The 57,671-nt window shown below is 63.7% G+C and carries 50 protein-coding genes (1 of these 50 running past the window's edge); 20 read left to right on the plus strand and 30 right to left on the minus strand.

The genetic code is table 11. From position 1 onward, the window contains the following. The coding region (locus MMB74_RS14095) for a hypothetical protein (RefSeq protein WP_277429266.1) at positions 1 to 330 on the minus strand (330 nt) is incomplete at its 3' end. A gap of 206 nt (positions 331 to 536) precedes the next feature. On the opposite strand from MMB74_RS14095, the gene MMB74_RS14100 reads away from it, so the two are divergent. Further along, positions 537 to 761, plus strand: a complete 225-nt coding sequence (locus MMB74_RS14100) for a SymE family type I addiction module toxin (protein ID WP_277429267.1) — start codon at positions 537 to 539, stop codon at positions 759 to 761. 57 nt (positions 762 to 818) lie between these two features. Here the strand turns inward: MMB74_RS14100 and MMB74_RS14105 are convergent, their stop codons facing one another. Genes MMB74_RS14105 through MMB74_RS14115 form a run of 3 tightly spaced genes read right to left on the minus strand, consistent with a single transcriptional unit; the run spans position 819 to position 4,007 of the window. Continuing rightward, positions 819 to 1,151 (minus strand): DUF6572 domain-containing protein, encoded by a 333-nt coding sequence (locus MMB74_RS14105; protein WP_277429268.1) that lies wholly within the window; start codon positions 1,149 to 1,151, stop codon positions 819 to 821. A gap of 6 nt (positions 1,152 to 1,157) precedes the next feature. Beyond that, positions 1,158 to 3,650 carry a DUF637 domain-containing protein gene (locus MMB74_RS14110; protein ID WP_277429269.1) on the minus strand — a complete coding sequence of 831 codons (2,493 nt, stop codon included), beginning with the start codon at positions 3,648 to 3,650 and terminating at the stop codon, positions 1,158 to 1,160. Positions 3,651 to 3,710: 60 nt separating this feature from the next. Beyond that, positions 3,711 to 4,007: a hypothetical protein gene (locus MMB74_RS14115; RefSeq protein WP_277429270.1), complete on the minus strand. Its 297-nt coding sequence runs from the start codon at positions 4,005 to 4,007 to the stop codon at positions 3,711 to 3,713. A 155-nt stretch (positions 4,008 to 4,162) separates the two neighbouring features. Here MMB74_RS14115 and MMB74_RS14120 point away from each other — a divergent pair, with 155 nt between their 5' ends. Then, on the plus strand, positions 4,163 to 4,840 hold the full coding sequence (locus MMB74_RS14120; protein ID WP_277429271.1) for an alpha/beta hydrolase: 678 nt from the start codon (positions 4,163 to 4,165) through the stop codon (positions 4,838 to 4,840). A 40-nt stretch (positions 4,841 to 4,880) separates the two neighbouring features. Here the strand turns inward: MMB74_RS14120 and MMB74_RS14125 are convergent, their stop codons facing one another. The 11 genes from MMB74_RS14125 to MMB74_RS14175 all read right to left on the minus strand — a co-directional run bounded on the left by MMB74_RS14125 (position 4,881) and on the right by MMB74_RS14175 (position 14,231). Then, on the minus strand, positions 4,881 to 6,296 hold the full coding sequence (locus MMB74_RS14125) for a carotenoid oxygenase family protein (protein ID WP_277429272.1): 1,416 nt from the start codon (positions 6,294 to 6,296) through the stop codon (positions 4,881 to 4,883). Between the two features lie 59 nt (positions 6,297 to 6,355). Next, entirely contained in the window at positions 6,356 to 7,819 is a 1,464-nt protein-coding gene (locus MMB74_RS14130; RefSeq protein ID WP_277429273.1) for a hypothetical protein, read from the minus strand. Between the two features lie 34 nt (positions 7,820 to 7,853). Further along, positions 7,854 to 8,225 (minus strand): DUF3291 domain-containing protein, encoded by a 372-nt coding sequence (locus MMB74_RS14135; RefSeq protein ID WP_277429274.1) that lies wholly within the window; start codon positions 8,223 to 8,225, stop codon positions 7,854 to 7,856. Between the two features lie 38 nt (positions 8,226 to 8,263). Next, positions 8,264 to 9,181, minus strand: a complete 918-nt coding sequence (locus MMB74_RS14140; protein WP_277429275.1) for a hypothetical protein — start codon at positions 9,179 to 9,181, stop codon at positions 8,264 to 8,266. Positions 9,182 to 9,224: 43 nt separating this feature from the next. Beyond that, positions 9,225 to 9,941 carry a 3-oxoacyl-ACP reductase FabG gene (gene fabG / locus MMB74_RS14145; protein WP_277429276.1) on the minus strand — a complete coding sequence of 239 codons (717 nt, stop codon included), beginning with the start codon at positions 9,939 to 9,941 and terminating at the stop codon, positions 9,225 to 9,227. Positions 9,942 to 9,959: 18 nt separating this feature from the next. After that, the gene (locus MMB74_RS14150; RefSeq protein ID WP_277429277.1) at positions 9,960 to 10,409 is read right to left on the minus strand and encodes a hydroxymyristoyl-ACP dehydratase; all 450 of its coding nucleotides are present in this window, start codon (positions 10,407 to 10,409) and stop codon (positions 9,960 to 9,962) included. Then, the gene (locus tag MMB74_RS14155) at positions 10,393 to 11,196 is read right to left on the minus strand and encodes a beta-ketoacyl synthase chain length factor (RefSeq protein WP_277429278.1); all 804 of its coding nucleotides are present in this window, start codon (positions 11,194 to 11,196) and stop codon (positions 10,393 to 10,395) included. Before MMB74_RS14155 ends, MMB74_RS14150 begins: the two co-directional genes overlap by 17 nt. Then, positions 11,193 to 12,380 carry a beta-ketoacyl-ACP synthase gene (locus tag MMB74_RS14160; RefSeq protein ID WP_277429504.1) on the minus strand — a complete coding sequence of 396 codons (1,188 nt, stop codon included), beginning with the start codon at positions 12,378 to 12,380 and terminating at the stop codon, positions 11,193 to 11,195. The genes MMB74_RS14155 and MMB74_RS14160 overlap by 4 nt, the downstream gene beginning before the upstream one ends. 45 nt (positions 12,381 to 12,425) lie before the next feature. Continuing rightward, a complete protein-coding gene (locus MMB74_RS14165) occupies positions 12,426 to 12,770 on the minus strand; it encodes a hypothetical protein (RefSeq protein WP_277429279.1) in 345 nt (114 codons plus the stop codon). An 11-nt stretch (positions 12,771 to 12,781) separates the two neighbouring features. Further along, positions 12,782 to 13,048 carry a phosphopantetheine-binding protein gene (locus MMB74_RS14170; protein ID WP_277429280.1) on the minus strand — a complete coding sequence of 89 codons (267 nt, stop codon included), beginning with the start codon at positions 13,046 to 13,048 and terminating at the stop codon, positions 12,782 to 12,784. A 709-nt stretch (positions 13,049 to 13,757) separates the two neighbouring features. After that, a complete protein-coding gene (locus tag MMB74_RS14175; RefSeq protein ID WP_277429281.1) occupies positions 13,758 to 14,231 on the minus strand; it encodes a VOC family protein in 474 nt (157 codons plus the stop codon). Positions 14,232 to 14,606: 375 nt separating this feature from the next. Here MMB74_RS14175 and MMB74_RS14180 point away from each other — a divergent pair, with 375 nt between their 5' ends. Together MMB74_RS14180 and MMB74_RS14185 are read left to right on the plus strand one after the other, a co-directional pair. Then, positions 14,607 to 16,004, plus strand: a complete 1,398-nt coding sequence (locus MMB74_RS14180; RefSeq protein ID WP_277429282.1) for an MFS transporter — start codon at positions 14,607 to 14,609, stop codon at positions 16,002 to 16,004. 104 nt (positions 16,005 to 16,108) lie between these two features. After that, a complete protein-coding gene (locus MMB74_RS14185) occupies positions 16,109 to 16,357 on the plus strand; it encodes a hypothetical protein (RefSeq protein WP_277429283.1) in 249 nt (82 codons plus the stop codon). 28 nt (positions 16,358 to 16,385) lie between these two features. On the opposite strand, the gene pcaD is transcribed toward MMB74_RS14185, so the two are convergent. After that, the gene (gene pcaD, locus MMB74_RS14190) at positions 16,386 to 17,177 is read right to left on the minus strand and encodes a 3-oxoadipate enol-lactonase (RefSeq protein WP_277429284.1); all 792 of its coding nucleotides are present in this window, start codon (positions 17,175 to 17,177) and stop codon (positions 16,386 to 16,388) included. Positions 17,178 to 17,332: 155 nt separating this feature from the next. Here pcaD and folE point away from each other — a divergent pair, with 155 nt between their 5' ends. Then, positions 17,333 to 18,022 (plus strand): GTP cyclohydrolase I FolE, encoded by a 690-nt coding sequence (gene folE, locus MMB74_RS14195; protein ID WP_277429285.1) that lies wholly within the window; start codon positions 17,333 to 17,335, stop codon positions 18,020 to 18,022. 131 nt (positions 18,023 to 18,153) lie between these two features. Here folE and MMB74_RS14200 read toward each other — a convergent pair whose 3' ends face one another. The 5 genes from MMB74_RS14200 to MMB74_RS14220 all read right to left on the minus strand — a co-directional run bounded on the left by MMB74_RS14200 (position 18,154) and on the right by MMB74_RS14220 (position 22,373). Further along, positions 18,154 to 18,888, minus strand: coding sequence for a phosphatase PAP2 family protein (locus tag MMB74_RS14200; RefSeq protein ID WP_277429286.1), 735 nt, complete (start codon positions 18,886 to 18,888; stop codon positions 18,154 to 18,156). A gap of 225 nt (positions 18,889 to 19,113) precedes the next feature. Then, positions 19,114 to 20,115 (minus strand): DMT family transporter, encoded by a 1,002-nt coding sequence (locus MMB74_RS14205; protein ID WP_277429287.1) that lies wholly within the window; start codon positions 20,113 to 20,115, stop codon positions 19,114 to 19,116. A gap of 106 nt (positions 20,116 to 20,221) precedes the next feature. After that, positions 20,222 to 21,070, minus strand: coding sequence for an AraC family transcriptional regulator (locus MMB74_RS14210; RefSeq protein ID WP_277429288.1), 849 nt, complete (start codon positions 21,068 to 21,070; stop codon positions 20,222 to 20,224). After that, positions 21,067 to 22,011, minus strand: a complete 945-nt coding sequence (gene epsC, locus MMB74_RS14215) for a serine O-acetyltransferase EpsC (RefSeq protein ID WP_277429289.1) — start codon at positions 22,009 to 22,011, stop codon at positions 21,067 to 21,069. Before epsC ends, MMB74_RS14210 begins: the two co-directional genes overlap by 4 nt. 125 nt (positions 22,012 to 22,136) lie before the next feature. Continuing rightward, on the minus strand, positions 22,137 to 22,373 hold the full coding sequence (locus MMB74_RS14220; protein ID WP_277429290.1) for a hypothetical protein: 237 nt from the start codon (positions 22,371 to 22,373) through the stop codon (positions 22,137 to 22,139). 396 nt (positions 22,374 to 22,769) lie between these two features. Here MMB74_RS14220 and MMB74_RS14225 point away from each other — a divergent pair, with 396 nt between their 5' ends. Next, the gene (locus MMB74_RS14225; protein ID WP_277429291.1) at positions 22,770 to 23,246 is read left to right on the plus strand and encodes a hypothetical protein; all 477 of its coding nucleotides are present in this window, start codon (positions 22,770 to 22,772) and stop codon (positions 23,244 to 23,246) included. A gap of 117 nt (positions 23,247 to 23,363) precedes the next feature. After that, on the plus strand, positions 23,364 to 23,966 hold the full coding sequence (locus tag MMB74_RS14230) for a short chain dehydrogenase (RefSeq protein WP_277429292.1): 603 nt from the start codon (positions 23,364 to 23,366) through the stop codon (positions 23,964 to 23,966). Between the two features lie 108 nt (positions 23,967 to 24,074). On the opposite strand, the gene MMB74_RS14235 is transcribed toward MMB74_RS14230, so the two are convergent. Then, entirely contained in the window at positions 24,075 to 25,655 is a 1,581-nt protein-coding gene (locus MMB74_RS14235) for an aldehyde dehydrogenase (NADP(+)) (RefSeq protein WP_277429293.1), read from the minus strand. A gap of 459 nt (positions 25,656 to 26,114) precedes the next feature. Next, entirely contained in the window at positions 26,115 to 27,410 is a 1,296-nt protein-coding gene (locus MMB74_RS14240; RefSeq protein WP_277429294.1) for an Nramp family divalent metal transporter, read from the minus strand. 213 nt (positions 27,411 to 27,623) lie between these two features. On the opposite strand from MMB74_RS14240, the gene MMB74_RS14245 reads away from it, so the two are divergent. The 4 genes from MMB74_RS14245 (at position 27,624) to MMB74_RS14260 (ending at position 32,228) form a co-directional block, all read left to right on the plus strand. Next, positions 27,624 to 28,172, plus strand: a complete 549-nt coding sequence (locus tag MMB74_RS14245; protein WP_277429295.1) for a hypothetical protein — start codon at positions 27,624 to 27,626, stop codon at positions 28,170 to 28,172. Continuing rightward, positions 28,166 to 30,010: a cytochrome c oxidase subunit I gene (gene ctaD, locus MMB74_RS14250; protein WP_277429296.1), complete on the plus strand. Its 1,845-nt coding sequence runs from the start codon at positions 28,166 to 28,168 to the stop codon at positions 30,008 to 30,010. Before MMB74_RS14245 ends, ctaD begins: the two co-directional genes overlap by 7 nt. Further along, positions 30,007 to 30,915, plus strand: coding sequence for a cytochrome c oxidase assembly protein (locus MMB74_RS14255; protein WP_277429297.1), 909 nt, complete (start codon positions 30,007 to 30,009; stop codon positions 30,913 to 30,915). The genes ctaD and MMB74_RS14255 overlap by 4 nt, the downstream gene beginning before the upstream one ends. 65 nt (positions 30,916 to 30,980) lie before the next feature. Then, positions 30,981 to 32,228 carry a cytochrome c gene (locus tag MMB74_RS14260; protein ID WP_277429505.1) on the plus strand — a complete coding sequence of 416 codons (1,248 nt, stop codon included), beginning with the start codon at positions 30,981 to 30,983 and terminating at the stop codon, positions 32,226 to 32,228. Between the two features lie 132 nt (positions 32,229 to 32,360). Here MMB74_RS14260 and MMB74_RS14265 read toward each other — a convergent pair whose 3' ends face one another. After that, positions 32,361 to 32,492 (minus strand): hypothetical protein, encoded by a 132-nt coding sequence (locus MMB74_RS14265; RefSeq protein WP_277429298.1) that lies wholly within the window; start codon positions 32,490 to 32,492, stop codon positions 32,361 to 32,363. Between the two features lie 244 nt (positions 32,493 to 32,736). On the opposite strand from MMB74_RS14265, the gene MMB74_RS14270 reads away from it, so the two are divergent. Both MMB74_RS14270 and bluB read left to right on the plus strand, forming a co-directional pair. Beyond that, complete coding sequence (locus MMB74_RS14270) at positions 32,737 to 34,035, plus strand: cobyrinate a,c-diamide synthase (RefSeq protein WP_277429506.1); 1,299 nt, start codon at positions 32,737 to 32,739, stop codon at positions 34,033 to 34,035. Continuing rightward, on the plus strand, positions 34,019 to 34,693 hold the full coding sequence (bluB, locus tag MMB74_RS14275) for a 5,6-dimethylbenzimidazole synthase (RefSeq protein WP_277429299.1): 675 nt from the start codon (positions 34,019 to 34,021) through the stop codon (positions 34,691 to 34,693). The genes MMB74_RS14270 and bluB overlap by 17 nt, the downstream gene beginning before the upstream one ends. 13 nt (positions 34,694 to 34,706) lie before the next feature. Here the strand turns inward: bluB and MMB74_RS14280 are convergent, their stop codons facing one another. From MMB74_RS14280 to MMB74_RS14290, 3 genes are all read right to left on the minus strand, one after another. Next, positions 34,707 to 34,952 (minus strand): H-NS family nucleoid-associated regulatory protein, encoded by a 246-nt coding sequence (locus MMB74_RS14280; RefSeq protein ID WP_277429300.1) that lies wholly within the window; start codon positions 34,950 to 34,952, stop codon positions 34,707 to 34,709. An 892-nt stretch (positions 34,953 to 35,844) separates the two neighbouring features. Then, complete coding sequence (locus MMB74_RS14285) at positions 35,845 to 40,311, minus strand: response regulator (RefSeq protein WP_277429301.1); 4,467 nt, start codon at positions 40,309 to 40,311, stop codon at positions 35,845 to 35,847. 531 nt (positions 40,312 to 40,842) lie between these two features. Beyond that, a complete protein-coding gene (locus MMB74_RS14290) occupies positions 40,843 to 41,415 on the minus strand; it encodes a flavodoxin family protein (protein WP_277429302.1) in 573 nt (190 codons plus the stop codon). Positions 41,416 to 42,108: 693 nt separating this feature from the next. On the opposite strand from MMB74_RS14290, the gene MMB74_RS14295 reads away from it, so the two are divergent. Then, complete coding sequence (locus MMB74_RS14295) at positions 42,109 to 42,582, plus strand: carboxypeptidase regulatory-like domain-containing protein (RefSeq protein ID WP_277429303.1); 474 nt, start codon at positions 42,109 to 42,111, stop codon at positions 42,580 to 42,582. 47 nt (positions 42,583 to 42,629) lie between these two features. Here the strand turns inward: MMB74_RS14295 and ppsA are convergent, their stop codons facing one another. Beyond that, positions 42,630 to 45,068, minus strand: coding sequence for a phosphoenolpyruvate synthase (gene ppsA, locus MMB74_RS14300; protein ID WP_277429304.1), 2,439 nt, complete (start codon positions 45,066 to 45,068; stop codon positions 42,630 to 42,632). Positions 45,069 to 45,329: 261 nt separating this feature from the next. On the opposite strand from ppsA, the gene MMB74_RS14305 reads away from it, so the two are divergent. Both MMB74_RS14305 and MMB74_RS14310 read left to right on the plus strand, forming a co-directional pair. Beyond that, positions 45,330 to 45,986: a SagB/ThcOx family dehydrogenase gene (locus tag MMB74_RS14305; RefSeq protein ID WP_277429305.1), complete on the plus strand. Its 657-nt coding sequence runs from the start codon at positions 45,330 to 45,332 to the stop codon at positions 45,984 to 45,986. Beyond that, positions 45,983 to 48,859 carry an AMP-binding protein gene (locus tag MMB74_RS14310; protein WP_277429306.1) on the plus strand — a complete coding sequence of 959 codons (2,877 nt, stop codon included), beginning with the start codon at positions 45,983 to 45,985 and terminating at the stop codon, positions 48,857 to 48,859. Before MMB74_RS14305 ends, MMB74_RS14310 begins: the two co-directional genes overlap by 4 nt. A 60-nt stretch (positions 48,860 to 48,919) precedes the next feature. On the opposite strand, the gene MMB74_RS14315 is transcribed toward MMB74_RS14310, so the two are convergent. Then, positions 48,920 to 49,414 (minus strand): BCAM0308 family protein, encoded by a 495-nt coding sequence (locus tag MMB74_RS14315; protein ID WP_277429307.1) that lies wholly within the window; start codon positions 49,412 to 49,414, stop codon positions 48,920 to 48,922. Positions 49,415 to 49,686: 272 nt separating this feature from the next. On the opposite strand from MMB74_RS14315, the gene MMB74_RS14320 reads away from it, so the two are divergent. From MMB74_RS14320 to MMB74_RS14335, 4 genes are all read left to right on the plus strand, one after another. Further along, positions 49,687 to 50,550, plus strand: a complete 864-nt coding sequence (locus MMB74_RS14320; RefSeq protein ID WP_277429308.1) for a polysaccharide deacetylase family protein — start codon at positions 49,687 to 49,689, stop codon at positions 50,548 to 50,550. Then, positions 50,547 to 51,812 carry a putative glycoside hydrolase gene (locus MMB74_RS14325; protein ID WP_277429309.1) on the plus strand — a complete coding sequence of 422 codons (1,266 nt, stop codon included), beginning with the start codon at positions 50,547 to 50,549 and terminating at the stop codon, positions 51,810 to 51,812. The genes MMB74_RS14320 and MMB74_RS14325 overlap by 4 nt, the downstream gene beginning before the upstream one ends. Continuing rightward, the gene (locus tag MMB74_RS14330) at positions 51,767 to 54,142 is read left to right on the plus strand and encodes a serine hydrolase (RefSeq protein ID WP_277429310.1); all 2,376 of its coding nucleotides are present in this window, start codon (positions 51,767 to 51,769) and stop codon (positions 54,140 to 54,142) included. Before MMB74_RS14325 ends, MMB74_RS14330 begins: the two co-directional genes overlap by 46 nt. Before the next feature lie 135 nt (positions 54,143 to 54,277). After that, positions 54,278 to 56,098 (plus strand): adenosylcobalamin-dependent ribonucleoside-diphosphate reductase, encoded by a 1,821-nt coding sequence (locus MMB74_RS14335; protein WP_277429311.1) that lies wholly within the window; start codon positions 54,278 to 54,280, stop codon positions 56,096 to 56,098. A gap of 8 nt (positions 56,099 to 56,106) precedes the next feature. Here MMB74_RS14335 and MMB74_RS14340 read toward each other — a convergent pair whose 3' ends face one another. Further along, positions 56,107 to 57,671 carry the 3' portion of an ATP-binding protein gene (locus MMB74_RS14340; protein ID WP_277429312.1) on the minus strand. It continues 886 nt past the right edge of the window, so only the last 1,565 of its 2,451 coding nucleotides appear in the window; its start codon lies off the right edge, out of view; its stop codon occupies positions 56,107 to 56,109.

The following is a 57,671-nucleotide window of genomic DNA, read 5'->3' on the forward strand; positions in this document are numbered from 1 at the left end:
ACATGGATTTGCATCCACTGTTCCTTCTGGAGCATCGCCAGCCTTCGCGCAAAAAAGGCTGACTGTACTGAAAGGTGGCTCAGATTTACTTTGCGCGAAGTGGCTCAGTATTACTTTGCGCGCAACAGCCCGACCAGACCCCGACCGATCATCGCTTGACCCCGACCGCGTGCCGTCGTCTGCAAGGGCAGTCGGGTCGAGCAGCCCGCACAGATGGGCCCGGCCATCGTCCTCGCCGCTGTACAGCAACTCGTACTCGAACACGCCGTTACGGCCGCGATGTGCGATCACATACTCGAGCTCGACCAAACGAGAGAGATGGATTTTCAACTGCGTATCGCCCCAGCCATTACCCAGCGTCCTAGGCCGATCGGCTAATGGTTAGGACTACTGATTTTAAATACAATCAAAGACTTAACGTCACAGCTAGCAGGAGAACGGCTACCCCCTTCCATCGCCGTAAACGCAGCGCGGGCCGCATGGGCGCCAACCCATACGACCCGCTGACCACCATCAACTCGGATCAGGAGTCGATCATGGCTGACGCCAATCTTAACGCACGTCCCGCTCACCCCGAGCGGCATGTCACCATTCAGCAGTCGTGGCGCTACCGCCAATGGAAACCTGGCTACCGCCCCGACCCGCCGCTTTTCCCCTGGTTCAAGGTCTCTGGCCGTTGGCTCGAGCACGCCGGATTCATGCCTCACCAGCGACTCAAGATCGAAGTCCAACATGAGCGGCTCGTGATCACGCCCGCCTAAATGGCCACATAGGCAGCGAACCCAGCCAGCGCTAGGCTCGCTGCTTCCGTACCATGCTCAATTCGGACGCAAGAGGCTAAATCGAAGCTTGAATCCAGCCGTCTCAATCGCAGTTCCTGCTCTTTCGAAGAACGCCTGAGCCGTCTCACTCAACGGGAATTTACCCACAACATTGATTACTATCTGCCGCCCGCTCGCTTCAGGAAACCTCTTCACAAGCTCGCCACTCTCGATGAAGCCAAGGTATGCATTCAATTTCTCCTGTAGAAGAAGGAGGTGCTGTCCCTCTCCTTCGCTCCAAGGCAGATGATCGCTCACCGTAAGCAATAGATCGCCAGAGTCACGATCAACGTTCACGATATCGACCGTACCAGTTTGCTCGATAGTCATAACGCTTTAAGGCCCTCGGATAATTTGGACAGTCGTCGGTGGAATTGTGGTTCCACCTGGAAACCCTGGCTTCCCAGCTCCAACCACCGTACCTCCACTCTGAGCTATCTCCGGAAACGCTAACTTTTGGTTTGTCGTTAGCGGTGCCGTCGAAGATGCTTTGCATTCGACGCAGCTAACGTCGCCCGTAAGCGGATCCAATGTCAGGAAGTCAAGCCGCGTCCGGACGCCACTCTCCGTCTCGATCGTGACCTGCTGTCCGATCGTATAACCACTCTGACTCAGTTGCGCCTCGACAGCCTGCTCGAAGGCAGCCCCAGCCGCCTTATTGGCCGCCAACTGATCAGCGGCAGAAAGCCCGCCTCCACCGCCAGCAGAATCTGCCCCTGACGCCCCGGCTCCAGTACCACTGTCATTGCCGTTGCTCGACAGTATCGCATTGCCCGGAGAAAGTCCCGGCACTACGACGCCCGGGGCGATAGGTACAGGTCCCTCAGGCGTCATCGCATAAGCCGGCGGCGTCACGACAGCACCTCCCGTCGCCGGCGGATTGCCCCCATTGCTCGCGCTTACCAGCGGATTCGGATCCGACGGCGGCGTCTGCCCGCTGTTCGCATTCATCAACCCGATGAACTGGTTACCCATGTTCACCGCGCCACGCCCCGCGCTGGCAAGTTGGTCGGCGGCATCATTCCCCAACGAGCTCAGGAACGCTCCGGCCTTCGACAACCATCCACCGTTTTCCGCGCTGTTTTTCACGTCCGCGGGCGCACCGGAATTGTTCAGCGCCTCGTTCTGCGCAGCCGTCGCCCCTCCCTGCGCATTCGCGCCGGCCAGACCAGCCAGGCCTCCACCCAGCAACGTCGCAAATCCCGCCAATGCGGCCTGCTGCCCCGGATCAAGTACGGTGCCCGTAGGATCGATCGCCTTAATGAAGTCCGGCGAGAACGCAGCGCTAGCCGCCCCGCCAATTGCCCCACCCGCACACCCTGTTCCCAACGCCGCCGAACTCGCGCAGCCCAAGAGAGCATGAAGTCCAATGCTCTCAAACGAGCCCCCCCGCACGTTCGCACCAATCGCACCCGCTCCGATCGCCGCGATATCCATGATCGCATTCGCTTCAAATGCCGAAGCGAAGCTGCCTCCCCCGAGTGCCGTCTGGATCCCCGCGGTCACCGCGCTATGCTCGCCAACTTGAACCGCAGCCGCGCCGATGTTCTGCAGCGTCGCCCCCACGTTCGCGCCAATCAGGTTCGAACCCATGCCACTGAAGTTGGGCGCCGGAACCACTTCCGCCGTCGCGTACGCTACCGCCCCCGCCTCCAACACGTCGCCGAGCCGAATCCCTCGATCGCTACCGGCCTCGCTCACCGCCGTGGTCATCATCATCAACGCCCACAGCGGAACACCCATCATCTGCATCGCGGTCGATACCACCATCATCGCGAGCTGATTCGAAGAGAAGCTTCCCCCTTCCTTCACAAAGTCGGTATGCAGATGGTCGCTAACCGTGGTCTGCGTGAAGTCGCTACCCAAACGCTGTTGCAGCGTCGCCAGGACCAGCTTCGTCCCGGCCTCGTTCACCGTCCCATCCGCACCGAGCTGCTGCAGCGCCCCGCCAATCTGCTGCAACGCCTGCACGTTCAAGCTCATGTTTGCGGCACTCATGAACCCGCCGGGCTGTACCTGGGTGCCGGTCGTCTCCTCGTATCCTGCTTCCTTGATGTAGTGCCAGATCTGCCCCACGTCCACTTGATTCGCTTCGTTGGTCAGCGTGCCGGTGTTCACCGTCAGCGATCCATCCGAAGTGATCGAGCCCGTGTTCAGCACGCTACCGCCGGTGTCCTTACTGCCGAAATTCAGCTTGATGCTGTCGCTCGCGACAATGTTCCCGTCCGCCGACAAAGCAGACGTATTCGCCGGCAAGTACACCTGCGGCATCAATGCCGTCACCGTCGGACACGTCGCCGTACCGGTCGCCGTGCACCCTGGCTCCGGCACCGTCTGCTCCACGTACCACAGCATCGGCTGCGTCAGCTCGCCGATTTGCTGCTGCGTCAGCGCTTGACCCAATTGAATGTCGTTCGCCTTTGCATATTCCGTCGCATTGGCGTATAGCACTAGCTTCTCTTGGTCGGTTACAGAGAGCTGAAGCTGGCTGTCGGTCGACAACCCGCTGACGAACGTCGCCTGCCCCGTCTGCTTTAGCGCCGCAGTCTGCAACGCCGCGTCTTCCGCCTGCGGGTTGTAGTAGAACAGCGACGTGCTCGGTTGAAGGTTCGACGGCAGATTCGAAAGCAGCAATTGCGGCGTCACAGGGTCAAGCGTCGTCCCCGTGCCGTCCAAGACATAGTCGATGCCCGAGCCAGGACTCGCCTGCGCACCTTGGGTCGTCTTCATCTGCGTCAGGGAATAGCCCCCCAACGTCGCCGGGATCGACAGATTCAAACCGCCCGATGCCGGCGCCAAACTGATCACCTGCGGCGGGTTGCCCACCATCGGCGTGTATGTGTTCGACTTCGTGATGCCGTTCGCTAGGATCGTCCCTGTAAGCGATACCTATCGACCGATGACGTTGCCAACGTTGACGATCTGTCCACCGGAGGCGACCGTCAAATTCGGCGCTCGGATGGCCGAGGCAATGTTGCCGACCGGCGTCGGCGGATCGATCTCGCCGCCGACGTTCGCGTAGGCGCTTCCGTAAAGTGCCGTGCACTCGGCCGCACTGCCGCAACCGGCCCAGGCTCTACTGGATTCGGAGAATTTAAACTGCAGCCCGAGCGTGGCTAATACGGCAGAATAAAATGCGAAGGACGTGCTGAAGTCGTTCACGCCGATGCAAACGTGAGAGATCATTGTGCGTGCTCCCAAGAGGGAACATCGCCCAGGACGAGGACGATCGCATCTGGGCTGCGGGCTTGCAATTGCGTGAACGGCAGGTATCCGCGGATGTTCGCGTAGTCAGGAGTTCGACCTGGTCCAACCGTTCTCAGGCGCAACAGGCCATTTTCATGAATACACTGTTTGACCCGTCTCCCGAACTCACGAACTCGCGCATACTGCTGGTGGCGCTACCGGGCGCGAATGACCGTGCCGAATCGTTCTTCTCGCAAGGTCTGGTGCAGGCACTACGAGCGCGCCACCTGCCGATAGACGTGATCGGAATCGATGCCGATTTCACTGCATACGCGGACCGGACATTGATCCCGGCGGTCGAGCGCGAAATCGCTCGCGTCACGCGCGCACGGGACATCGAGCGGCTCTGGTTCGTCGGCACGTCGCTCGGCGGTATGGGTGCGTTGATCTGCTGCGATGCCTATTCGGCAAGTATCGAAGGGACGATACTGATCGCCCCTTATCTTGGCAGCCGGCGCGTGCTTGCACGCGTCCAAAAGGCGGGCGGATTGAGCCAATGGCGGCCCGGCAGCGACGAACCGGACGAGTTGGAATGGCGCTCTCTCGATTGGGTGCGGCGGCACGTTTCCGTGACGCCGCATGCGCCGCGCATCTACCTCGGGTATGGACGCGACGATCCATTCTCCCTAAGCAGCGAATTGCTCGAGCCTTTGCTGCCTGCCGGCCGGACGGTCGTCGTCGATGGGGGCCACGACTGGGCAACGTGGTCGGCACTATGGGAACGCATTCTCGAATGTGCGCCGTTCGACGCCGATATCCGCGGCACGGCCTAATCTGCCTGCAAGGCACGCCCCAACACGCCCGTGCGGAAGATCACGGGCACGATGGTCCATCCGTCGGCGATAGCGCATCGTGCGCCACCCACGCACCGTGCGCGCCGTAAGGTACCCGCTGGGGCAATTCGACCGAAGCGACGGGCGCTTGCGCGAAATGCTGCGCATCCAGTATGACGAGCCGGCTTCGGTCGATGCGCGCGTCATAGACATAACTCAGCACCCAGCCTTCGTCCTCGGCAGACGCATGGCTCGCCGGCACAAACACGGGTTCCGACGAAGCCGCGTGCGCACCAAAGTCGTGGCGCGTCACAGTGCCGGTGCCGAAGTCGTACTTGAACAGCCCACCGAATGCTTGCCAACCGTACTCCATCCGCACTTGCGCCGAGTAACCATATCGATGTGGCCGGCCGATGCGTCTTTCGTCGATACGGGGCAGCTCGCCGGGTACATCGGCAATGCACGCCTCGCTCACCCGTCCCGTCGAGAGACTCAACCGCCATTCGTGCATCGACAAGGAGGGGCTGTCGGGCAGCGGCAGACCCGTCAAGTAGCATGCGTCACCGAGGACCGCGCGCAAGACGACCTCGTCGTGCTCCAGGTCGTCGAACGCGTTCAGTACATGCGGGATATAACAGACGTCGATATCGAACCAACGCACGGGCACGCCGCGTCGCTGCAAGTCGAGCAGGCCAATACGTGAACCGTATTCGGGCGCCCAGCGAAATGGCATGCCTCCGCCCGGGCGTGGCGGGCGCTCGAACAACAAAGGCTGATCGATGAATACGGCAAAGCGTTGCGTGATGGCGAAATCGTGCATCACAGTGGCGCCCGCTACGTCGATCGACTCCCTGCGAGTGATTCGCCCTGCTGAATCGGCCGCGAAATAGGTGACATTGGGCCGGCGCGGCCAATAGTTGAAGAAGTGCAAATCGCCCGTTTCCGGGTCGCGCTTCGGGTGGGCTGTCATGCTGGCTGCGAGACCCCCGTTGAAGTCGAAGCGGCCGAGCGTCTCGAGCGCCGCATCTAGCGCGTAGGGCATCCCGGTTTCGCACATGGCCAGCAGGCGCCCGGCATGCGGCGTGAGCCCGACGTTGGCCGGATTCGTTGCGCTCCAGCAGCGATCGGGCGGCCCGCCCGGTGCTGAGCGGCCCGTCGCCGATGCGAGCGTGTCCGTCACAACCCAACGATTGCGGTACCAACACGCCCGCCCGCCTTGCAGACGCACGCCGTGGATCATGCCGTCCTCGAGAAACGGATGAGGGCACTTTGCGGCGCGAACGGGATGGGAATTGAATGAGTTACGTACGTAAAGCCCATCGAGCTCCGGCGGAATCGCACCGAGAATCGGGAGGTCGATCGCCTCCGTCTCCCGGTCCAGCGGAACGAAGACGCCGTTGGCCGGATAGCCGACGATCTCGGCGATGGCACGATTTGACGAACCGTCAGGACGCATGGGCAAGTCCTCGCGATGCGCGGCAGCGTTTCTCGGATTCGTGCGCCATTCGTACGTTGCTACGCGCAGGTCCCGGATAACGCGACGTGTCTGATGAGCTTGCCACTTTGCCCTCGATGAAGCGCGGCGGACGGGCGGACGACGACTTGCGGCTCGGACAAGCCTAGCGCAGCAAGCGCATCCGCGATCCGTTTGGCCACCGCATCGCAGTCTACGGGGCCGCCAGGAAGAAACTCGACTATGACGCCTTCACGCGTCTGGGTGATCCGATAATCGAGCACACCCGCTTCCGAGAAGAGCACCGAAGTGAAGACTTTCGGATGGACGGCAATGGAACGACTGCGTTCGTTCTCGTACACAAATGTTTCCTCCCTCCGCCCTTGCAGGTCCGCGACGCGACGATGCGCCGACCCGCAGGGACACGGCCCCTGGAGCAGCGTTGGCTGATCGGAAATTTCATATCGAATCAGCGGCGTGCCCTTGTTGAACAAATTCGTGACATAAATCTTGTCCGCCGTTTGTCCCGGCTGGACCGGCACACCCCGCGCGTCGACGAGTTCCACGATCAACGTATCGTCGCTCAAATGCAGCCACGGCCCGGCCCCGCATGACATTCCCAGCCCGCTCGTTTCGGTGGTCGCCCACCAGTTCTGGAGCGAGATGCCGGGGAACGCCCTGAGCAGCAATTCACGCATGTTCGGCAGCAGCGGTTCGGCTATCGATATCAACAGCCCCGGCTTAATATTCAAGCGCCCCTGTTCGGCCTCGCGCGCGAGCAGCCCCAGCATCGACGCGTACCCCTGCAGCACCAGCGGCTGCGCGCGATTGAGTCCCTGCACGATGTCTTCCATCGGCGAAGTTACCGGAAACTGCAGAAACTGGAATTCAGGTGTCCTGAACGTTTCGGCCAGGGCGTAAGTCATATGTGTCGATTGGGAGGCTGCAATATGAGCGATGACGTAACCGCCCTGGCCAGCGCCCGGCTTCATGCCGGCCGCTGCCGCGTAAGCGAGCGCATAACGCTGCACGTTCACGTAGCACTCGATCCAGCCGTCCCAATCGTAGACAAAGACACCCCGATGTCCCGAGCTCCCGCTCGTGGCGACGACGCGGTAGTCGTCCAACAGATAGCGGCTACCCTCGTTCAGGGTACTCAGGTGGTCATTGGCAAGCGCCAGCGAAAGACGTCGATCCGTGACGATCTCGTCGAAGTTCGACATGAGATCGTGCTTGGTCATCGTCGGTAGACCCGGCAGATCGTCGTCCGTGACAGCCTGCGGATCGACGTGTGCGAGCCGACGCGCGTGCCACGGGGAATGACGCTTGGCATGCGCGATCAGCGCGCGTAGCCGCGCGTTGCGCTCACGTTTCAACGCATCGGCCGGCCAACGCAGGCGCTCGAGCGCCGGTGCCACGGCGGCTCTGGCCTGCGCTGCGTGACGCACCCGCAGTGTCTCGAAACGATGCGCCCCGTCGGCTTCGCTCACGGTCTCACCGACAACGTTTGCTTCGCTGTTTGCCATGTCATCTTCTCGCACGTGAAAAACGATTAAACGTTCACCTGATCCGCAGCTCGCGCCAGAACCGACTGTGCGGCACGGGGAGCCGGCGTGCCAATCCCGGCGCCAACGGCGGAAAGTGGCGCCCTTGCTCACACAAGCGCCAATGGGCCTCACTCCACGGGGGCAGTTGTCCGGTGGCATCATCCCAATGCACAACCGAGCTCTCGTCGCACCATCGCAGCAAACGCCTCATGATCGCGCGATGCACGCCTGCATGGACATACGCCATCATGCTGGCTTCGTCCCGCCAGGCTGTGCGCGTCCAATACGTGTCCCAACTGACGCTAAGCACCGACACGGCAAGGCTGCCGTGTGCGATGCGCGCCTGCCAGGCCGCGGCGAGCGTCGCCGCCACTACCGACGGCACATACCTCCATGAACGCACGTGCAGCCGCGTGGCCGATATTACCGGCACGGCGATGTCCCGGCTGGTGCGCCTCCCATGTCCCGTGCGCGCCGTGTCCCGGACGTTTCGCCATGCAGGCTGCTCGGCGTCTCACGTGCAGCATGTCCAGCCCGCCTCGCGGCGCGGTAGCGTTTCTTCATGTCCTGATAGACGTCGTAGAACGCGTCGACGCCGGGAATCTCGAGTTCGAGCATCTTCGCGATGCGGCCGACGATGTGTTCGCGATAGCGGCGCTCGACTTCGTTCATATCGAGGCATTTCATTTTGAGTAAGGTCAGGAACACAGGATGCTGAGTGACGCCGTCGCTCGCGGGCTGCAGCAGGAACCACGCCGTACGCATTGCAATAAGGCGATCGCGCTCCGGATCTTCGGACCGCTCGATCGCTTGTCTGCAGTAGTATTCGAAGCCGACCGAATGGCGCATCTCGTCGCGCGCGAGATGCTTCACGACCTCGACGAGCACAGGCTCTTCGACGGTCTTGGCGAACTGGTTGTACGCCGTGTTGGCGGCAATCTCCGAACAGATATTGGAGGTGAGCATCTCCACGCGCGAGTCGGTCATCGGCTCGATCTTCCTGCCGCGATGAATGAAGTCCTGCGCGATCGGGACGCCCAACTTGCCGAGCCAACGAATCAAGGCCAATGGATGCTTCGTTTCTTCGAAGAACCACACTGAAAGCCATTGCGTGAAATCGACGTCGTCGTAAAGCAGCTTCATGAACGCCTCGGTGGCCGAGAAGGTCGTCAACTCCGCATAGGCCGCAATCTTCACATCCTCGATCAGCTCGGGTGTCACCTTGCTTTCGTCGATTTCGTCCCAGGGCTGGTCACGGAAGATCCAGCGTGCCTTCTCCGATGCCTCGAGCAGGCGGTAATAGCCAAGCTGGTTGCTGAGATCAGCGATCTCGAAAGCCATCGTTACGCTCCATTGAAGAGAGTTCGTCATGGGCGATCGGCTCTCAGCCGAGTCCGCCGCCGATCGCGAGTATTTGCCCCGTCACATAAGCCGCCTCGTCCGAGACGAGATACGCCACGGCGCCTGCGATCTCGTCCGTTGTTGCCGCTCGCTTCATCGGCACGGTCGCGCCGATCACCGCCGGGTCGATCGTCTCGGCCATTCCTCCCGCAACGAAACCGGGGGCGATGACGTTGACTGTGATGCCGCGCGAGGCAAGCTCGAGCGCAAGTGCCTTGGCAGCGCCGTGCAACGCAGCCTTGGCCGCCGCATAGTTGACCTGACCGCGATTCCCCGTGACGCCGACTACGGACGACAGGTTGACGATCCTGCCCCAGCGCGAGCGGATCATCGGCATCAACAACGGCTGCGTCACATTGAAAAAACCGTGAGTCGATACATCGACGACGCGGCGCCATTGCTCGAACGTCATACCGGCGAGCGGGCCGTCGTCGTGGACACCCGCGTTGTTGACCACCACCTGGATCGCACCCGCCTCGAGCACGCGCGCAAGGGCGTCTGTCGATGCCTCGTGATCGGTGACATCGAATGCAATCGAGTCGGCCCGTCCGCCGCTGCGACGAATCTCGTCGGCCACCCGTTCGGCGCGCTCGGCATTCGTATTTCCATGCACAATCACGTGGAGGCCGCACTGCGCGAGCCGTCGGCAAATGGCGCCGCCGATCGCGCCGCTGCCGCCGGTTACGAGTGCGCGTCGCATCGGCTCGCTCGCCATCGATCACTCCGGTGTCGCAACGGTCATCGCACCTTGCGCCACGCAAATCGGGCCGCAAGTGACCGAAAACGTATAGCGCGCAGCGAATGGAGTGCCCATTGCCAATCGCGCGCGGATGTCCAGCGGCAACGTCAGCAGGTCATCGTCGTCAAGCGGCCGCGGACACGTGTCGATGGCGTGCAAGGTGGCGATGTAGGCGTGCCCGAAAGGGCGATCGGCCGTGCGTTCGCCGACGAGGCTCGCGTGTAGCGCGGCCGCCTGCGCCGCATACTCGATCGCATGCAGGCTGCTGAGACGGCCTGCCTCGCGCAATGGGTGATTCTGGCGCGTATGCGAGCGCGCCCAGCAGGCGATGCCCTGCGCGTCCCACGCCTCCACGGCGTCGAGCAGGCACATGGCACCCGCATGGGGAATGCGCCGATAGATCTGCTGCCCTTCAAGCCGGTTCGACATGGATGGCCGTACTCGTTCGCGCGCCGCCGGGCGCCGTTGCAAGATAGATCCGCTCATCGCGTCCACACGCCAGTTGGGCAAGCAGCGGCAACGCACGAGCGGCCGCGTTGCCGCTGCGCAGACGTTCGAGTGCCTCATTTCGCATGCGGGTGTCGTCATGCGTTGGGACGTGTTCGATATGCATCGCGAAACATCTCGGCGCGGTAGGGTCGGCGTGGATCGTCATTGCCATCGCAAAAGGCGCCGCGATAGGCAAGTGGCGGTCGAGCAAGTCCGGCGCCGGGTGCTCATAACAGACGTAAAGCACGGGGCGCCGCTCTGTCTGCACCAGGCAAACCGCTTCGAGCAAGCCGGCGACGAATGTCGTTTCGCCCGCACTGAGGCTAGTCGAGCCGCCGCACGCGTGTGCGCCAATGGACCAATAGCCCGCGCTCGTGTTGTGAACGATGTTGTGAAAGTGGAACGGCGAGACAGGCGCGCCCGGTCGCCCCAGTGCCCTGCAGACGAGGTCCGTGACATGCAGATCCCCCGCTGACGAAGCGAATACCGAAGGCAGCGCAGGGACCTCGAGTGAAGAGCGCTTCGCGAGTTGTTCGGTGACACACAACGCAAGACGAATCGCCGCCGTGGCGCGCCGCTTTTCGTTCGGTGCCAGCATCACGGGTTCAGCGGGGAAGAATTCATCTCCCGCATAACCCGCCTCGTCGCGCAATGTCGCGGCTGCCTCGCTCCAGTTCGGCAGCCCCGGAGCCAACACCTCTACCGCTTCAAGAAAAACCGTGTTCATTCCACGACCTCGAAAACGAGTGCGCAGTTGTTGCCGCCGAACCCGAACGAATTGCTGAGCACGCGACGAACCGGTTGCCGGATGTTCTCGAGCACAACTGGAGTGCGCAGCTCCGGATCGGCATCGATCGTATTCAATGTGGAGGGAATGAGGCCCTCATGCATGCTCAGGAACGACAGCACTGCCTCGGTGATGCCCGCTGCGCCCTGTGTGTGGCCGGTCCATCCTTTCGTCGAACTACATGCGCATGCGTTGCCGAACACCGCGGCAATTGCGGCATCTTCAGAGCGGTCATTCGAGGGCGTACCGCTGCCGTGCAGATTGACGTAGTCGATGTCCGAGGAACGTAAGCCGGCGCGGCGCAATGCCTGCTCGATAGCGGCGCGTGCGCCCACTCCCTCTGGATGGGGTGCCGTCATGTGATAGGCATCGCTGCTTTCGCCGAATCCCGACAAGGCAAGCACGTTGGCCTCTGGCGGCGTGCGCTCGAGCAAGGCAAAGCCGGCCGCCTCGCCGATATTGATGCCGTCGCGATCACGGCCCCACGGCTGGCAGGGCTGCTCTGACAGCAGGCCTAGCGAATGAAAACCGTAGATGAATCCTTCGTTGGCACAATCGATTCCTGCGACCACGGCGGCATCGCAGAGCCCTGCCGCAAGATGGCGGTACGCGGTGGCGAATACCTTTGCACTGGACGAGCAGGCCGTCGAAACGGTCGCACATGGACCCTCGATACCGAGCATGCGTGCGACACACTCGGTCGCCGAAAACAGATGCGCGGTGTGACGCAATCGGACGTCCGGACCGAGGTCACCCGCGTTGGGCGCATGCCGCACGTAGCACGACTCGAGATGGGCCAATCCCGAGGCGATCGTACCGACGAAACAACCGACTCGCCCGGCGCCATAGCGTTCGCGCGCAGCGGCAACGGAATCAGCGAAGCCATCGCGCGCGAGCGCTCGGCCGAGCATTCGATGCGCGCGGCAGTCATAAAGCGCCTCCTCCGACTGCAGAGGGCCGCCTACGGCCTCATCGTCGACGAGGCCGAGCCAGGTCTTGCGGCCGGTGCGCAATGCGACTTCGCGCAAGCCGCCGCACCGGTCTCGCAGCGCGGCCAGCGTCGCGTCGTTTCCGGCACCGAGCGCACTCGTGAGCGTATAAGCGCTCACATATATCCGTGGGATTGCAGTCGCTGCGTTCGTCATAGGGCGTTCGTCATGGGGCGTTCGTCATCGCGGGTTGACCTCCGCGCGAAACTTGCCGGTCGCAAAGCGCATTCCGGCATCATTCACGCAGTCAAACGAGAGCGCGTCCCCCGAGGCCGAGAGCACGATATCGAATGCTTGGCCGGGCGGCAGCACCTTGAGAAACTTCACGTGTTCGATGTGCGCAATGGACGCATCGGGATGCAGTCGCGAGAGCGCGCGACTCACGCAGTCGAGCAAAACAACAGCAGGCACGACCGGATAGCCAGGGAAATGACCGGGTATAGCTGGATGGTCAACCTTCACTGTGTCGCGAACCACGCATCGCTCGCCGGGCTTGAACGTCAACGCGGTGCATGTCGCCTTCATTGCGGCCTGAGTCAATCGACCGGGGCGGCGCGGTGCTGCATGACGTGGCGCGCAAGCGACCTTAGTGAGCTGAATATCTCTTGATTCTTCGGATCGCCGGGCTTGATGCTGACCTGATAAGTCGATGACAAGAGCATGCCGAGTTCGAGCCCGTCGATCGAATCAAGACCCAGCCCCTCGCCAAAAATCGGCGCCTCGGGATCGATGCTGTGTGGGTCGATGTCGAGGTCCAATCCCTCGGTGATGAGCTTGGCCAACTCGAACTCGATTTCCTCCATGACTTCATTCTCCCTCGAAGCGGTTTAAATCAGATCGCATGAGGACAGGTTAGTACATCCGGGAGCCCTACTGGCGCACGCCGTTTCGTAGATCGCGACTCCCTACTGGAACACGGCCGGATCGCTGCGAACGCTTACCAGGAAAGAATTGCGTGGCTCAGGCAGCGATTCGATGGTCAGAAGACCACTACGAAATCCAAACTGAACTATTCGCGATGGTTTATGCGAATTGGGTTGCACGCCGAGGCGGTGTCGTGGATGACGAGACCGGCGAGCTGCACGATGGGCGGCGTATCCAGCCGACGTTCTGAATGGAGCGGCGAAAACGGGTTCACGACATCGACGCTCACGTTCGGCGCATGCTAGCGGCAACCGCATCCATCGTACGAACGCTTCATATCTGTAAGCGCTCTAGCCAAGGACATCGGCCGAATCGAGTTGCCAACGAAAAGGGCCCATTTCAAAATTCTTTCGCCAGCGAAGGCAACATCAAACGAGCGAAGTTTCGGTGCTCCCGCAGCGTCTTCACGTTCGAATACCGTTGGCGCGATGCCGCCAATTCCGCTTAGATGGCCTGTTGTCAATAATCGGCGTAATGGCGCGCACGTCGACACGACGCGATACGCGCATGACGCCGGGGCGCACCTGCTTGCGTCGCGTCTGCAGCGGCGCGCCCGAGGCATCGTCCGTCAGTAGCGCGCCTGCGCCTTCAAGACTGAGGCGCCGGCATTTCGGCCATGGCCTTCTGCATTTCCTCCATGCTCGGTTCGCGCGTGCGCGTAGCGATGTGCCAGCGGTGACCGAACGGATCTTCGACGAGCGCCCAGCGGTCGCCCCAGAACATATCGGCGAGCGGCATCATGACCGTCGCCCCTGCGGAGACAGCGCGATCGAACGCCTTGTCGGCATCCTCGACATAGACGTACAGGCTGACGGGAGTGCCTTTGAGCGTCTTCGGCCCGGACGAGCCGCATTCCGGGCTTTCGTCGGTCAACATCAGCACCGAGTCGCCGATCTTGATCTGCGCGTGCGCGAGCTTGCCCGACGGCCCCGGCATGCGGAACAGTTCGATCGCGCCGAACGCCTTGGCGTAGAACTCGATCGCCTGCGCGGCATTGGCGCACACGATCTGCGGCGTAATCGTGTGCATGCCTTCGGGAATGGGTTTGACGGATGAGGTCATGGTGTGCGCTCCGTTGTCAGAGTTTTGTAAACGAATAACGAATGGACTAGGCGGGCCTCTTGGGCGGCATGGCGCAGCGTGCGCCGTCCCGCTCGCGTTCGCATTGCGGAAGGCTCCATCGACACAACGAACGAGCGATGACGATTTCGACATCGGCCGCTGTTTTTTTTGCTTTTCAGGCGAGCCGGGCCGCGCGCCTCCGTGAAAATCCTAACCCGCAGCCCTTGTTAAGTAGTTGACGACATGAGACAGTCGTGCGGCCGGGTATTCCCCAGCCGATTGCCGCATCGATGCTCACGCCTTCGGGCAAGTACGCGCAGCAAGGTCTTCGAAGGCTTTCGACGGCAAAACATAAAAGAATCGAAAGAGGCGCAGATGACCAATCAGCAATCCCTAGCAATCGCAGCGCGTTTCGACCGCTTGCCGCCCTCGCGCACCGTCTGGACCATGGTGATGCTCATTTCGCTTGGCGGCGTCTTCGAGTTCTACGATCTGTTCTTCACCGGCTACGTTGCGCCGGGCATGGTGCAATCGGGGCTGTTCAAGCCCGAATCGCTCGGTATCTTCGCGGCGCTCGCACCGATCTCCGTCGCTGGCTTCGGTACTTTCGTCTTTGCGACCTTCGCCGGCTTGTGGCTCGGCACGCTCGTTTTCGGCTTCGTTGCGGACCGCTTCGGGCGGCGCTTCGTCTTCACCTGGTCGCTGATTTGGTACGTCGTGTGCACGGCCATCATGGCCTTTCAGCATTCGGGCCAAGCCATCAACATCTGGCGGCTCATCGCGGGCATCGGGATCGGCGTCGAACTCGTGACCATCGATTCGTACATCTCGGAGCTCATTCCCAGCGCCGAGCGCGGCCGCGCCTACGCGATCAACCAGTTCATCACGTTCTGCGTCGTGCCGCTCGTCGCGTTCCTCGCGTTCATTCTCAAAGATACGCACCCGTTCGGGCTCGACTATTGGCGCGTCGTCATCTTGATCGGCACGCTCGGCGCCGCGTTCGTTTGGATCATCCGCCGCAATGTCCCTGAAAGCCCGCGCTGGCTCGCGCGCCACGGCCGCATGGACGAAGCCGAGCGCATCGTCGCCGACATCGAGCAACGCGTCGAAGCCGAGAAAGGCGTGAAGCTGCCGCCGCCCCTGCCGGTGGGCACCGAAACGGACGGCAGCGGCACCTTCAGCGAAATCTTCGGCCCGCTCTACCGCAAACGCACGATCTTGCTCTCGATCTTCAATATGGCGCAGGCCATCGGGTTCTACGGCTTCGCCGCGTGGGTGCCGACCTTGCTGATCAGTCGCGGCGTCCATGTGACGACGAGCCTGCAGTACGCCTTCATCATCGCCATCGCGAACCCCTTCGGACCGCTGCTCGGCACGTTGTTCGCCGATAAGATCGAGCGCAAGACGCAAATCTGCGGCGGCTTGCTGATCATGGGCATCGTGATCGCGCTGTTCTCCCAAGCGTCCGCGCCGGCGCTACTGATCGTGCTCGGGGTGCTCTTCACGCTCGCCTCGAACGTCATGTCCTATGCCTACCATGGCTACCAGGCCGAGCTGTTTCCGACGCGCGTGCGCGCCCGCGCGGTCGGCTTCGTCTACTCGTGGAGCCGCCTGGCCGTCGCCTTCGCGGGACTCGCGATCGGTGTGCTGCTGCACAATTACGGCGTGCCGGGCGTGGCCGTCTTCATCGGCGCGTCAATGGTCGTCGGCATCTGCATGATCTTGCTCGGGCCGTCCACGAAGGGCCGCTCGCTCGAATCGATCAGCCACTGAGTGCGGCGGCGTGGCGCACGCGACACGCGCCGCGTGCGCCAGGCGCGAGACTGGCGTACCCTGCTTTCATTGGCGCTGACGCCGATACATGAGGGGAGGCTCGAATGACGGCATCGGTTCGCACAGGCGCGCACATCGAAAGCATTCACTGGGTCGCCGAATATCTCGAAGCCACGCATGAAATCCGCGTGCTGCGCGAAGGGTTCGAAGTGGGCATGTACGACGCCCCGCCGAGCCTGTTCGGGGAAGAAGCCGACGCCGGTTCGAAGAGCGTCGCCGATCATCGCGCGCTCGAAGCCGCGCTGCGCGCCTATCTGCTGCGCTTCGTCGCGGAGCACGACGCCGAAGAATAGGCAGGCGGCGCCGCAGCCGGGGGGCGCTTCAAGACGGGCCGCTCAGGAACTCGAGCACGGTTCGAGTGAAGTCGCCGTCTCGCTCGATGTTCGACAAATGCTGCGCCTCGAACTGGACGAAGCGCGCGCCGGTAATGCCTTCGGCCAGCATTCGCGTGTGCTCGGGCGCGACAGACGGATCGGCGCGCCCGGTCAGAACGAGCGTAGGCGCTCGAATCGCGCCCACTTCCGCACGCAGATCCGCAGCGCCGATGGCCTCGCAATTGCTCGCATATCCTTCGTCATCCATATGAGCGAATGCATCGCGCGTCGCCGCCAGTACGAGCGGCTCGCGCGCCGCGAACGCGCTCGTGAACCAACGCGCGAGCGTCGCGTCGGCGAGCGAGCGCACGCCTTGCTCGCGCGCTTGGCGCGCCCGCGCCTGCCACACGTCGGGTGTGCCTAGCCGGGCCGCCGTGTGGGCCAGTACGACGCGCTCGAGCCGCTCGCCGTGCCGCGCAGCCAGCGCGATGCCGATCAACCCGCCCATCGACAGCCCGCAAAAGTGCGCGCGTTCGATCGTTAGCGCATCGAGCAATCCGAGCACGTCATCGGTCAATTGCTCGATCGTATAGGGACCGGGCGGCGCGTCGGAGCACCCCAGGCCGCGCGTGTCGAAGCGCAAGACGCGAAAGCGCGACGAGAACGCCGCAATCTGCGGCGACCACATCGTCACATCGGCGCCCAACGCGCTCGCAAGCACGAGCCACGGGGCATCGCTGCGCTCGGCGCCATCGATGCGGTAATGAAGGCGAAGGCCATCGACGTAGGCGAAAGACATGGCGGGGTTCCTCGACGTTCGGTACGTGGCAAAGGTGCTTCGTATTGTGCTACGGGCCGGCATTGCGTGCAGCGGCCGATACGCAATCCGCCGGAATCGTGGAACAATGCCCCATTTCGTAGCCGCGCGCAGGCGAAGCACACTAGGAGCGAACGATGACGGAAGGATCCCGGGCCAAGAAACTGGAAAAAGCCGAGCCAGCCCGCAAGCGCGGCAAACCAGCGCCTGCCGGTGCATCGACCGCCCCGCCGGCGCGCCCGACCCGCACCGAAGCGGAAGATGCGGTGCGCGTACTGCTGCGCTGGGCCGGCGACGATCCCACGCGCGAAGGCCTGCTCGATACGCCCGCACGTGTCGTGCGCGCCTACGAGGAATTTTTCGAGGGCTACTCGCACGATCCGCGGGAGATTCTCGCGCGCACCTTCGCCGAAGTCGACGGCTACGACGAAATGGTCGTGCTCAAGGACATTCGCTTTGAGAGCTACTGCGAACATCACATGGTGCCGATCATCGGGCGCGCTCATGTGGCCTATTTGCCCAACCACCGCGTGGTCGGCATCTCCAAGCTAGCGCGGCTCGTCGACGCGTTTGCGAAGCGGCTGCAGATTCAAGAAAAGATGACCGTGCAGATCGCCGACACCCTGAACGAGATCTTGCAGCCCAAGGGCGTTGGCGTGATCCTCGAAGCCGCGCATCAATGCATCACGACGCGCGGCATCCATAAGCCCGGGGTGCAGATGGTTACCTCGCGCATGCTCGGTTCGTTCCGCGACGATCCTTCGACGCGGCGCGAATTCTTGGCCATCGTCGGCAATTCCGGCGGGTTCAACGTTCCCAATACTTGATCGGCGCTCAGAACCGGTAGTCGAATCTCGCATACGCGGACTGCGCGGATGCATGCCCCACGTTCAAGAGCGCGTCCACGCCCGTTCAGTGTCGCAGTACCGGCCACCCTCTGCGGGAGGGACGAGTCGCGCTACTGCGCATAGTGGCCGATGTGGGTCAACCCGAATGCCAATAATCGCAATTCGTCGAATTGCGTGGCCAATTCGAAACTGAGCAAGAATGCCGCGCCATAAAAGAGTCCTGGACTGCGCTCGGCAAATGCTAGCACCGGCTTGCTCACGAGCGCGCGAATCGGCGGCACGTTGACGAGACAAGCGATGCCCACGCCGAGCGCCAGGCCCGCCAGCAGATCCGTCGGATAGTGCAGGCCGAGATAAAGGCGGGGCAGGCAGATCAGCACGACCACATGCAGTAGCGCGTAGATGCCGACAGGCCGCGACGCGAACAAGATGGCGGTGGCCACGGCTCCCCACAGCATGGCATGGTCACTCGGAAAGGAACTCCATGTTCGCGGCAGCAATACTTTTGGATTTGGCGGCGGGTAGAGCGCGTGCAACTGCGGCTCGAAGATCGGTCTCAAGCGAAACGGCAATTCATGCGCGAGCAAACGCCCGATTGCAAGTGCAATAAGGCCACTGACGATCGCGGCAATCACGAGTTCGTGTGCTTGGCGTCGTGCGGTTTCGCCCTGGGCACCGATCTGGCGCTCCGGGCGGAACCAGATCCACCAAAGCAACGTCACGAGCGGGAGCCCTCTAGTCAAATCGAACTCCGCCGCCGTCACGGCTGCGCGGATGAATAAAGGCGAGTGAATATCGATACGGCTCATGGCATGAATGAGCCATTCATCGAAAGAAGTCATCATTGCATTGTGCCCATTCGGTCGGGTTCTTGAAAATCCATCCCGGATCAGCAGAGAACGCTACCATGCGGATTTTTTTGCCCCCATCGAAGTTACATTTTTCAACACACGATTACTGCGCAGCCGATTTTGTTCGACGCACGCTTCGAGGTGTAAAAATTGGATGTCTAAACTGATCAAAGGCGGTTGTTTTTGCATCCGCATCTCGAATTCATACTGAGAGATTAGTTAGCACCCCGAACGAATATCGCGATCTACTTTCACGCAAGCGTCGGGAGCCTGCTGGCGGACAAGGCCGCGAAGCGGCTGGGAGCGCGCGAGTCGGCCGTTTCGATATTTTCCCTCCAACGCGATCAGCGCGACGCCCGCCAATACGCAGGCGAAGGCCCACCCATGCCTGACGTTCATATGCTCGTGCAGAAACACGGCGGAAAACCCCGCGGCGGAAATCGGAACCAAAGCGGCCAACGCGCTCGCTTGCGCACCCGCAATGCGAGAGGCGCCGGCAAACCAAAGGAAAAACCCGACGACGGTCGGCACGAGCGCGTAATATACGACCCCGAGCATCGCGCTAGGGTCGAAGGCGGCAGTCCATGGCCGTTCTAGCAGCGCAGGGACGAGCGCCAGCAAGAGGCCGATGCCGGTCATGAGCGTGGACATCTGCAACGGTGAAACGGGTGTCCGCAAGCGCTTGTTCAACAGGATAAATACCGCCTCGCACAACACGGCGCCCAACACGCAGAGATTTCCAAGCCACAAAGCAGGCGCCTTTGCGCCACCGGCAAGCGGTGGCCCATCGGAAACGCCAACCGTGCAAACCAGCACGCCGGCCGTCGCCAGCGTAATCGCCGCTATCGTCATCACCCCAGGGCGCTCGCGCAGAGCAACGACGGCAAAGAGCGCCGCTACCGCGGGCAAGGTCCCCGCGATGAGGCCGGCATCCGTCGCGGTCGCGAGCCGCATGCCGCTAAGCAGCAGCACCGTGTAGCCCACGCTGCCCGAGCCCGACTGCACGATCAGCAACGACGCTTCGCGCCAGCCGACACGCGGCCACCGTTCGCCGGTCAACGCCATCGCGAGTAGGAACACGGGTAGCGCAATCCCGAAACGCAGCGCCGTCGCCGTGAACGGCGGCAACCCATGGACGATGAGCTTGCTCACCACCACCGTGCTGCCCACGCCGACCATCGCCAGCGCGCAATAAAGATAACCTGTGAAACGCCGCCCCATCCGCATTGCATCGCCCCGTTCGTCGAAAGATGGTGCGAGATTAGGCGGGGAGCGTCACCGGGTCTTGAACGAAATTGCACTGGCCTGCCGCCAGGCAAAACCGGCATCAACGAACGGCGCTTGCGTACTGCGCCGGGGTCACGCCTAGCATGCGCACGAAGGCGCGCGTCATATGACTCTGGTCGGCGAAGCCGGCTCCGGCGGCCGCATCGGCCAGGGGCGTCCCTCGCTCGATCAGGTGTCGTGCGAGTGCAATTCGGCGCTGAATCAAATAAGCATGGGGCGGCAGACCCGTATCGCGCGCGAAGCCGCGCAAAAGTTGAAAGCGGCTCAAGCCTGCTTCGTCGGCTAGCGCCGCCAACGTAACGGGAGCGCATGGATCGTCGTCGATGCGCGCCTTCGCCCGCCTGATCGACGCGCTCGCGGCCGCGACCGATTCCGCTACCGGCATGCGTTGCCGCATGCTCGTATGCGTGCGTACGAATCTCGCCATCAATGCGAACAGCGATGTTTCGCGCCCGAGCGCTTCGTCACGCACGCGCGCCGCGCCGGTCGCCATTGCGGCCGCATCGGCAAAAGCCTGCTCGAAACAAGCGGCAAAAGCGTCGTCGCGCAATACGGGGCGCTCGAACTCGACCGAGGTCGGCGTAGGCGCGCCGAGGTCGCGCGCGACCTCATACACCAGTGCCGGATCGAAATAAAGCATGCGCCAAGCGCGGCCGCGCTCGTCGAACGGGCTGCCGTCATGCACTTCGCCGGGGTTCGCGGTGATCACGTCGCCCGCTCGCGCTTCGACTGGGCCACGACCGCTCGCGGAGCGCTGTGCGCCGCGCCAAACGAGCCCTACGCCGAACATGTCGTGCGAATGGCGGCCAAACGATTGCGTCGTATCGGCTGTCGTCGCCTGCACGCCTGCGACGACGCAACGATGCATGACGACGCGCCCGCGTTTCATCGCCGCACGCGTCCTCGCGCATCGGCTTCGCTCCCGCGATCGCCCTCGCGTATGCTGCCTTGCGATACGCTCGCGCCCGGCGCCACGCTGTGCGTCAGCCAGACGTTACCGCCGATCACGGCGCCGCGCCCGATCGTCACTCGCCCGAGAATCGTCGCGCCGGCATAAATCACGACATCGTCCTCGACGATCGGATGCCGCGCATGCCCCTTCACGAGTGCGCCGTCGGCATCGGCCGGAAAACTCTTCGCGCCGAGCGTGACGGCCTGGTAGAGGCGCACGCGCTCTCCGATGACGGCGGTCTCGCCAATCACGACGCCCGTGCCGTGATCGATGAAAAAGCTCGGGCCGATTTGCGCGCCTGGATGGATGTCGATCCCCGTTGCCGAGTGCGCGATCTCGTTGATGAACCGCGCAAGCAGCGGCACGCCGAGCCGGTGCAACGCATGCGCGAGCCGGTGATGCATGATCGCGAGCACGCCGGGATAGCACAGGAGAATTTCGGTGATGTGCTGAGCCGCTGGATCGCCCGCGTGCGCCGCACGGATGTCGCTCACGAGCATCGCGCGAATACTCGGCAACTGCGCCGCGAAAGAGCGCGTGATTTCGAAGGCCAGCGTTTCGAGTTCGGGCGCGGGCGTATCGGCGTGCTCGGGCAAAAAGCGCAGTGCGCGTTTCACTTGTTCCCAAAGCAGCCGCAAGGTGCTTTCGAGCGTATGTCCGACGTAATAATCGACGCTTTCATCGGTCAGGTCCGGCGCGCCATAGTGCGTGGGAAACATGACCGCGCGCAGGCACTCCACGATGCCCCCGATCGCATGGCGCGAAGGCAGCTCGCGAATGCCTTGCGGATGGCGCGTGCGATGCAGTGCTTCGCGCGAAGCGCGCAAGTCGGCGACGATCTGATCGAGGCCCCAATGGGGCGAAAGCGGATTCGACATAGTGATAAAAACGGCTGCGGTGCCGCATCGAACGATGCGGATATCTGGAAAGATTACCGCGTTTTTGGCATGCTCGGGCAAAGCGCTGGTATCCGGGCCGCACAGACCGCCCCGCGTTTCGCCGGCTAGACTGTGAGGCTGCTCGCGTCGATCCAGCGCACAGCCCAGTCGCGGGCATGGGCGATCGCGGCGGCCTCCTCCTCGAAGCGCAATTCGCTGGGGAAGAAACGATTCGCGACGAGTTCGCCGTCGCTCGAGCGGGAAATCACGACATACGGGTGATAAGAGCCGTCGCTCGCCCGCGCGGGCGCGCAATTGAGCAAGTATCCGCGATGCGTGAATGCGGCGTCGGGGTGATGCATGGTCGTCACCTGCCTCCCTTGATACGCTCGCTGCCTCGTCGTGCGATGCGCCGAGCAGCCGCGAGGGCCAAGCGCCTGACTGCGTTTTCCCTACTGGCGCCGGCTTGCAGGATTCGAATCATACTCTGTCGGAAACGCCGGTTCTACGGAAAATAATTGGGGTTTTACAGCGCGGACGGGTAAAGACGCGCGAGCGCCATGGCGCGCCTGGGCCGGAACGGCTTTTGCGTAGATCCACGACGCCGTCTCGTGCGCCCTCGCTCGGGACGATAGTGCGCCGGCGCACGCGAAACGCTTGAAGTTGTTCGTGGCTGCGCTAGGATTGTCGAACGACTGCGCACGCTCGGCGCATCCGCGCGGCGGATGCAAGGGCGCGGCCAACCTTGCGAGCGAATCATGAACGCGAGCCATCCGGGCCACCCGATACCCGGCGCACCGACGCCGCATGCGCACCGTGCGTTCACGCTGCGCCGCGTGCCGCTCGAACCCGGTTCGGCCCGGCGTTTTTCGATTGCACTCGCTTGCCTCGGCCTGAGCTACGCGCTCGCCTGGCTCGAGTTGCCGCTCGGGCACATCGCACCGGCAGCGGCCGACAGCCCAGCGCCGGCTGCCGCCACGCTTGCAGCCGCGCTCGTCGCGCGCGTCCTGCTCGGCTTGCTCTATGCGTTCGTCGCACTGCGGCACGCGTGGGCACGTTGGACGACCGTCGCGCTTTCTCTCGTCTCGGCGGCGTTCGTGGCGCCCATGCTCCCGCTCGAATGGCGCGCGTTTCCGCTCGGCGCACTCGTGACCGGGGCCGGCCTCGCAGCCAAGCTCGTCGCGGGCGCGCTCTTGATGTTGCCGCTGCGCAAGCAAGGCGATACGCGCCCATAATGCGCGCTGGCGCGGCGCGATTCGCCGCACATTGCCTGTTTCCCTCTTTCTTGCCTCGCGAGCGATTTCAGGCATTCGCCTGTACGTTCCCCACGTCAACAGATCCTAGGAGCCGAAATGAAAGTTGTGGTCATCGGAGCGAGCGGCACGCTGGGCCGCGCCGTCTGCGCGGAACTGAAGCAACGTCATGAAGTGATCGAAGTGGGCGCGACGCGCGGCGATTATCACGTCGATGCAACCAACTTGCCGAGCGTCGAGCGTTTATTTCACGACATCGGCCGCGTCGACGCAGTGGTCGCCACCATCGGCAAGGTTCATTTCGGGCCATTTCACGAAATGACTGCCGATCAGTTCTGGGTCGGCCTGCGCGATAAGCTCATGGGTCAAATCAACGTCGTGCTGGCGGCGCAACATCACGTCAACGACGGCGGGTCATTCACGCTGACGGGCGGCATCCTCGCAGACGAACCGATCCGCGAAGGAATCAACGCCACCACCGTCAATTTCGCGTTGGAGGGCTTCGTGCGCGGCGCGGCGATCGAAATGCCGAGGGGGTTGCGCATCAATCTCGTGAGCCCGACCATCCTCGAGGAATCGGTCCAAGCGTACGGCTCGTACTTTCGCGGGTTCGAACCGGTCAGCGCACAGCGCGCCGCGTTGGCGTTCTCTCGCAGCGTAGAAGGCGCCCAAACCGGGCGCATCTATCGGGTCGGAAGCTGAAGACCGCAAGGCGGTCCGTCGTGCACGACGCCTAAGCGGCGCGGCGCGCACGGCGTAACACCGGCAACGTGGGCAGCGACTTAAAAAAGGCGCCGCCCGGCGTGCCGCTCAGCGACGCTCGAATGCGCCGTCGCGCAAGCGCCAGAGGTTCAACGGATTCTCGTCCTGCACTGCCTGCGGCAGCAATTCGGCCGGCAAGTCTTGGTAGCAGACGGGCCGCAAGAACCGCTCGATCGCGAGCGTGCCAACCGAGGTCGAGCGCGGATCGGACGTGGCCGGGAACGGCCCGCCATGCACCATCGCATGCGACACCTCGACGCCCGTTGGGAAGCCGTTCGCCAAAATACGGCCGGCCTTGCGTTCGAGCGTGGGCAGCAACTTGCGCGCGAGTTCCACGTCGTCGCGCTCCATCTGCAAGGTCGCCGTCAACTGCCCTTCCAAATGCTCGGCCAGCTCGATCATTTCATCGATGTTGGCGCACGTGACGATGAGCGAAGTCGGCCCGAAAATCTCGTCTTCGAGCGGCGGCGCAGCGAGAAATTGCGCTTTCGTCGTCGCGAACAACTCCGGCAGCGCCGAATGGTGCGCATCGGTGCTCGCGCCCTGTGCGACGCGCGTCACGCCTTCCACGCCCGCGCGCTTGCTCACACCATCGCGGTAGGCGCTCGCGATGCCGGCCGTGAGCATCGTTTGCGCGCCCTTCTTCTCGAGCGCCTTAGCGGCAGCGTCGATGAACGTCTGGCGCTGCGGCCCGTCGAGCACGACGACGAGGCCTGGGTTCGTGCAGAACTGTCCCACGCCGAGCGTCAGCGATTCGACGAAACCGGTGGCAACCGCTTCTGCCCGTGCCGCCAGCGCACCAGGGAGCACGAAGCAAGGGTTGATGCTGCTCATTTCCGCGTAGACGGGAATCGGTTCGCGGCGCCGCGCGGCGATGTTCATCAGCGCGATGCCGCCGCCACGCGAACCCGTGAAGCCGACGGCCTTGATGGCCGGATGCGCGACGAGCGCTTCGCCCACGGCATTGCCCGCGCCGAGCACGAGCGCGAAGACGCCCGCGGGCAAGCCGCATTCGGCGACGGCCTCTTGAATCGCGCGCCCCACGAGCTCCGAAGTGCCGAGATGGGCCGGATGCGCTTTGACGACGACCGGACAGCCCGCCGCCAGTGCCGACGCCGTATCGCCGCCCGCTACCGAAAACGCCAACGGAAAGTTGCTCGCACCGAACACGGCCACCGGACCGATTGCAATCTTCTGCTGCCGCAAATCGGAGCGCGGCAGCGGCTTGCGCTCGGGCATCGCCGAGTCGAGCGTCGCTCCGAGCCAGCGGCCGTCCCGCACGAGTTGCGCAAACAGCTTGAGCTGGCCCACCGTGCGCCCGCGTTCCCCTTCGAGACGCGCCTTGGGCAGCGCCGACTCCGCATGACCGCGCTCGATGAGCGCATCGCCAAGCGCCATAATGCGCTCGGCAATCGTGTCGAGAAGACGAGCGCGCGTCTCTAGCGGCGCCAGGCGGAACGGATCGAAGGCCGCTTGCGCCAAGCGGCAAGCGCGGTCGACATCCTCCGCATCGCCGGCGCCGAACGCCGGTTCGATTTCGGTGTTACGAGCCGGGTCGAACGCGCGCAGCGTTCCGGCAGTGCCACGCACCGAGGCGCCACCGATCAGCATATCTCCCGTGATCTGCATCGTGAGGTTCTCCAATTTGCGCCGGCTCGCAGTCCGGCAGTAGTCGCAATAGCGGTGACGGGCCAAGCCGCGTCGGAACCGTCGATCTTCGCATGAATCCGCATTTCGCGAGCGGGATGGCAAATGTGCCCAAATCCTGGGACGGAATGCTCCCGAAAACCCTCACCTTTTGTTGGGCTCCCCGGGCCACGGTGAGGGTCTTGATGGCCATATGTCTCACCTGAGAGGGGCCGAAACGCCGCCGCACCGCCGCGAATAGCCCTTTTTGCCGCGCCCGATGGGCCGCTTGGCGTATTGATGAGCCGGTTGCGTGAGGGCCGACCACCTATGCGGCCTCACCTGCCGCTGCTCCCGAAAACACTCACCTCACGTCTGCCGAATGGCGAATGCCGTCTGCCGAATGCGGCCGTCCACCTCCGTCGCATTCGCACGTCGCGCCGCGAGTCGCCTGTTCTCCCTTCAGAACGGCCACATCTGCACGATCAATATGGCATTCATGGCCACGATGCCCAGTATCGCCGCGACCGCAAGGACCTGCATGGGGCGCCCCAATCGATGTTCGCCCATGATCCGCCGACTGCTTGCAAAGCCGATGAGCGCAAGCATGGGCACCGGCACCGCCAGACTCAGAACCACCTGGCTCAACACGAGTGCGCGCGCCACACCCACCCCTAGCGCGACGACCACGAAGCTAGGCGCCATGGTCACGATGCGGCGCAACCATAACGGCAGCGATATACCGAGGAAATCCTGCATGATCGCCTGTCCTGCCATCGTGCCGACCACTGAACTCGATATGCCCGATGCCATCAGCGAAGTCAGAAACAACGCCGCCGCCATCGAACCGAACAACGGCGTCAAGGTGCGGTACGCCGCACCGATGTCCGTCACCTCGCTATGCCCGTCGTGAAAAGCGCCGCATGCCATGATGACCATGGCCATATTGACGAGCCCGGCCACCGTCAAGGCGATCACGACCTCCGCATTCGAATAGCGAACGAGTTTTGCGCGTTCTTCTTCAGTGCGCGGCCTGACGCGGTCACCCGTCAACCCCGAGTGCAAGAACAGCGCGTGCGGCATCACCGTCGCGCCGACGATGCCGGCCGAGACGACGAGAGCCTCTCGATCGGGCACCGTCGGCACCAGCACGCCATGCAGAACGGCACCCCAGGGGACGGTGACGAACAGCAACTGCGCCACATACGCAATGGCGATCAGGCCCACGAGCGCACCGATCGCGACTTCGAGCGGCCGGAATCCGTGCCGTTGAAGCAGCAGCAACGCCCAGGTGAAAGCGGCCGTCACCGCCATGCCGAACAACAAGGGAACGTGCGCGAGCAGCGAGAACCCGATCGCGCCGCCAAGGAATTCGGCCAGATCGGTCGCCATCGCAGCGATCTCGCTCACCGCCCACATCGCCAGAACCACCGGCCGCGGCAGACGTCGCGCACAGAGCGCCGCCAGGCTCGACTCGCTCACGATGCCGAGCCTGGCGGAAACGGCTTGGAACAGCATCGCCACGAGGTTCGCGAACAGCACGGCCCATAGCAACGTGTAGCCATACGCGGCGCCGGCCTGCAGGTTCGTCGCCAGGTTGCCGGGGTCCATGTAGGCCACCGACACGACCACGGCTGGGCCGGCGAACGGCAACAGCAGTTGCACGCCGCGCCGCCGGCCTTCGAGCGCCTCGCGCACTTGCGACGTGGTGTGCTCGCTCCAGCTTCGTTCGCGTTCGGACAGCGGCGTGTCGTTCATGTGCCAGTCCCCGTTCAAAGCCGAACGATCGGCGCAGCGCACGGCCAGGGAGGCTTCCGCCGTGCCTGCGTCTCGTTCGAACTTTTCCTCTCAAGTGCCAAGTTTGGCAGGGTTTGTCCATTTCGGCAGCGCCCGCCGGAGCCGACGTGCCGCTCGATGCGGGAATGGAACCTGCTGCCTGCAACGCGTCTGCCAGATCCATCGACGATCCGCATGAAAACGCCGCGCGCCTTCCCATTCCACGCCTTGCGAATGCCGCCGCGCCTCGCCCGCATGGCGCGGTACGGGCGAGCCTGCGCAAGCGCCGTGCCGGTGATGGCCGCGGCCGCGCCGCTAGAACACAGCACACTCGCGCCCGCGGGCATTCAGGCCGAACACATCGTGCGGCTATGGAATCTGACGCTCGTCGTCTGCGGCGTCGTATTCGCCAGCGTGCTGGTCTGCGTCTCGTTCGCGCTGTTGCGTCGTCGCGGCGCCGAACGCACGACTGCGCCGAATTTGGCGCCCTACGCCGCGCCGGAGCGGCGCACCCAACGAGCGGTCGTCGGTGCGAGCGCCTTGTCGGTCGTGCTGCTTGTCGGGTTGATCGTCGCGGACGTATCGACCGACCGTGCGTTGTCGAAGCTGCCCGTCTCCGATGCCCTGCACATCGATCTGACAGGCGGCAATGGTGGTGGCAAGCGCGCTATGCGGCCGACGGCGGACGCCCCGCATTCGTCACCGCCAACGAACTGCACATACCCGTTGGCAGGCCAGTGGTGATCACGCTCGGCGCGCTCGCCGCGATCAACCATAAAACGATCGCGCGCCGCTTCATCGCCACCACGTTCGCCTCGTTCCTGATCGCGGGCCTGCTCGCGCTCGTCATGCGCCTGCAGCTTGCGCGGCCGAACAACCATGTGGTCGGCCCAAATACATACGATGCGCTGTTCACGTTGCACGGCACGACGATGATGTTCCTGTTCGCCGTGCCCGTGATGCAGGCGGTCGCCGGTTATCTGATCCCCCTGATGGTGGGCGCGCGCAGCATTGCCTTCCCGCGAATGAACACCTACGCGTATTGGATGTTCTTGTTCAGCTGCCTGACGCTCTATGGCGCCGCGCTGCTCGGCGCCGCGCCGCAAGCCGGTTGGTTCAGCTACGTGCCGCTTGCCGGTCCCAACTATGGACTCGGCAAAGGCCCGGACATCTGGGCGCAAATGATCACGTTCACCGAATTGTCGGGCCTGCTCGAAGCGATCGTGCTGATTACGACCATTCTGAAGATGCGCGCGCCCGGCATGTCGCTGAACCGCATGCCGCTGTTCGCGTGGGCCACGCTCGTCACGCAGTTCATGGTCATCTTCGCCATGCCCTCGATCATGCTGGCCAGCACCGCGTTGATTTTGGACCGGCTGGTCGGCACGCAGTTTTACAACCCGTCGCTCGGCGGCGACGTGCTGCTTTGGCAACATTTGTTTTGGTTCTTCGGCCACCCCGAGGTGTACCTGATCTTCATCCCTGCGCTAGGCTTCATTTCGTCGGTTCTGCCCACCTTCGCGCGTCGGCCCATCTTCGGCTATACGGCCATCGTCCTCGCCTTGATCGCCACGGCCTTTCTCGCATTCGGGCTTTGGGTGCATCACATGTTCGCCACGAGCATCCCCACCCTTGGCAAAAGCTTTTTCACGGCCGCAAGCGTCATGATCGCCGTGCCTTCCGCGATCCAGATCTTCTGCTGGGTCGCCACCCTCGTCACCGGCCGGCTCAATCTGAAGACGCCGTTGTTGTTCGTCCTCGCGTTCTTCTTCATCCTCGTGATCGGCGGAATGACCGGCATCATGCTGGGCGCGGTTCCGCTCGACTTGCAATTGCACGACACCTACTTCGTCGTCGCTCATCTTCATTACGTGCTGCTAGGCGGCGCCGTGTTCCCGTTGTTCGGCGCGGTCTACTACTGGTTCCCGAAAGTCACGGGACGAATGCTCGACGAACGGCTCGGACGTTGGCAATTCTGGCTGTTCTTCATCGGCTTCAACGTCGCTTTTTTTCCCATGCATTGGCTCGGGCTCCATGGCATGCCCCGGCGCATCTGGACTTATTCGAGCGACATGGGATGGTCCGGCCTCAACCTGCTCTCCAGCATCGGCGCGGCCACGATCGCACTCAGCATCCTGCTGTTTCTCGTCAACATCGTTCGCAGCCATTGGCGCGGCCAGGCCGCGGGCTGCGATCCGTGGGGCGGCGCCACGCTCGAATGGAGCACCGCCAGTCCCCCGCCGCCGCACAATTTCGATGCGATCCCCGTCGTGCATGGGCGCGATCCGCTGTGGGATGCGCCGCGCTCGCCTGCGTACGTGTCGGGGCTCGCAACCGATGCGCGCGAGGTGCTCGTCACCACGGCGCTCGATGCCGAGCCGGATCTGCGGCCGCTTTTCCCGCAACCGTCGATTTGGCCGTTCGTCAGCGCCGTCGCGACGACCGTGCTCTTCATCGGGTCGGTATTCACGCCGTGGGCCGTGGTGTGGGGTTCCGTGCCCGTGGCCGTCACGTTGACGGCGTGGTTTTGGCCATCCCGGCGTCAAACGGCGCAGGCCCTCGCGTTGGAGCGCAGACCATGAGCGCACGCGCATCGGCCGGAAAGCCCCGCGCACCCGCCTATGGGGAGCCGGGCGGCAGCGCCGCTTCGCAGCGCAGCGGCATGCCGACAGCACCCGTGCCCGATACCCTGGATGTGCGGCATTTGCCGAGCTTCGGCTTTGGCGCGCGCAGCCTGATGTGGTGGGCCACTGCCGGTCTCATGTTGATCGCCGCGTTCTTCTCCGGCTGGCTCGCGCTGACGCTCGTGTTCGTTTCGCCGCTCGACGCGCTGACCGGCGCGCTGTTCTCCGCGCACATGGTCCAGCACGAGGCAATGATGCTCGTGTGCGCGCCGCTGATCGTGCTAGGACGGCCACTCGGCGTCATGCTGTGGGCATTGTCTCGCCCGGTGCGCCTTGCGATCGGCCGCCTGCTGCACACGCACGCATGGACGCGATGCTGGCGGCGGCTCGCCTCGCCGCTGTGGGCCTGGTGGCTGCACGCCATCGCGCTGTGGGCTTGGCACGCGCCCCGCTTGTTTGAAGCCGCACTGGCCAACGCCGGCGTCCACACCCTGCAACACGCGAGCTTTCTGCTCACGGCGCTGCTATTTTGGCGCGGTATCGTCGGCGAAATGGCGACGCGGCGCAGCACGGGGTCCGCGATGCTGTCGCTGTTCACGACCATGGTTCATACGGGCGCGCTGGGCGCGCTCATCGCCCTCGCGCCGGGCGTTTGGTACCCGTCGTACATCGAACCGACGAGCGCACTGGGTATGGATCCGCTCCAAGACCAACAGTTGGGCGGCCTCATCATGTGGGTTCCGGGCGCGCTCGCGTATCTGATCGGCGCATTGGCCGTGGCCTCGCGTTGGCTGCGCGAGCGGCCCGGGCACCGCTGGCGGCCGGCCGCCCAGGACCGCCCCGCCCTCGAGGAGACGCGATGACCAAACCACCGCGCATGGCAACGGATCTGCTCGCGCTGACGCTACCGGCAGTGCTTGCGATCGCGATGGGCGGCGCGAAACATAGCGTGCCGCCACCTGCGCCGCCGGTCGATGCGGCCGTGCTTGCGCGCGGAGAGTACGTCGCAAAGGCGGCCGACTGCGCGGGATGTCACACCGCGCCCGGCGGCGGGGCGCCATTCGCCGGAGGGCTCGCGATGGGTTCCCCGTTCGGCACGATCAAAACCAGCAACATCACGCCCGATCCGCGCTACGGCATCGGCCGCTATACGCTGCAAGAGTTCGACCGTGCGGTTCGGCACGGCGTCGCGCGCGGCGGCAAGGCGCTCTATCCGGCCATGCCCTACCCCGAGTTTTCGAAGATGTCGGATGACGATCTGCGGGCGCTCTACGCTTATTTGATGCAACGCGTAGCGCCCGTCGCGAAACCCAACGAGCCGGCCGACGTTGCTTTTCCGTTCAATCAGCGTTGGACTCTATTCGGTTGGCAGTGGGTGTTCATGCCGCGCGGCGGATTCAAGTCTCGCGCCCCTGCCGATCCGCAATGGACGCGCGGCGCGTACCTCGTGCAATCGCTCGGCCACTGCGGCGCGTGCCACACACCGCGGGGATGGGGTTTTCAAGAGCGCGGTTACGACGAAACGGCGTCGAGGTTTCTCACCGGCGGAATCAATGATCACTGGTTCGCAGCGAACCTGACTGGCGACGCAGGCTCCGGCCTTGGCCGCATGGGCGAAGCCGACATCGCACGGTTCCTGAAAACCGGTCACGCAGGCGGCAGCGTGGCCTACGGCAGCATGGTCCAGCAAATCGAGGACAGCACGCAGTACCTGACCGACGCCGATCTCTTGGCCATCGCTCACTATTTGAGAAGTCTGCCGCCGCAGCAAGCGTCCGGCGCCTATGCGCCCGCGACGCAGCCGGGGCGCGCGCCGAGCAACGGCAATCGCGTCCCCGATGCGCAATCGGTCGGTTATGTCGTCTATCGTTCGTTCTGCGCAAAGTGCCACGGTGACGACGGCAAAGGCGTGCCCAATGTCATTCCCGCGCTCGCGGGCAATGCGTCGGTTTTGGCGAAAGACACGACGTCCTTGATCCGCTTGATGGTGGAAGGCGGCAACAGCCCCGCGACGCTGACGGGGCCGCCACGCCAGCGGATGCCCGGGTTCGCCGGTCTGATCTCGAATGCGCAAATGGCCGATGCGCTAACGTACGTTCGCGGCGCCTGGGGCAACGTCGCGCAGCCGGTTTCGGGCAACGACGTCGCGTCGCTACGCGAGATCTTGCACAAATGAGTCGTTGCTTAGGATAACTAACGTTCTACCGCCGCCGGCGACAGATGCTAGCGGCTCGCTGTACCTCCCGGTGAGCCGCGCGGCGCCTTCGCTCGACATGCCCGGCTCAGCTGCTTTGCAGCATGCGCCCCGTTACGGCTGCCGTTGTCCGCCTTGCTGACGAGGCATCTTCTGCTGATTTTGCTGTTGTTGCCCCGTCGGCTTGCTGTGCTGTTGCTGCCGCGGGTTGCTCGGGGCGGTGTTGCTCGGCTTCGCGTGCGACATGACGATCCTCCATTCGGTTGTCGGTCTGGACTTGCTGCACGTTTCCTGCACGTTACGGGCTCGCAACGAGCATTCCCGCTTCACCGGCCAAGCGCTCAAATGCGCTTGTCGTGCGGCCGTAAGACAGGCGCTTTACACTGCGCGTATCGCACACCTGCCGCGCAAGCGCCTGCTCCATGCCGATCTCATCGCCGTTCGTCCGCTCGTCCACCGCTCCCCGCAACCGCTTCGAGGAGGGCTGACCATGCCCTCCTGTCCCGCATTGTTCATTGGCGCCGTCGCCTCGGGCCAAGGCAAAACGACCATCGCAGCCGCGCTAGCGCGCGCTCATCGCCGTCGCGGTCTGCGGGTGCGCGTCTTCAAGACTGGGCCCGACTTCCTCGATCCGACTATCCTCGAGCGCGCCAGCGGCGCCCCCGTCGATTCGCTCGATCTGTGGATGGTGGGTGAAAGCGCGTGCCGGCAACGATTGGCCGAGGCGGCACGCGAGGCCGATCTGATCATCGTGGAAGGGATGATGGGCCTGTTCGACGGCACGCCGAGCGGCGCGGATTTGGCATCGCGTTTCGGGCTGCCCGTCGCCGCCGTCGTCGACGCCCAGGCCATGGCGCAGACCTTCGGCGCGATCGCGCTTGGGCTTGCACGCTTTGACCCTTCGCTCGACTTTCACGGTGTCTTCGCCAATCGCGTCGGTTCGGACTACCATGCGCAGCTGTTGAAGGACGCCTTGCCCGACGACGTACGATGGCTCGGCCATGTGCCGGGTTCCGAAGACATCTCGCTACCCGAGCGGCATCTGGGCCTTCACGCGGCGATCGAGATCGACGATCTCGACGCGCGCATCGATCGCGCCGCCGACGCGCTGGCCGCAACGGCGCTCGCGCAATTGCCGCCGCCGGTCGACTTCGACGCGCCGCCCGAGCCGCCGCTGCCCCGGCTGCTCGATGGCCTGCACGTCGCCGTGGCACGCGACGCCGCGTTCTCGTTCGTGTATCCCGCCAATTTGCGCTTGCTGTCCGCGCTGGGCGCGCGGGTCACCGAGTTTTCGCCGCTGGCCGACGACGCCTTGCCGGCAGCGACCGACGCGGTCTACCTGCCCGGCGGCTACCCCGAACTTCATGCTCCGGCGCTCGCGCGCAACACGCGCACGTCGAGCGCGATCCATGCGCACGCAGCGGCAGGCAAGCCGCTGTTTGCCGAATGCGGCGGCATGCTTTACCTGCTCGACACGCTAACCGACAGCGCGGGCCAGACCACGCCGATGCTCGGGTTGCTGCCCGGCCGCGCTACCTTGAGCAAGCGACTCGCCGCGCTGGGCATGCAGTCGATTGCCGGCGTGCACGGCGAGATGCGCGGCCATACGTTTCATTATTCGCATGTCGAGACGCCTCTCGCGCCAGCGCTCATCGCGCGCTATGCGCAATCGGACGCGCCCGGCGAGGCGATATATCGCGTTGGCACAATCGTCGCCTCATACCTGCACGGATATTGGCCCTCCAACCCGGATTTCATCGCCGCACTCTTTCATGGCCACGCAATTTGACGATGACGAACGCGCGGCTGTCTACCGCGCCATTTACGAACGCCGCGACATGCGTCACTTCGTACGCAAGCCGGTCGACGCGGCGGTGCTATCGCGATTGATCGGCGCGGCCCATCACGCGCCGAGCGTCGGTTACATGCAGCCGTGGCGCATCGCGCGCATCACGGACACGGCGCTGCGCGCCGCACTGCATGCCGCCGTCGAACGCGAGCGCGTACGCACGGCCGAGGCACTAGGCGAGCGCCAGGACGAATTCATGCGCCTGAAAGTGGAAGGCATGCTCGATTGCGGCGAATTGCTCGTGATGTCGCTGATGGACGGCCGCGACAAACACGTCTTTGGCCGCCGCACGATGCCCGAGATGGATCTCGCCTCGGTTGCCTGCGCCATTCAAAACATGTGGCTCGCGGCGCGCGCCGAGGGGCTCGGCATGGGGTGGGTATCGCTGTTCGATGTCGACGAAGTGCGCGACCTCATGCGCATGCCCCCCGGCGCGAAACCCGTGGCGATTTTATGTCTGGGCCATGTCGAAGCGTTCTATCCGCGGCCGATGCTCGAACTCGAAAAATGGGCCGAGCGGATGCCGATCGACGAATGCGTGTTCGAGAATTATTGGCCTTCGGATCGGCCGGCCACCGAGACACCCCGGGACGAATGACCCAAGGGGCGATCTAGCTTTCGCAACGGTAGAAGTCCATGTGCTGGCCGGCTGCCACGGCGCGGCGCAGCCAATCGGGGGGATCCCCGTATCCATCCCACGTGTTGCCCATCGCGTCGCGATAAAGAATGGGCCGCTCCGCCTGCTTATCGGCGGAAATCGATTCGGCAACGGCTTCCACGGTAATGCCGTATTCGTCCATGCGGCGTCGCAGCCAGCGAATCAACCGTTCGCGAGCTTCGCCTTCAAGCTGTTCCATCGATGATTCCGGTTATGGTTGATGCGGGGGCGGGTGAAAGCCCCTGTGACCCGAGCCGAATCATACTCGACTCGCGGCCGAAAGGTCGCAGCCGCACGACGGCGCTTGCCCATAAGGCAGCGCACGATTGTCTTCAAGCGGTGTCGACTCGAATTATCGATACAAAAGCGATAAAAAGCAAAACCATAAAAAGGCAGTGTCTCTTTCTCTTCTTCCCTGCACGGAACGTTCCCGCCGCCGGCCGCTCATGCCTGTCGCATGAGCGGCGTCGGCGCCGGTGCGCACGAATTTGTCACACGTTTACGGGGCCGAGCGCCGCAATGCTTCGGAAAAACGCGCCCCGCCTCGTGCGCAATCGCGTAGGGGCGTTGACCGATGCAAGCCGAGCGATCCCCGCAATGTACACGCTTGCTTGCAAGGTGGAAGAACCATCAAGTGCATACCGTTATTTCTCTCTCATAATTTGTTTCGCCATGGCATTGGATATTCGGACGACATTGCGTCGATTAAGGGTGAATTCAACGTTCACGCCACCGATCCGACTTGCGCACCGGCATCGTCTCAGCTCCCGAAAACACTCACCTTTTAGAGGATACGAAGCTTGCCGCGCGCCCCAATCGCGTCGTCGAGAAACCCGTTCCAACCTCGCCTTGGTGAACCGCGTCCATTGGAGGCCACGGCCGAATCCCTTGATACGTCACGGGCCGACGCCGAAAACGGCGCTCGTCGCCGGCTCGTTACAAGGTGAGGTTTTTCGGGAGATGCGGAGACGAAGCCACGCGTCGCCGAGGCGCTCCCGAAACCGCTCACCTTTGGCGTGCACCGCAATCCCGAGCGAACCGCGAGCCTCGCGCCATCCGCACCCCCGCGCCGCGGCGACGAGTCTTCCGCCTCAAATCGACGGCATGCGTTTCGACTCTTTCGTCGCCGCCGGAGCACTCGCGCGCTCTTCCGCCGCGGCTGCTCGCGGCGCGCCGGAGGCCAAGCGCGCCCGCATCGCCGCGTTCATCGCTTCCTCGATGCGCTCCTTGTTGTACGGTTTGCGCAACAGCATCGCCCCTGCAAGCGCCTGGTGATTGCTGTCGTCGGGCAGCGCATCGTAGCCCGTCGCGAAGATCACGCGCAGGCCGGGCTGCAACGCCAAAGCCCGCATCGCCAGTTCGTCGCCCGACAAATCGGGCAGCGAGATATCGGTGACGATCACGTCGAACGCCTGCTCGCTGAGCAGCCGCAACGCATCGGACGCATCGCCCGCTTCGGTGACCGTATGCCCGAGGTAGCTCAGCATGTCGGCCGTCGTGAAGCGCACCATCGCGTCGTCGTCGACGAGCAGCACGCGCGCGCTGAGCCGCGAGGGCTCCGGCACCGGTTCGGGCGGAGAAGGCGCCGGCAAGCTCTGCGCCTGAGCGCGCATGCCCGAGCTGCGCGGCTGATTGCGCAGGACACTGCGAATCTTGCGCGCCATGGCTTCGCGGCTGTACGGCTTGCTGAGCAGATCGACGCCGTCATCGAGCCGCCCGCCATGCACGATCGCGTTATCGGTATATCCGGAGGTAAACAGCACGGCGATGTTGGGCAAACGCTCGCGCGCCTTACGGGCGAGTTCGGGACTGCTGAGCGGCCCCGGCATGACCACGTCGGTGAACAGCAGATCGATCGGCACGCCGCTTTCGACGATCGCTAGAGCGCTTTGCGCCTCTTTCGCACGCAGCACGCGATAGCCCAGTTCCGAGAGCAAATCGACGACCGTCCCGCGAACGTCCTCGTCGTCTTCCACAACGAGAATCGTCTCGCTGCCGCCCGTGATCGGTCCCGTCTCCACCTCGGTTTCCACGTCTTCGGGCTGGCGGGCACGCGGTAGATAAATTCGAACCGTCGTGCCGTGCCCGACTTCGCTGTAGATCTTGATGTGCCCGCCCGATTGCTTGACGAAACCGTACACCATGCTCAGCCCGAGCCCCGTTCCTTGTCCCTCGGGCTTGGTCGTATAGAACGGCTCGAAGACGCGCTCCAGCAATTCCCCGGGTATGCCACAGCCCGTATCGGTGACTGCCACCATCACGTATTGCCCGGCCGCTACATCGCCATGACGGGCGACGTACGTGTCGTCCAAGTACGCATTGCCCGCTTCGATCGTCAGCTTGCCCTGACCTTGCATCGCATCGCGCGCGTTGATGGCCAGATTCAACAGGGCGTTTTCGACCTGCACGGTATCGACGAAGGTGTTCCACAAACCGCCGGCGATGATCGTTTCGATCTCCACGCCCTCGCCCAGCGAACGACGCAGCATATCGTCGATGCCACGCACGAGCCGGCCAAGGTTGACCGTTTTCGGCGACAGCGGTTGCCGCCGGCCGAACGCAAGCAGTTGCGACGCAAGGCGCGAGCCGCGCGAGGTGGCCGCAATTGCCGTCTGCAAACGCTGTTCGGCGCGTACATTGCCCGCCACGTCGCGCCCCAGGAGTTGCAAGTTGCCGGCGATGACCTGCAGCACGTTGTTGAAATCGTGCGCGACGCCTCCGGTCAGTTTGCCGATGGCTTCCATCTTCTGCGCTTGCCGCAATTGCGCTTCGGTATGCGCACGCTCGGCGATCGCCGCGGCCACGCGCCGCTCGAGCACGAGATTCGCCTCCTGCAGAATCCGCTCGGATTCCTTGCGATGGGTGATATCGATAATGGAGCCGATGTAGCCGAGGAAGGCGCCATCGTCGCTGAAGCGAGGCGCCGCCGCCGCCAAGGCCCAACGATAGACACCGTCCGCGCGACGCACGCGGCACTCCGCGCGAAACGGCTCGCCGTTGCTCGATGCCGACAGGAGCGCGCTTTCGTAGTGCTCGCGATCTTCGGGGTGCAACGCATTCCACGCACCGTCGCCCACGGCCTCGTCCAGCGATTGCCCCGTGAACTCGCACCACAGGCGATTCAAATAAGTGAGCGAGCCGGTGGGATCGCTCACCCACATCATCACCGGCGCATGATTGGCCATGTTACGAAAGCGCGCCTCGCTCTCGAGCAACTCGCGCGTGGCGTCTCTGCGCAACCGGGCCATCTCGAGGTTGGCATTGACGCGCGCCATCAACTCGCGCGCCGAAAACGGTTTGATCAGGTAATCGTCGGCCCCGGATTCGAGGCCTTCGACCTGGGCCTCCTCCCCCGCCCGCGCCGACAACATGACGACCGGGAGATACTTCACCTGCGCATCGCCGCGGATCTCGCGCAAGAGACCAAAGCCATCGAGACCGGGCATCATCACGTCGGTCAGCACGAGGTCGGGCTTCTCGCGTCGAATCGCTTCCAGCGCCGCGCGACCGTCGGCCGCCGTCTCTACGTTCCAGCGCTGGCGCAACAGGCGGCCGATGTAATCGCGCATATCTGGGTTGTCGTCCACCACCAGCACACGCGCTCCGATCGTGCCGCGGCCGAATGACCATGGCCCCATGTCCGCGGCAAACGCGCTCGGCGCATCGGGATCGCCATCCACTTCGACGTCTTCTTGCGCGCGCTCGCCTTCGCTTCGCGGCAGCCAGCCCAACACCTCTTCGACATAGGCATCGGCGCGCCCGGATTTGACCTCGGAAACAGGCTTGGTGCCGATGCGTTCCGGCGGCAAGTGCCCCGTTCCAAACGGCACGCGCAGCGTAAACGTCGCGCCTTCGCCGAGCGCGCTCTCGACGTCGATGGTGCCGCCGTGCAGCTTGACAAGTTCTTGCACGAGCGCGAGCCCGATGCCGGATCCTTCGAACGAGCGGCTACGCTGCCCTTCTACACGGTGAAAGCGCTCGTACAACCGAGGCAACTCGCGCGGCGGAATGCCGACGCCCGTATCGCGCACGACGACTTCGGCGGCCGCGCCATCGGCCGACACACGGGTGGCGACGCCGATCTCGCCTTCGAACGTAAACTTGAACGCGTTCGATACGAGGTTCAGAACGATCTTCTCCCACATGTCGCGATCGACATGGACGGGTTGCGGCAACGGCTGACAATCGATCGACAGCTTCAGATTGGCGCGATCTGTCGCCGATTCGAAGTTCGACGCAAGCTCAGCCGTCAGCTTCGCCAAATCGGTCGGCTCGAACGTCGCGACGGCACGGCCCGCCTCGATACGTGAAAAATCCAGCAACGAATTGACAAGCTTGAGCAGCCGCAAACCGTTGCGATGCGCCGTCACGAGCCGCTTGCGCTGCGCGAGCGGCAGCGTTGCCGCCGCGGTGTCGTCGAGCACGTCTTCGAGCGGTCCAAGCATCAACGTGAGCGGTGTGCGAAATTCGTGACTAACGTTGGAATAGAACGTCGTCTTTGCGCGATCGATTTCGGCCAGCGCCTCTGCGCGCCGCCGTTCGGCTTCGTATGCCTGCGCCTGGGCGATGGCCGCGCCGATTTGACCCGCGACGAGCCCCACGAAGGCGCGATAGTTCGCATCGAACAGACGAAACGGGTTCAACCCGACGACGAGCGCCCCCGCCCGCCCCGTCTCGCCCGAACGCGAGAGTGGCATCACCACGGCCTGCGCCGGCGCTTCCGGCCATGGCCCCTTCGGCAACGGCGACGCCAATGATCGTTGAAAATCCGACACGACGATAGGCGCATGGGTTCGAACCGCTTCATGCACGGGCCACAAGGCCGATCCATCCGACGAAAGGCACGCCGGCGCGGCTTCGTGGGCGCCATCGATGCCCGATGCGCCGACGAGCTTCATGTCGCCCTCGCCCGGCTCGGCCAAATAAAGCAGTGCGAACGGCAGGTCGCGATCGTCGGCGCCCAGCGCCCGGACGCAGCATTCGCTCGCCTCCTGCCAACTACGCGCGTTCGTCGCGCCGGCGGCGACATCGCGCAACAAGGCGAGCTGTCGTTCGCCGATCACGCGCTGCGTGTCGTCGGTGTTGGCGCAAATGATTCCGCCGACGCTACCGTCGTCGCTGGGGATAGGGCTGAACGAGAATGTGTAATACGTTTCCTCGCGATAGCCGTTGCGCTCCATAATCAACGGTTGCGCTTCGACGTAGATGGCGTCGCGCCCGCTCATGGCGAGCTCGAGCATTTCGCTGATGTCGTCCCAGAGTTCCGGCCAAACTTCGGATACGGCATGCCCAAGCGCCCACGGATGCTTGCCGCCGACGATCGAACGATATGCGTCGTTGTAAAAATAGACCAAGGAAGCGCCCCAGCCGATCCACATCGGCTGCCGCGAATTGAGGATGATCCGTAGCGCCAGCTTCAGGTTCTGGGGCCACGTTTCCGGCTCGCCGAGGGGCGTCGAGCGCCAATCGTAGGTGCGAATGAGCTGCCCAAGCTCGCCCCCGCCGGACAGGAAATGAGTGTGATCTCGGTTGGGCAACATATCGGATGCGTCGCTCATTGAGGATTCCTGTTTCGGTTTGATCGCAAAGATAAGCTCATGGCGCGCAAAAACCAATACGGTTGCTTCGGCATCGAATGGCGAGTCGCAACAGAGGTGGGAAAGCCACGCCGCAACGTCACACGCACAGCAAAAATTGCCGCGAGGGCGTGGCACCGGAAAATTGAACCGATCTTCGGCAAACGGCCTACCGGAGCGTTTGGAGATGTCCTGCGGCCGCATCCCAGCCGTCCGCGATCTAGCGGCGATGCAAATGCCCAACAGTGTCGACTAGCACGGCGCATGCCCGAGCCGGGACGCCGGGCCAATATCGTAACGACAGCGCACGCCCCTCTCGCTTAGGAATCCTAATGAACCTGCTCGACGGGAGAGTCATCGCCAGGCGCGTGGACGAGCCCGGCGCAACTTTCTCTACGCGATCGCGCCCTCGGCCTCTGCAGAGGGAGGGCCTGCCGATATGGCGCTTCGCCCGTACTCGCGCGGCTGAGGCGCGGCAATCTGGGCGAAGCGCCTCAAGCAGTCAGCCGACGATCAACGCAAGCGCGTAGCGAATTCGGCCACGCGCCTGCCGAGCAAGCGGGCTGTTTCGAGATCGCCCGAGCGCGGCGCTTCTTCGGGCGATGCGTCGGAGGGTGAAATCGCCAACGCACCGGCAAAGCCCGCGGTCCAATTGACGTCCGATGGCCCGTGTTCTTTTTTGTTGGCGGGCATGAGGCCTGTGCCGATCCAGACTTGGCCATGCTGCTGCGATAGCGTCCAGAAATATTCCATCGTGGAGAACTTGTCGCCGTTCGTCGAAGCCGATGTCGTGAACCCGGCTGCAAGCTTGTTCTTCCAGCCTTGCGTGAACCACACCTTCGAGCTGGCGTCGGCGAACTTCTTGAACTGCCAGGCAGGGCCGCCCATGTATGTCGGGCTGCCGTAAATCAGCGCATCGGCTTTCGCGATTTCTTCCCACGCGCCCTCCGGCAAGTCGCCATTGGCGTCGATACGGTAAAGCGTCGCCTTCGCGCCCGTTTCGGACGCGGCACCGGCTTGCACCGCTTCCGCGAGTTTGACGGTGTGGCCGTAGCCGCTGTAATAAACGATTGCAACGGTTGTCATGAACGAGAACCTCGATCGATAGAAAAACGCCAAGGAAATGGAGCGATCGCCCGACGCCGTGCGCGGGACGCACTCGTGCGTCCCGCAGGCCAGAGCGACCGATGCCGCCGCCAAGAAGCTCGTGCGAGCGGACCGGCGAAGTGTATCGCCCAAATGCGAAATGCGTCGGCGAACGCGTTCGAGGCAAGCCGTTCGGCAAGGGAACGCATCCGAAGCAGCGCGCCCGGCTCCCGATAAAGCTCACCTTTGGCGGCTGGCGGTGCGTGCGGCGCTGTTTTACCGTTCCGGGCGACATCATCGACTGGTCGTCCAACCCCTGGAATTGCCTATCGAATACGACATGCGAGCGACCAGGTCTTCGGCGGTCACCCAGGCGGGGAGCGGCGTGGCAGCGCTCGCGAGCGCGCCGGAACGGTACGCAGGAAGGTCACAGAAAGCGGGGCGGCTCACGCCGCTAAAGGTGAGGGTTTACGGGAGGGGCGGGGGTGCTCGACCCGCTCCGAATGGCGAGCCCGATTCGACCATATTCGTCCGACACCGTGGATACATGCTCGCGTGCCCTCAGCCCGTGAGGTGAGAGTTTTCGGGAGAGCGAACTCGCCCGTTTGACCTGCGTCAACAGCGTCGCGCGTCGCACGCGTACGGTGTCCAACAAGCATGCCAACCCCGCTCCGCGAGCGAAAGGAGTTCAAAATGCACAACAGTTTGAGTCGAACGATATCGGGCCTCGTGGTCGGCGCAGCCATCGCGAGCTGCATCGGCCTGGCGAGTCCGCGCGCGTTTGCGCAAGCGGCTAGCGCGCCTGTCGCAATGCAAGGCGTCACCTACCTGACCGGCGGCATCGGCGAAGACGACGTGAAGCAATTGCGCGCCGCCGCCGCGAAGTACGACTTGCGCGTGACGTTTGCGTCCAAAACCGGTGCCTACCTCTCCGATATCGACGTGTCGATCTCCACCGAGTCGAAGCGCGAAGTGCTCTCGATCCGGACGGAAGGGCCGCTTCTGTTCGTTAATGTGCCGCCGGGCCGCTATCTCCTCGCAGCCAACTATGCGGGCAAAGCGCAAACCAAGCACGTCACCGTTCCCCCAAAGGGAGCCGTAGAGATCGTTTTGCGTTGGGACGACGCCGACGCGGGCAGCGCGAGCGGCGCAACGGTCCAACATTGACCGGGCTGCCCGCGGCGGGCCGCCCGGCCCACGCCGAGTTCGGCTCCTTAGGCCGGAGCAGCGGAGTTAGCGCCGCTTTGCCGCTCCCGCTCCGGTTCCGCTGCCCTTTTCGCTTCCGCTTCCGCGATGCGGCGCTTCACCGCCACAAAGCTATCCGGCGTAACCGACACGGAATCGATGCCGCACTCCACCAGAAAGCGTGCGAAGTCCGGGCGGTCGCTCGGCGCTTGACCGCATAGCCCCACCTTCACGCCGCATCGATGCGCTGCCTCGATGACGTGGCCGATCATCCACTTCACCGCTTCGTCCTCTTCGTCGAAAAGGGAGGCCAGCTCGGCCGAATCGCGATCGACGCCAAGGGTCAATTGCGTCAAGTCGTTGCTGCCGATCGAGAACCCGTCGAAGCGGGCCGCGAACGCCTCCGCGAGAATCACGTTCGACGGAATTTCGCACATGACGTAGACCTCGAGTCCGTCTTGCCCGCGCACGAGCCCCTGCTCGGCCATGACCGCCAGGACGCGGTCGGCTTCTTTCGGCGAGCGGCAAAACGGGATCATGACGACGACGTTCTTGAGGCCGATTTCACGGCGCAACCGGTCGATGGCCCGGCATTCGAGCGCAAACCCTTCTCGATACCGCGGCGAATCGTACCGCGATGCGCCGCGAAAGCCGAGCATCGGATTCTCTTCCTTGGACTCGAATTCCGTCCCGCCGATCAGGTTCGCGTATTCGTTGGTCTTGAAGTCGCTCATGCGAACGATCACGGGCCGCGGATAATGCGCGGCGGCAATGCGCGCGAGACCTCGCGCAAGGCGCTCGACGAAGTACGCGGTCTTGTCTTCGTACCCCGCCGTGAGTTCGTCGATCGTTCTCTTCGCGACGGGATCGGTCAACGCCTCGTAACGCGCGAGCGCCATCGGATGAATCTTGATGTGATTGCCGATCACGAATTCCATGCGCGCGAGTCCCACGCCATCGGCAGGCAGCCGCCACCAGCGCAGCGCAGCCGCGGGATTGGCCAGATTGAGCATTACCTGCGTGCGCGTGACGGGAAGGTGGGCGAAATCGATGTCTTCGACCGTGAACTCGGCGCGCCCCTCATAGACGAACCCCTCGTTGCCCTGAGCGCACGATACGGTGATCTCTTGCTCGTCGTGCAACATGTGCGTCGCATTGCCGGTGCCCACGATGGCCGGCAATCCGAGTTCGCGGCTAACGATTGCGGCGTGCGACGTCCTTCCGCCATGATCGGTGACGATCGCAGCAGCACGGCGCATGAGCGGCACCCAATCGGGATCGGTCGTGCGCGTGACCAAAATCGCGCCGTCGACGAAATGCTCGGCGCGATGCGGGTTGTCGATGACGCACACCGTGCCGGCCGCAATGGCTTCGCCCACCGCCACGCCGGTCAACAAGCGCGGCCCCGCATGAACGAGGCGATAGGTTTTGATCGCACTCGCCTCGCGTCTGGACTGCACCGTTTCCGGACGCGCCTGCACGATGTAGAGCTCGCCGTTCATACCGTCTTTGGCCCACTCGATGTCCATCGGCTGGCCATAATGGCGTTCGATGTCGCACGCCCAACGCGCCAGCTCGAGGATCTCCGGATCGGTCAATACGAACGCGGCGCGCTCGGCTTTCGACGTGGGCACGTTCTTCGTCGGCGTTCGCGCATCGCTCGCGTAAATCACTTTCAGTTGCTTCTCGCCGAGCGTCTTGCCGATGATCGGGGTGAGCTCGTCATTGTCCAGCAGCGGTTTGAACACTTCGTACTCGTCCGGATCGACGGTTCCTTGGACGACGTTTTCCCCCAGGCCCCACGCCGCATTGATGACCACGAGCTTGTCGAACCCCGTTTCCGTATCGATGGAAAACATCACGCCCGCACCCGCGAGGTCCGAGCGAACCATGCGCTGCACACCGATCGACAACGCAACCTTCATATGATCGAAGCCTTTCGCTTCGCGATAGCTGATCGCGCGATTCGTGAAGAGCGACGCATAGCAACGCCGGCATGCCACGAGCAGCGCATGCTCGCCGCGCACATTCAAGAAGGTTTCCTGCTGTCCGGCGAAGCTCGCGTCGGGCAAGTCCTCGGCGGTCGCGCTCGAACGCACCGCGACATCCGTATCGGTCTCTCCCGCGCGTTCGCTCAGGTGCCGATACGCGGAACAGATCGCCTCGGCAATCGCGGCAGGCCACTCGCCGTGCACTATTGCACGGCGTATGGCCGCGCCCGCTTCGGCGAGCGTGAGCTTGTTGGCGGCCAAGTCGGCGAGCAGCGACGCGATCGTCTCGCGCAATCCATTGGCGTCGATGAAGGTCCAATAAGCGTGCGCGGTGGTCGCAAAGCCCGGCGGCACGCTGATGCCAGCACTGGCCAAGGTGCTTGTCAACTCGCCGAGCGAGGCGTTCTTGCCGCCGACGCGCGCCACATCGGTGCGGCGCACATCCTCCAACCACATGATCGACGTATCTTCAGACATCGCGGCGGCTCCTATCGGGGTTGCGTGAATGCGTCGAATGCCGACGTTGCAGCGCGCACGCATCGCTCGATTCGATTCTGAGCAGTGAGCCGCAAACGGCATTGACGTGAGTCAACCGTTGACGGTATGTCGAACGAGAAGCGGACACGAAGTCGTCGACTCCTATTGACCGAAATCAACTGCGACTTCGCTCGCGCGCCTATCGTGGAAATGTGAAAAACCATTTGCTCGAGATGCTCACGACCGAGGAGGAGCGCACACATGACTCAAATGCCCACGCTGACCTACGAGGCGCTCCCCGACGCCGCAGCCAAGCCTGCGCCCGAGGGCGCTCCGAAGGTTATCGAGTTGCCCCGCCCCGACCTGCTCTCGGGCATTTCGCTGCTTGCCGCCTTATCGTTTCGTGCGAGCACGCGCGAGTTCTCGCCCGCGCCGTTGCCCAAGCGCACGCTCGGCGCTCTGTTATGGGCTGCCGACGGCATCAATCGGCCGATCAGCGGCGGACGCACCGCGCCCTCCCCCCACGGTCGCCAAGAGATCGATATCTATGTCGCGCTGCCGCAGGGGGTCTACCGCTATGACCCGGCAACGCATAGTCTCGTGCTCAAGCGCGCCATCGATGCGCGCGGCATGACGGGCTATCAAGATTTCGTCGGCGCTGCGCCGCTCGACCTCGTCTACGTCGTGCGCACGTCGAAGCTGCTGACATTGCCGCCCGCTCAACGTGACACGTTTTCCGCCATTACCGCCGGCGCCATTTCGCAAAACGTATCGCTGTTTTGCGCGTCCGCCGGGTTGGCTACGGTCGTACGCGGTTGGATCAATCATCGCTTGCTCGCCGACGCGCTCAGCTTGAACGAGGATGAAGTGCCGATCCTCGCGCAAACGGTGGGCATGAATGTCGTTTCTCCGCCGTGACGAACCAAACGCAATACGAACGGAAACCGCCCGTCGGGCAGACCGCCGATGCCGAAGCGAAACTGCTGACGCTCGTGCGCGCGCTGGCAGAAGAGTTGCATGGCGAGGGTCCCGCTTATCCCGAAGTCACGCTCGACGCACGTCTCGAGCGCGATCTCGGCTTCGACAGCCTCGCGCGCGCCGAATTGCTGCTGCGCATCGAAACAGAGTTCGGCGTGCAGTTGCCCGTCGAAATCTTCGCCTCGGCTGCGACGGCTGCCGACGTTCTGGCCGCGCTAGCGGAAACGCATGCGAGGCAATCGACCGCCGCCGAGCGATCCGTGCCGCCATCGCCATCTCAGCCTGAAGCTGCCAATGCGGGGACGCTGGCCTGCCCAACCCAAGCGAACACGCTCATCGACGCGCTGCATTGGCACGCCGACCGTCACCCCGAGCGCACGCACATCGTGCTGATCGACACCGATGGCGTGACCGAAACGCACATCAGCTACGGCGAGCTTCGCGACCGGGCCATGCAAGTTGCGAGTGGCATGCGCCAACTCGGCATCGACCCCGGCGATACCGTGGCGCTCATGCTGCCCACGACGCGCGACTATTTCGTCGTCTTCATCGCGACGCTGCTGTGCGGGGCAGTTCCCGCGCCGATCTACCCGCCGCTGCGCATCGATCAGATTGCCGAGCACGTATCGCGTCATGCCGCCTTGCTGACGAATGCCGAGGTCAAAGCGGTCGTCACCTTCGATCAGGCCGCAGCCATCGGGCATTTGCTCAAAGCGCGCGTGCCGACTATCCGTCACGTGATGACCCCCGACGAAATCGAGCGCTTGCCGCCAGACAAAACCGTGCTCTCACAGCCCGGCGATCTAGCCTTGCTTCAATACACCTCCGGAAGCACGGGTACGCCCAAGGGCGTCCGGCTCACGCATGCGAACTTGCTGGCCAATATTCGGGCGATGGGCGCGCGTATCGACGTGCGGCCCGCGGACGTGTTCGTCAGTTGGCTGCCGCTGAGCCACAACATGGGCTTGATCGGCGCTTGGATGGGGCCGCTCTATTTCGGCGTGCCGCTCGTCGTCACCTCGACGCTGACGTTTCTCGCCCGCCCGGAAAGTTGGCTGAAGATGATCATGCGCTACCGCGGCACCATCACGGCCGCGCCCAATTTTGCGTACGATCGATGCGCGCGTCTTTCGGATACCCAGTTGAAAGACCTCGATCTGTCGTCGCTGCGATTCGCGTGCTGCGGCGCGGAGCCCGTGAGCGTGACGACGATGCGCGCCTTCTGCGACCGCATGCGTGCGATACATTTCGATCCTCTGGCGCTCGCGCCGGTCTACGGTCTCGCCGAGAACGGGCTTGCCCTCACGCTGCCTTTGCCTGGACGGGGCCTGTCGGTGGACACCGTGATGCGAAACGCGCTTCTCGTCGACGGCGTCGCCCTACCGGCCATCGGCGCCGGGGACCCGACGCAGACCGTCGAAGTCGTCGGCTGTGGGTCCGTCATCGACGATTCCGATATACGCATCGTCGACGAGCACGGGCATGCGCTCCCCGACAGGCGCGTGGGCCGTATCGAATTCCGAGGGTTGTCGGCCACGCAAGGCTATTACCGAAATCCCGCGCAGACGGCGGCGCTCATGGACGGCGACTGGCTGGACAGCGGCGATCTCGGCTACCTTGCCGATGGCACGCTGTACGTCACCGGCCGAATGAAGGACATGATCATTCGCGGCGGCCGGCACTTCTTTCCTTATGAACTCGAAGAAGCGATAGGCCGCCTGCCCGGCGTCATCGCGGGCGGCGTCGCGGTATGCGGCAGTGTCGACGCCGCACGAGGAACCGAGCGCGTCATCATCTTTGCGGAAACGTCCGAGGAAGGCGCTCAAGCGCGCACCCAACTGATCGAATGCATCGGCGCGGCGGCCGTCGAGTCCTTCGGCTCGCCCGCCGAACGCATCGTCCTCGTGCCGCCGGGCAGCGTTCCGAAAACGGCTGCCGGCAAGATCCGCCACGCCGCCATGCTCGACCGATTCGAGCGTGCCGAAGGCGCCGATCCCGCGTTGCAAACGCTGAGCGCCCCGCATGCCGGATGGCGTCAAGTTTCCGAGGCTGTGGCGGGCAGCGTGCCGGCTCTTGCGCGCCGGATGTTGCAAGAAATCCTTGCGATCGCGTATGGGCTATGGTGCTGGATGATCGGCACGGCGATCGCACTTGTGCTCTGGGCGCGCGTCGCGGCAAACGCCGACGCGCGGCAAAACTGTGAAAGCGCCGCCCGCAGCGCGCGCTTGTTCTTGCGCGCCACCGGCTTACGCGTGCAGTTCAACGCCGACGCCGCCCCGTTGCCGGCGTCCCCTTGCATCCTCGCCGCCAACCATACGAGTTATCTCGATAGCGTCGTGCTGCTCGCTTACCTGCCGCGCCCGGTGCGCATCGTCGCCAAGCGCGAATTGGAGAGCGCGCCCTTCATAGGGCGCTTTCTGAAGGCCCTTGGCGCGTACTTCGTCGAGCGAGCCGACTTTCGTGCGAGTCTAGAAGACGAACGCAAGCTCGTGCTCGCCGCACGGGATGACACGTTGCTGTTCTTCCCCGAAGGAACCTTTGGACGCGCAGCAGGCCTACGGCCATTCCATTTGGGGGCCTTTCGCGCCGCGTGCCTCGCTGGGCGTCCCATCGTGCCCATTGCACTGCGCGGCATACGCAACGTGCTGCGCGACGGAGATTGGTTGCCGCGACGCGCGCCGATCGCGATGACGTGGCTACCGAGCATCGCCCCCGCAGGGATCGATCTTCGATCGATGGCGATGTTGCGCACTGAAGTGCGTGCGGCGATCCTCGCTCACTGTGGCGAACCGGAACTCGTCGCGCACGAATAGCCGAGCAATCGTGGTCGACTGCTCGGCTAACCGGCTAGGGGACCGGACCGCCCGATCGGGCTAACGCCGCCAATAGGCGCGCACGAGCTTATCGCCGGGGCCGTATTTCAAATCCAGCGTGCCTTGGAACGCCGATTTCAGCGCTGATCCGAGATCGCGCGCCAAATGCACGCCCGTCGTGGTGACCACCGTGGCATCGCCCTCCGTCTCGATCGCGATGATGCGCTCCATCGGATGCTCCGCTCGCGCGCGAGCCGCGTGATGGTTCACGAGTTCCAACACCTCTTTGCGGTGATCGGCCGCGAAGGCACCCTCGATGTGGACGTAGCCCGCGGGCATCCGATCGGCGGTGCGGTGACATGCCGTGCAAACGACTTCTTTCGCATGTTCCGGGCGCGCCAGCCACTGCCATCGGCCGTCATGGTAGACCGCACCGCAAGTCGGGCAAACGGACGGCTCCGAAAGCTTGCTGCGCAAGGCGTACGGATCATCCTCGAGCCCGGGATAGACGGGCTTGTGTTCGCCGGGTTTAAACGGTCTCGTATGATCATTCATGGCATCCCTCGCTGAAGTCTGAACATCGCCGCGCCAACGTCGGCCATTCATGTTCAGCGTAGCCCCGATGTCCGCGCGCATGTTGACGTGAGTCAACCGGCAGCGGGCGCATTGGTTCTGGCCCTGCGGCCATTTCGTCTCCCTGTTACGGCCCCGCGCATCACCCGTGCATTCGTCTGCTTGACGCACATCATGATCGAGCGCGCATAGAGCGCGCACGATGGTTTCTGTCTCATACACCGCTAGCGTGCCGCCCGCTCCACCCGACAAATATGCGCAAAACAATCTGCTTACAGCGTGCGCTGCGCCACCTGGTTCGCGACGTTCTCATGCTGGTGATCGGCTGCTCCAGTTGGCTCGCCGGCGCACATGCCGCCCCGAGCGGGAGCGACTCGCCGCGCGTCGCGATTCTCGCCTATCACCGCTTCGACAGCACCCGGGCCGTCGATTCGATGACCGTGCGCGTGGCGACCTTCGAAGCCCAACTGCATTTCTTACGCGAACACGGCTATCGCATCGTCACCTTGCCCGAGATCGTGGACTGGCTCGCGACGCCCGATGCGTCGCTGCCCGACAAAGCCGTCGCCTTCACGGCCGACGACGGACATCGCAGCGTCTACGAGGTGCTCATGCCTATTGCCGTGCGCGAGCGCCTGCCGTTCACGCTATTCATCTATCCGTCGGCCATTTCGAACGCTTCGTATGCGCTCACGTGGACACAGTTGAAGGCACTGCAGCAGACCGGACTGTTCGACGTTCAATCGCATACATATTGGCATCCGAACTTCAATCTCGAGCGCGCGCACCGGAGTCCGGACGATTTCCATCGATTCGTCGAGAGACAACTGGTCGATTCCCGCAACCGTCTCCACGCCGAGTTGGGTGTCGAAGCGACGATGCTCGCGTGGCCGTTCGGCATCGTGGATTCCGAGTTGACGTCGATCGCAGCTTCGACCGGTTATCGGGCCGCCTTTACAATCGCAGGCCACATGGTCGATAAGCACTCGCCGCCGCTTGCCGTATCGCGCTTGCTGATCACCGATGCGGACACCCCATCGGTGCTTGCCCGACGGTTGGGAGAACCGCAAACGCAAGCGCGAGCGCAGCCCGAGTTCGTCAAGGGGCGCCTGCCATGACTCGACGCTTATTCGTGAGCGCGAGCGCGTCGCTCTTGCTCGCCACGGTCGCGTTCGTATCCGCAAGCGCATTGGCCGCTTCCGGGGTCATCGTCGATGCGCGCAGCCACATGCCGGTTGGGGGCGCGACTGTCACCATCGATGACCGCGTCGTGCTTGCCGACGGCGAAGGACGCTTCACCAGCGAAGCGCCCGATGGCGCGACAGTCAAAGCGCGCGCACCCGGCTATCGACGCGCCGAGGCCACGCTGCTTCGCGACGGCACTGTCACGATCGCCTTGCCGCCACTGCGGCCGCGCGCCGTCTATCTATCGGTGTTCGGCGTGACGAGCGAGACCCTGCGTGAAGACGCCGTTCGGCTCGTCGACACGACGACCGTCAACGCACTCGTCATCGACATGAAAGGCGATCGCGGCATGACGCCTTATCGCAGCCCCGCGCGCGAAGCGATCGGCGCGGCCGCTCACGTGGGCGAGCATGCGCCGGCCACCGACACGTTTCAGTCCATCGTCGACGATTTGCATCGGCACGGCCTCTATCTGATCGCGCGCATCGTCGTCTTCAAAGACGATCCGCTCGCGCGAGCGCATCCGGAATGGGCGGTGCGCAACCTGGAAGGCGAACCCTGGCGCGACCGCGAAGGCCTGCTCTGGGTCGACCCGTTTTCGCGGGAGGTCTGGCGGCACAATTTGGATCTGGCCGAAGAAGCCGCGCGGGCAGGCTTCGACGAGATTCAATTCGATTACGTCCGCTTTCCCGATGCGAGCGGCGTGAGCTTCGCTCTGCCCAACACGCGCGCCAATCGCACCGCCGCGATCGTCGGCTTTCTGCAAGCCGCGCGGGAGCGCCTGATTCGCTACAACGTATTCATCTCCGCCGACATCTTCGGGTATGTACTCTGGAATCTCGACGATACGGCGATCGGTCAGCAACTCGAAACGCTCGGGCCGGTGCTCGATTACATCTCGCCGATGCTCTATCCCTCGGGGTTCACATGGGGGCTGCCAGGCTGCGCCGATCCTGTCGCGGATCCCGGACAGATCGTGCGACGCTCGCTTGCGGAAGCAAAGCGGCGCACGGGGCTGCCTGGTGTTCGGTTCCGCCCGTGGCTGCAGGCGTTTCGCGATTATGCTTTCGATCGGCGAGCGTTCGATGCCGACGATATACGCGCACAGGTGGACGCGGCTCGAGCGGCCGATACGGATGGGTGGATGCTATGGAATCCCCGCAATCGATACGACAGCGCGCAATTGCCGCATTGAGGGCAGCCTCTCTCATCGCGCTCTCTTTCGCGGCGTGCGCCCGGCCGCTAACCGCGTCGGGCGCTGAGATCGCGGCGGCATCGCGCGACGCAATCGCACGCGTCGTCGAAGGGGAAGTCGCGGCTGGGCGGATCCCCGGCGCGGTGATCGTGTCCGGGGATGCCAACAGCGTGCGCTACCGCGAAGCGTTCGGATACAAGTCGCTTACGCCGACTCGCGAGCCGATGTCGCTCGACACCGAATTCGATCTGGCCTCCCTCACCAAAGTGATCGCAACCACCACCGCGATCATGCAACTCGTCGAAGCGAATCGTCTCGAACTCGACGCGCCCGTCGCCCGGTACTGGCCGGCTTTTGGCGCAAACGGAAAAAGCGCCGTCACGATCCGGCAACTGCTCGCCCATACGTCGGGCTTGGCCCCCGACCTGCCGCTCGGTCGCAAAGCCAGAAACCGTTCAGGCGTGCTCGCCGAAGTGATCGACGCACACCTGCACGCAGCGCCTGGCAAGCAGGTGATCTATAGCGATATCAATTTCCTCGTGCTGGGCGAGCTCGTGCATCGCATCACGCACCGCCCGCTCGACGCTTATTGCCGCCGGCGCATCTTCGCTCCGCTCGGCATGCGCAACACGGCGTTCGATCCGCAGCAGCCGCTCCTGCAACGGGCGGCTCCCACGACAGCCGACGCCGACGGCATGCGCGTGGGCCGCGTACACGACCCCACCGCGGCGCGGATGGGAGGCGTGTCGGGCAATGCAGGGCTGTTCTCGTCAGCCGACGATCTCGCACGCTTCGCACAAATGATGCTGAGGGGGGGCCGCTTCGACGGAAAACGCATTTTGAAGCCCGAAACCATCGCATCGATGGCCGCGACCGAATCGCCGCTCGCCTTGCAACCTTGGCGCGGCCTAGGCTGGGCGCTCGATGCGCCGCTCGTCTCGAATCGCAGCCGCCTGCCAGCGACCGGGACGCTCTATCACACGGGCTACACGGGTACGGCGATTTGGATCGATCTCGTCACCAAGCAGTTCTTGATCGTTCTAACCAATCGCGTGCACCCCGACGATCGCGGCGATGTCAGGCCGCTGCGCGATCAAGCCGTCTCATGGCTTGCAAGCGAACACGCTTCTTTGTCCGCTGACGCGATCTCGTCCGCGTTACCTTCGACCGGGCCGTCCGTGGCGGACTTTCAACGCTTGCCCTCTTCGTCCGGCCCGGTGAAAACCGGGATCGACATGCTCGAAGCGCGCGACTTCGCGCCGCTTGCAGGCATGCGCGTCGGCCTGGTCACTAACCGCACCGGATTCGACAGCGAGGGCAGGCGCACGATCGACTTAATCGCCCACGCGCCCCAGGTCACGCTGGCCGCGATTTTCGCACCCGAGCATGGTCTCGATACGAGCCGCGACGAGCCGCTCGGCGATACGCGCGATGCGGCGACCGGCATCGCGGTGCATAGCCTGTACGGCGTCTCGCGGCGTTTCGACGTCGATGCGTTGCGGCGCATCGACGCGCTCGTATTCGATCTTCAAGACGCGGGCGTACGCTTCTTCACCTATGAAACGACGCTCGGGTACGCGCTTGAAGCCGCAGCCGCGAATCACATTCCGCTGTTCGTGCTCGATCGTCCCGATCCCCTCGGCGCCGACCGCTTCGGAGGCCCGATGCTCGATGCCGGCAGAGAGTCGTTCACCGGCTATTTCCCGTTGCCGCTGCAGCCGGGCATGACGGTCGGCGAGTTGGCGATGCTCTTCAATCGCGAGCGCCGGATCGGCGCAGATCTGCACGTGATCACCATGCAGGGGTACGGGCGTCCGATGCGATACGCCGACACGGGCCTCGGTTGGACCCCGCCTTCGCCGAACCTGCGCACCCCGGCGCAACTCGACTTGTATCCCGATGTCGCCTTGATCGAAGGAGCCAACGTCAGCGTGGGAAGGGGCACGGCCCATCCTTTCGAACGAATCGGCGCACCATGGATCGACGGCGTTGCGCTTGCGGCGATGCTCAATGCGCAAACGCTCGGCGCGCGCTTCGCACCCGTCGATTTCGTGCCGACCGAATCGCGCTATCGCGGCGTGCAATGTCATGGCGTGCAGATCGTACGCGAGGGGGATCGACCGGTAGCAAGACTCGGCATTGCGCTGCTCGTCGCGCTGCATGCGCTTTATCCCGACGAATTCGATCTTTCGGCGACGCTCGATTCCGTGGGCTCCGAAGAAGTTTGGCGAGCAGTGCACGACGGCGCCGGCATCGATGCGATCGAGGCGATCCAAGCGCGCCGCCTTATACCGATTGCCCGCTTGCGGCAGCGCTACATGCTGTATTGATCGCTGCGAGTTGCAGATCGGCATGGCGCCGGTGGAAGATGGCGGCCGCGCCGCCTACCCTTGACCCAAGTCATTACCTCCCTGCCCTCGAAAGCTAACCTGGCTAGATCAATAGCGAACTCGTGACGCACGGCCGTGAAACTCGCAAGCGACGAGCCGCCGCCGCTCAGCCAATTGGTATTGGCAGACCGGTATTTGGCGGCCGGCGAAACCACCCCCCAGCAGGTGTTCAAACGCGTCGCTCGTGCGCTTGCGGCTGCCGAATCCCCGCCGCGGCGCACGGCGATCGCGCGCTTGTTCTATGCAAACATGCTGCACGGCGCAATCGGCGCCGGGCGCATCATGGCCAATGCGGGGACCGGCCATGATGCGACGATGATCAATTGCTTCGTGCATCCCATCGGCTCGCCGGCTATCGGCGCTGGCTTGGTAACGGCAGCGCACCTCGAAAGCGCGCTTGCCGCGGCAAGCGTGACACTCGCGATGGGGGGCGGCGTCGGATACGACTTTTCACCGGTCTCGCCGGCCCTATCCGGGACCGAGCAAGGAGCGAACGACGCGCGCGACGTGAACTCTTGGATCGACCGATTCGACGAGGCTTGTCGTGCATTGCGGTTCGAGGGCGCGCGTCGAGGCGCGCAGATGGCCGTCCTGCGCTGCGATCACCCCGATCTCGTCACATTCGTTCGAGCTAAGCGCGGACGCCGCCGCTGGACCACGTTCAATACGTCGGTAGCCGTGACGGACGCGTTCATGCGAGCCGTCGAGGAAGACACGCTCTGGCGGCTGCGGCATCGCGCCATGCCCAATCCCGCTCAGCTCGCCGCCGGTGCTCATCGGCTTCCCGATGGCGATTGGTGCTATGCAACGCTGCCGGCGCGCGCGCTTTGGCGAACGATCGTCGAGTGTGCCCGCGACAGCGCCGAACCCGGCCTGCTGTTCGTCGATGCGATCAATTCGGCGAACGACCTCGGCTCCATCGAAACCATCGCGGCCACCAACCCTTGCGGCGAGCAACCTCTTCCGCCCTGGGGCAGTTGCGTGCTCGGCCCGATCGACCTCTCGCGATTCGTGCGGCATCCGTTCGGTGTAGGCGGGCCGCCCCAATTCGACTTCGCCAAGCTCGGCCACTGCGCGCGCGTTCAAGTGCGATTGCTCGACAACGTGCTCGAGACGACACGTTGGCCCCTCGCCGAGCATCAGCGCGAAGCGCGCACGAAGCGTCGCATCGGCGTCGGTGTCACCGCATTGGCGGACACGCTGGGGATGATGCGCCTCGCTTACGCCAGCGAAGGCGCGCGGTCCTTCGCGGTAGATATCATGCGATGCATGCGCGACAATGCGTACGCCGCGTCTTCGGCGCTGGCCGAAGAACGCGGCCCGTATCCTGCGTTCGACGCGCAGCGGCTCCTTGCCCACGGCCGCTTTGCCGCGCGTCTGCCCGAGTTCGTGCGCGAGGCGATCGCCGCGCATGGGCTGCGCAACAGCCACCTGCTCTCCATCGCGCCTACGGGCAGCGTCAGTCTTGCATTTGCAGGCAACTGTTCGAGCGGTATCGAGCCGGTGTACGACTGGGTGCATCGGCGCATCGTACGCATCGGCGGCGGCGAACCGCGCGCCTACCGTGCCGAAAACCGGGCCTATCGCCTCTTCCGCGAACTGCACGGTAGCTCCGCATCGCTTCCCGCCTATTTCGTCAAAGCCGGTGAGCTTGCGCCGTCGGACCATATTGCAATGCTGCGCGCGCTGCAGCCTTTCGTCGATGCGGCGATCTCCAAGACGGTGATCGTGCCGTCCGCCATCGCCCCTAGCGAAATCGAAGCCTTGTTCTTCCAAGCATGGCGAGCCGGGCTAAAAGGCATCACCGTATTCCGGCCCGACAAGGCGCTCGATACGGTGCTGATGTCCGGCCCCTCTCGGCAAACGGAGCGCATCGTGCCGTGCCTCGGCTGCTAGCGCGCCTCTCACTTGCGCTTGAAACTCACTGACGCATGGCCATGCCCGTTCAACACGCGCCACCTCGAGCGGGCCGCGACTGCCCTGATCGGCTGCGCAAAGCTGCGCCGCATCTGAACGAAGCTGTCGAGCCTTGCACATACGAGGCCGTTGACACTTTCGCGCGGGAAAACGCCTTGCGCATCGGTCTCGCCCGCATCGACGCCGGTGAGCCTTTCGATCGCTTCGTCCACCGTGGACACCGCATAGATGTGGAATCGGCCAGCGGCCGCAGCCTCGACCACGTCCTCGCGCAGCATCAAATGCTCGACGTTCGCCTGCGGAATCACGACGCCTTGTTCGCCCGTCAGCCCGCGCGCTCGGCAAAGATCGAAGAAGCCCTCGATCTTCTCGTTGACGCCGCCGATCGCCTGCACCTGTCCGCATTGATCGATGGACCCGGTCACCGCCAGCGATTGTTTGATCGGGACGTTGGCAAGCGACGATATCAACGCGCACAGTTCCGCCACCGACGCGCTGTCGCCCTCGACTTCGCCATAAGTCTGCTCGAACGCGATGCTGCCCGACAGGCAAGGCACGCGGCCGCTCGAATAACGCGCTGTCAAAAACGACGTGAGAATGAGCACGGCCTTCGAATGTATTGAACCGCCGAGCTTCGCCTCTCGCTGAATATCGACCACCTCCCCCTCGCCGAGACGGGTGCGCGCCGTGATCCTCGAAGGCTGGCCGAAGGCGACCCCTCCCAACTGCATCACCGATAAGCCATTGACTTGGCCCACTTTCGCGCCATCGCTGTCGATCAACAGCGTGCCGCGCAACATCTCTTCCTGCATGCGCGCACGAATCCGATCGGTCCTTGCGATTTGAGCATCGACGGCGCGCTGCACGTCTTCGCGCCGCACGACATCGGCGCCGCGCGCCCGCGCATGAAAATCCGCCTCTCTGAGCAAGTCCGCGAGCTGCCCGACATGCAGCGACAGCTTCTGCGCATCGCCCGCATTGCGAGCCTGCTGCTCCAAAACGCGCATGACTGCGGTGCGATCCAGCGGCAACAGCGCATGCCGCCTGGCAACCGACGCGATCAGATGGGCAAGGAGCGCCTGGCCTTGATCGTCGCGTCGCAGATCGTCTTCGAAATCCGCCGGGACCTTGAACAGCGCTCCGAAATCGGGGTCCATCTCGAACAGCAAGTAGTAGAGCCAGCGCTCCCCGAACAAGATCACCTTGACGTCGAGCGGCACGGGATCGGGCTCGAGCGAAACCGTGCTGACGAGGCTGAACATTTCGGCGAGCGACTCGATGCGCACCTCGTGTTTCAGCAACGCCCGCTTGATGGCCTCCCATGCGAACGGTTGGCGCAACACCTTGTCGATCTCGAGCAGCAGATAGCCGCCGTTCGCTCGGTGCAAATCCCCTGGCTTGATCAACGTGAAGTCCGTTATCAGCGTACCGAAGTGGGACTTGTGCTCCACGCGACCGACAAGGTTCTGATACGACGGGAACTCAGGCATGACGAGCGGCGCGCCCTGCCCCGCATCCTGGTCGAGCAGAACGTTGACCTCGTAGCGCGAGA

It is taken from the genome of Trinickia sp. Y13 (assembly GCF_029522115.1).
Taxonomy (GTDB): Bacteria; Pseudomonadota; Gammaproteobacteria; order Burkholderiales; family Burkholderiaceae; genus Trinickia.

Bases quoted from the DNA above. Each gene is read 5' to 3' on its own strand.
- MMB74_RS14100 (WP_277429267.1), top strand. From the start codon at position 537: ATGGCTGACGCCAATCTTAACGCACGTCCCGCTCACCCCGAGCGGCAT.
- MMB74_RS14105 (WP_277429268.1), bottom strand. From the start codon at position 1,151: ATGACTATCGAGCAAACTGGTACGGTCGATATCGTGAACGTTGATCGT.
- MMB74_RS14110 (WP_277429269.1), bottom strand. From the start codon at position 3,650: ATGGTGGGCAACCCGCCGCAGGTGATCAGTTTGGCGCCGGCATCGGGC.
- MMB74_RS14115 (WP_277429270.1), bottom strand. From the start codon at position 4,007: ATGATCTCTCACGTTTGCATCGGCGTGAACGACTTCAGCACGTCCTTC.
- MMB74_RS14120 (WP_277429271.1), top strand. From the start codon at position 4,163: ATGAATACACTGTTTGACCCGTCTCCCGAACTCACGAACTCGCGCATA.
- MMB74_RS14125 (WP_277429272.1), bottom strand. From the start codon at position 6,296: ATGCGTCCTGACGGTTCGTCAAATCGTGCCATCGCCGAGATCGTCGGC.
- MMB74_RS14130 (WP_277429273.1), bottom strand. From the start codon at position 7,819: ATGGCAAACAGCGAAGCAAACGTTGTCGGTGAGACCGTGAGCGAAGCC.
- MMB74_RS14140 (WP_277429275.1), bottom strand. From the start codon at position 9,181: ATGGCTTTCGAGATCGCTGATCTCAGCAACCAGCTTGGCTATTACCGC.
- fabG (WP_277429276.1), bottom strand. From the start codon at position 9,941: ATGCGACGCGCACTCGTAACCGGCGGCAGCGGCGCGATCGGCGGCGCC.
- MMB74_RS14150 (WP_277429277.1), bottom strand. From the start codon at position 10,409: ATGTCGAACCGGCTTGAAGGGCAGCAGATCTATCGGCGCATTCCCCAT.
- MMB74_RS14155 (WP_277429278.1), bottom strand. From the start codon at position 11,196: ATGAACACGGTTTTTCTTGAAGCGGTAGAGGTGTTGGCTCCGGGGCTG.
- MMB74_RS14165 (WP_277429279.1), bottom strand. From the start codon at position 12,770: ATGAAGGCGACATGCACCGCGTTGACGTTCAAGCCCGGCGAGCGATGC.
- MMB74_RS14170 (WP_277429280.1), bottom strand. From the start codon at position 13,048: ATGGAGGAAATCGAGTTCGAGTTGGCCAAGCTCATCACCGAGGGATTG.
- MMB74_RS14175 (WP_277429281.1), bottom strand. From the start codon at position 14,231: ATGACCTCATCCGTCAAACCCATTCCCGAAGGCATGCACACGATTACG.
- MMB74_RS14180 (WP_277429282.1), top strand. From the start codon at position 14,607: ATGACCAATCAGCAATCCCTAGCAATCGCAGCGCGTTTCGACCGCTTG.
- MMB74_RS14185 (WP_277429283.1), top strand. From the start codon at position 16,109: ATGACGGCATCGGTTCGCACAGGCGCGCACATCGAAAGCATTCACTGG.
- pcaD (WP_277429284.1), bottom strand. From the start codon at position 17,177: ATGTCTTTCGCCTACGTCGATGGCCTTCGCCTTCATTACCGCATCGAT.
- folE (WP_277429285.1), top strand. From the start codon at position 17,333: ATGACGGAAGGATCCCGGGCCAAGAAACTGGAAAAAGCCGAGCCAGCC.
- MMB74_RS14200 (WP_277429286.1), bottom strand. From the start codon at position 18,888: ATGATGACTTCTTTCGATGAATGGCTCATTCATGCCATGAGCCGTATC.
- MMB74_RS14205 (WP_277429287.1), bottom strand. From the start codon at position 20,115: ATGGGGCGGCGTTTCACAGGTTATCTTTATTGCGCGCTGGCGATGGTC.
- MMB74_RS14210 (WP_277429288.1), bottom strand. From the start codon at position 21,070: ATGAAACGCGGGCGCGTCGTCATGCATCGTTGCGTCGTCGCAGGCGTG.
- epsC (WP_277429289.1), bottom strand. From the start codon at position 22,011: ATGTCGAATCCGCTTTCGCCCCATTGGGGCCTCGATCAGATCGTCGCC.
- MMB74_RS14220 (WP_277429290.1), bottom strand. From the start codon at position 22,373: ATGCATCACCCCGACGCCGCATTCACGCATCGCGGATACTTGCTCAAT.
- MMB74_RS14225 (WP_277429291.1), top strand. From the start codon at position 22,770: ATGAACGCGAGCCATCCGGGCCACCCGATACCCGGCGCACCGACGCCG.
- MMB74_RS14230 (WP_277429292.1), top strand. From the start codon at position 23,364: ATGAAAGTTGTGGTCATCGGAGCGAGCGGCACGCTGGGCCGCGCCGTC.
- MMB74_RS14235 (WP_277429293.1), bottom strand. From the start codon at position 25,655: ATGCAGATCACGGGAGATATGCTGATCGGTGGCGCCTCGGTGCGTGGC.
- MMB74_RS14240 (WP_277429294.1), bottom strand. From the start codon at position 27,410: ATGAACGACACGCCGCTGTCCGAACGCGAACGAAGCTGGAGCGAGCAC.
- MMB74_RS14245 (WP_277429295.1), top strand. From the start codon at position 27,624: ATGAAAACGCCGCGCGCCTTCCCATTCCACGCCTTGCGAATGCCGCCG.
- MMB74_RS14255 (WP_277429297.1), top strand. From the start codon at position 30,007: ATGAGCGCACGCGCATCGGCCGGAAAGCCCCGCGCACCCGCCTATGGG.
- MMB74_RS14260 (WP_277429505.1), top strand. From the start codon at position 30,981: ATGGGCGGCGCGAAACATAGCGTGCCGCCACCTGCGCCGCCGGTCGAT.
- MMB74_RS14265 (WP_277429298.1), bottom strand. From the start codon at position 32,492: ATGTCGCACGCGAAGCCGAGCAACACCGCCCCGAGCAACCCGCGGCAG.
- MMB74_RS14270 (WP_277429506.1), top strand. From the start codon at position 32,737: ATGCCCTCCTGTCCCGCATTGTTCATTGGCGCCGTCGCCTCGGGCCAA.
- bluB (WP_277429299.1), top strand. From the start codon at position 34,019: ATGGCCACGCAATTTGACGATGACGAACGCGCGGCTGTCTACCGCGCC.
- MMB74_RS14280 (WP_277429300.1), bottom strand. From the start codon at position 34,952: ATGGAACAGCTTGAAGGCGAAGCTCGCGAACGGTTGATTCGCTGGCTG.
- MMB74_RS14285 (WP_277429301.1), bottom strand. From the start codon at position 40,311: ATGAGCGACGCATCCGATATGTTGCCCAACCGAGATCACACTCATTTC.
- MMB74_RS14290 (WP_277429302.1), bottom strand. From the start codon at position 41,415: ATGACAACCGTTGCAATCGTTTATTACAGCGGCTACGGCCACACCGTC.
- MMB74_RS14295 (WP_277429303.1), top strand. From the start codon at position 42,109: ATGCACAACAGTTTGAGTCGAACGATATCGGGCCTCGTGGTCGGCGCA.
- ppsA (WP_277429304.1), bottom strand. From the start codon at position 45,068: ATGTCTGAAGATACGTCGATCATGTGGTTGGAGGATGTGCGCCGCACC.
- MMB74_RS14305 (WP_277429305.1), top strand. From the start codon at position 45,330: ATGACTCAAATGCCCACGCTGACCTACGAGGCGCTCCCCGACGCCGCA.
- MMB74_RS14315 (WP_277429307.1), bottom strand. From the start codon at position 49,414: ATGAATGATCATACGAGACCGTTTAAACCCGGCGAACACAAGCCCGTC.
- MMB74_RS14320 (WP_277429308.1), top strand. From the start codon at position 49,687: ATGCGCAAAACAATCTGCTTACAGCGTGCGCTGCGCCACCTGGTTCGC.
- MMB74_RS14325 (WP_277429309.1), top strand. From the start codon at position 50,547: ATGACTCGACGCTTATTCGTGAGCGCGAGCGCGTCGCTCTTGCTCGCC.
- MMB74_RS14330 (WP_277429310.1), top strand. From the start codon at position 51,767: ATGGAATCCCCGCAATCGATACGACAGCGCGCAATTGCCGCATTGAGG.